This is a genomic window from Arthrobacter sp. JUb119, from assembly GCF_024807995.1.
In the GTDB taxonomy this organism is placed as follows: domain Bacteria; phylum Actinomycetota; class Actinomycetes; order Actinomycetales; family Micrococcaceae; genus Glutamicibacter.
The window spans coordinates 229,351-287,021 of sequence record NZ_JANUFE010000002.1 but is presented as its reverse complement, the minus strand read 5'-3'; the positions used below and the strand labels follow the sequence as shown (position 1 = coordinate 287,021).

Genomic DNA, 57,671 nt, shown 5'->3' with positions numbered 1-57,671 from the left:
GACCGTCGGCCCGGAAATGGGTGTCAAGGCCTCGGGCGGCGTTCGCAGTGTTGAAACCGCGCGGGCCATGATTGCGGCCGGTGCGACCCGGCTAGGTTCTAGCTCAGGAGTTGCTATCCTAGAGGGAGAGCAAAGCGGTTCCAGCTACTAGGAAATCGCACCAATCCGTTTTCCCAAGGAGAAAAAGTGTACTCGAACGGCAAGAACACTGCCCATTCCGGTGAAGGCCGCCTTGTCGGCAATATCGTCAACCTCGTGATCTTCTTCGTGATGTTCTCGGCTGGCGTCTACACCTTGGGCTACTGGACCCTTGAGGTTGCTTGGTGGCCGACCCTGGTCAGCTTCGCTCTGATGTTCTTGGCTTTCGCTATCCCGATGCACCTGATGGGTCGCGCGGAAAAGGCTGAGGATCTGGTTGCGGCAGCTAACGCCCACCAGAATTAATTAGAACTTTTCAAGAGAGGGAAACCCGTGTCCGGGTTTCCCTCTCTTGCGTTTAAGCTGCCCTGCCTCGCTTAGACTGGCCCCATGGAATCATGGGATCAGCGCATCGAAGAGTTCTGGAACTCAGCCAATGGCAAACGCCCTGAACAGTTGCGCACCGAACTGGCACTCCTGGTGCAGGGCAAGGTTCCGCAGGATCCGCGGGTGCTCTTCGAGGTCGCGTCCCTGCACGACTACCTAGGGGAAGAAGAACAAGCGGTCGGCCCCTACCAGGCGGCACTGGAAGCTGGACTGGAAGCGCCAAGGCACGATGAAGCGCTGCTCCAGCTAGCCAGCACGCTGCGCAATCTCGGGCAGTACACCCAGTCCATCGAACTGTTGCAGCAGATCACTGCCGATTCACCGATCTTTACCGACGCCCAGGCCTTCCTGGTTCTGGCCCTGCACGATGCCGGGCAATCCACCGAAGCGGTCCAGCTGGCGGTCAGCGCATTAGCGCGCCATGCCTCGCTCTACGCCCGGGCGATCAAGGGCTACGCCGGAGAACTGGCCTCGCCTGCTGCCTCGGGCCAGCGGTAGCAAACGCCGGCCAGCAGCCTGCCGGAAAAGGCATCCTACTGGCCCGCGAGTTCAACCGAATCAGTCCTTTGCTGCCGGTGCGGGTGTTGGCTCGAAAATAGCGTAGAGCAGCTTCTCCGCCCACTCCAGGATCTCCCCGTCGGCCAAGTCCCGTCCGCCAATGGGCGAGGTCTTGGGCTTCGGGATGAAGATCGAATTCAGCGCCGGCTTGTTCGCAGCCCCCGGGTACAGGCGTTCCAAGCGCACCTGGCGCGAAGCTGGCAGGTCTTCAATTCTGGCCGGAGCCAGCTTGATGTGGTTGCCGACCTGCTGGATATCATGCAGCCCCGCAGCACGCGCGCGAATACGCAGGGCCGCGACGCGCATGAGGTTCTCCACCGGAGTTGGAAGCTTGCCATAGCGATCCACCAGCTCATCGCGGACTTCACCCAGCGCCTCGTCGGTCTCGGCCTGGGCAATGTTGCGATAGGCTTCCAAACGCAGTCGTTCACCAGGTACATAGTCGTGTGGCAGGTGGGCATTGACCGGCAGGTCAATCTTCATCTCGGCGGCTTCTTCCTCGCCTTCGCCCTTGTAATCGGCCACGGCCTCGCCTACCAGGCGCAGGTACAAGTCGAAGCCCACACCGGCGATATGCCCGGACTGCTCGCCACCCAGCAGATTACCGGCTCCACGCAGTTCCAGGTCCTTCATGGCCAGCTGGTAGCCGGAGCCAAGCTCGTTGTGCGCGGCAACGGCTTTCAGGCGCTCCAGGGCGACCTCCCCCAGCGGTTTCTCTACATCCCACAGGAAGTAGGCGTAGGCACGCTCACGGCCGCGGCCTACGCGCCCGCGCAGCTGGTGCAGCTGGGACAGGCCGTAGTTGTTCGCGCGGTCCACAATCAGCGTGTTCGCATTGGAAATATCCAGGCCGGTTTCGATGATGGTGGTGGAGACCAGCACGTCGAATTTCTTCTCCCAGAAGTCCTGGATGATCCGCTCCAGCCGGGATTCGCTCATCTTGCCGTGCGCTACCTCCACGCGCGCTTCGGGGGCCAGCTCGCGCAATTCGGCAGCTACCCGCTCAATGGAGCTGACCCGGTTGTGCACGAAGAACACCTGGCCATCGCGCATCAGCTCACGCTTGATGGCCGCGGAAATCTGCTTGTCGCTGCGTGGACCCACGTAGGTCAGCACCGGATGGCGTTCTTCGGGCGGGGTCGCCAAGGTGGAGGTTTCGCGGATGCCGGTCAGCGACATCTCCAAGGTACGCGGGATCGGGGTGGCGCTCATCGCCAGCACATCCACGTTGGTGCGCATCTTCTTGAGCTCTTCCTTGTGCTCCACTCCGAAGCGCTGTTCCTCGTCAATGATGACCAGGCCCAGGTTCTTGAACTCCACGTTCTTGGAGAGCAGGCGGTGGGTGCCGATGACAATGTCCACGCTGCCGTCCTTGAGGCCGGCCAGGATTTCCTTCGATTCCTTGGCGCTCTGGAAACGCGAGAGGGTCTTCACGCGGACTGGGAAGCCCGAATAGCGTTCGGTGAAGGTCTGGTGGTGCTGGGAAGCCAGCAGGGTGGTAGGAACCAGCACGGCAACCTGCTTGGAGTCCTGGACGGCCTTGAAGGCGGCGCGAACCGCGATTTCGGTTTTGCCAAAGCCCACGTCACCGGAAATCAACCGGTCCATCGGGATTTCCTTCTCCATATCGGATTTCACCTCGTTGATGGCGGTGAGCTGATCCGGAGTCTCGATGAACGCGAAGGCTTCCTCCAGCTCGTTCTGCCACGGGGTGTCTGATGCGAAGGCGTGGCCACGGCTGGCCATGCGTGCCGAGTAGAGCTTAATCAGGTCGCCAGCAATTTCCTTGACGGCCTTGCGCGCCTTGGACTTGGTGCTGGCCCAGTCCGAACCGCCCATTTTGGACAAGGTCGGCGCTTCGCCGCCGACATACCGGGTGACCATATGCAGCTGGTCCATCGGGACGAACAGACGGTCCCCCGGGGCTCCGCGCTTGGAAGAGGCGTACTCCGCCACCAGGTACTCGCGCTTGGCATCCTTGCCCGAGCCATTGACCTTGCGGGCCACCAGCTCGACGAACTTGCCGATGCCGTGCTGTTCGTGGACGATGTAGTCCCCGGCCTGCAGGCTCAGCGGATCAACGGCATTGCGCTTGCGCTTGACCGTCAGCTTGCGGCCCTTGCGGTTCGGGTACGCGCTGGAGCGGCCCAGCAAGTCTGCTTCGGTGAGCAGTCCCAGCTTCAGTTCCTCGAAGACAAACCCGCGGCCGGCGGTGGCCTGGGTGATCTCGATCAGTCCAGCGGTGGGTTCCGCGGACAGGTCATCCACCCTGTGTGCCGGGATCTTGAACTCGGCGAAAAGCTCCGAGAGGCGGGCTGCCGGGCCGGGACCCTCGGTAGCCACGACGAAACGCCATTGGTCCTTGACGCGTCCGGCGATGAATTCCATCATCGCCTCGATGTCGCCCTGGTAGCCGTGCGGTTCACGGGCCGGGACACGGATGGTGGCCGCGCCCAAATCCAGCTCGTCATCGGCACCCAGGGAGGTAATAGCCCACCAGGAAACCTTGGCGGCTTGTGCGTGTTCTACGGTTTCTGCCAGCGAGGCAAAATCACCGGTAGCCAGCTTTCGCTCGGAATCCGCGGTGGTCAGATCCAACGGAGCGCTGGCTCCATCCGAAGCCGAAGCCCACGCGGCAGCCAGGAATTCGGCATTGGTGGCGTTCAGGTCATGCGCGCGGGCGCGCACGCGCTCTGGCTCCATCACCAGCGCAATGGACGATTCCGGCAACAAGGACAGCAGCGGAACCATCTTGTCCACCAGCAGCGGAGCCAAGGATTCCATGCCTTCAACAGCGATGCCGCCGGCAATCTTGGTGAGCATTTCCTGGGCCGCCGGGAAATGGTTCTTCAGATTCGCTGCCCGGCTCATCACCTGCGGGGTGATGAGCATTTCACGGCAGGGCGTGGCAATGATCCGGGTGGGACCGGGATCATCAGTGGACCGCTGATCTGCGATGGCGAAGAATCGCATCGAGTCGATCTGGTCCCCGAAGAAATCAATACGGACCGGATGGTCCAATGTCGGCGGGAAAACATCGATGATGCCACCACGCACCGCAAACTCGCCGCGGTGCGTCACCATGTCCACTCGGGCATAAGCCGCAGCAGCCAAGTCCTTGATGACTTTATCGAAGCCCGGCTCGGCATCCAGTTCCAGGATGACCGGGCGCAATTCGCCAAGGCCGGCGACCAACGGCTGCAGCACGGCACGAATTGGAGCAATGATGATGTTTAGGCTCTCATCCCGGTCGTGCAGGCGGCGCAGCACTTCCAGGCGGCGTCCCACGGTATCGCTTCGCGGCGACAAGCGCTCATGGGGCAAGGTTTCCCAAGAAGGGAACTCGGCGATCTGGCCTGCCGGGAGGTAGGCACCCAGTGAGCTGGAGACTTCTTCGGCTTCACGGCCGGTCGCGGTGACGATGAGCGTCACCCCCGAATGCTTGCTTTCACGCAGCGCCTGGCTGATATGCGCCGAGAGGATCGGTCGCATGCCCTGCGGGGCCGCGATTTCCAGCTCTTCGCTGCGCGTCGGGTAGTCATGAGCTGCGCTTTGCCCAATACGCCTGAAGGAAGGTTCCTCGCGCAGGAAATCATGAAGTCCGCTTAGGCTCATGGGGGTTCGGGTCCTCTCATGCAGACGCTTGGCCGGGTGCATTCATACTGTATTACGTCGAAACGACACCACTAACGCCGACCGTGAATGTTTTTCCACGGCCGGAAACGTCAATATGCTGTTTTGGGTGCAGTCCTAGCCTACCCAATGCGGCTTTGCAGATAGTGTTAATACTGTCCGTTGCCGGGCCTGCGATTTCGTTGCCCGGCCACTTAGATTTCCAGATTGGGATTAGCTTTCATGGCATTGAACGCAAGCACTCAGATCGCCCACCCTGCAGACCAGGTCATCGCTACGCTTAGCGATCGTGGCTTTGCCGAGCACCTGACCAAGGTCGCCAACGGTTCCTTGACCGATTTCTCCGTGAACGGCGATACCGCAGGCGCCTTCACCGTGACCACCGTTCGTTCGGTCCCCACCGATCGCGTTCCGGATATCGCCCGCAAGTTCGTTGGCGCGACCATCGAGATCACCCAGGTAGACCAGTGGACAGCACCAGATGCTGCCGGCAACCGCTCGGCTACGGTAAAGATCTCCGTTGCCGGTGTTCCGGTGACCGTCAGCGGCACCGAACAGCTCAAGGCCCAGGGCGAAACTTCCGAATTCTCCATCGACGCCAAGGTTTCCTCGTCGATTCCATTCATCGGCGGCAAGTTGGCTTCGGCTGCGGAGCCTTACCTGGGCAAGGCACTGAATTTGCAGGCTGCTCAGGTCAATGCCTGGCTTTCGAAATAAGCCACTCCGAATAGTTACGTTTCACATTCAGTCCCCGGACGTGCGATTTCTCGCAAAGCGTCCGGGGATTTGTGCTCTGAAGCACTGTTCGCGCTAGGGTTGGTGACAGGTGTGCCGGGAAGTCTGGTCGGCGAGAAATATTCATTTAACGAAGTAAGCGAGTTAAAAGCATGACCCAAACTCCGTCTTCGGGTTCCAGCAAGAACCTGTTTTCGCGCCCCAGCTATAAAGAATCTATCCGTATCGGCGACATCCTGCGCAAGGAAACCGTCGGCGGCATGGTACTCATCGCCGGCGCTTTGCTGGCATTGATCTGGGCTAACACCCCGCTGCGCGAGTCCTACTTCGCACTGCGTGACTTCCACTTCGGACCTACCCTTTTCGGTGTGGATCTGAATCTGTCCATCGGCCACTGGGCTGCCGATGCTCTGCTGGCGGTGTTCTTCTTCCTGACCGGCTTGGAGCTGAAAAAAGAATTCGTCATTGGCGATCTGCGCAATGCGAAAACGGCAGCCGTACCGGTAGCGGCCGCTTTTGGCGGCGTGCTGGTGCCGGCATTGATCTTTGTCGCTATCGCTTCCATGTCCGGTGGCGGTGAGTTGTTGCGTGGCTGGGCCATTCCAACCGCAACAGACATTGCGTTCGCCGTGGCTGTGCTCGCGGTGATTGGTTCGGCGCTTCCCGCAGCGCTGCGCATCTTCCTGCTGACTCTGGCTGTAGTCGATGACCTGATCGCTATTGTCATTATCGCCGTCGTATTCACCGATGACCTGAAGCTGTCCTACCTGGGCCTGTCGCTGATCCCCATCATTCTCTTCACGGTCCTTGCCCGTTTCCTTGGCAAGTTCTTCGCCAAGCGTGCGTGGGCCGCGTGGGCAATCCTGCTGCCGCTGGGTGTCATTACCTGGATCTTCGTCTTCGGCTCCGGCATCCACGCCACCATCGCCGGTGTGGTCTTGGGCTTCTGTGTCCCGGTCAAGCGCACCGATGGCCGTGACGGCATCGGCCTGGCTGAACGATTCGAGCACCGTTTCCGCCCGCTGTCCTCCGGCATATGCATTCCCATCTTCGCCTTCTTCGCCGCCGGCGTGACCGTGATTTCCCCTGACAATGGCAGCGGCGGCCTGCTCACCGATCCGGTGTTCTGGGGCATCGTGCTGGGTCTGGTGCTCGGCAAGCCGATCGGCATTATGGGCTCGACCTGGGTGCTGACCCGGTTCACCAAGGCCTCGCTGGACAAGGATGCCCGCTGGGGCGACCTGCTGGGTGTCACGTTGCTGGCAGGTATCGGTTTCACCGTGTCCCTGCTGGTCTCCGAATTGTCCTTCGGCTTGGAGTCGGCGCACTATGAGCATGCCAAGGTAGCAATCCTGGCTGGTTCATTCGTTGCCGCGATCCTCGGTGCCCTGTGGCTGATTCCCCGTAACCGCCGATACAAGGTCATCCACGAGCGCGAGACCCGCGATGCCGATAAGGATGGCATCCCTGATGTGTACCAGCAGGACGACGAAGGAAAGTAGCCTTCTGGAATCCTGAAGAAATAGCTCGGGCGCCGGCTTCCACATGTGGAAGCCGGCGCCCGAGCTATTTGGTTTTGCTACTATTTGCGGGCCTCGTGCATGGCGACCTCAGCGGCTACCCAAGCGAGCATTGCGCACTTGACGCGTGCGGGGAACTTCGAGACGCCGACGAAGGCAGCGGCGTCTTCCAGCACCTCTTCATCCGGCTGGAAGTTTCCCTTGGAGCGCATCATCTCGCGGAAATAGTCCCTCTTCCCAAGAAATTCTTCCTTGGTCAGCTCAGGCAGCATCTCGGCCAGCACCGAGGCAGAGGCCATGGAGATGGAGCACCCATCGCCTTCCCAGCTCATCGACGTGAAATGCTCCTGGTCATCAAGCTCTACGCGGACACGGATCTGGTCGCCGCAGATCGGGTTGTGCTGGTGGGACTCGCCGTGCAGCAATCCTTCGGTGGTCTCAACCAGCGGCGAACCGATGCGGCGCTTCGAGTGGTCCAAGATGACCTGTTGGTATAGCTGATCCAATTCGTTCATTTAAACTCCAAAGTATTCGCGCACGGAGCTCAAGGCCTCAAGCAGGGCCTTGATGTCTTCTTCCGTGTTGTACAGATAGGTGCTGGCGCGGGTCGTGGAATTCACGCCCAGGGCGCGGTGCAGCGGCTGCGCACAGTGGTGGCCCACGCGTACCGCAATGCCGCGCGAGTCGAGGTATTGGCCGACATCATGCGGGTGCACCCCGATCACTTCAAACGGGACAGTACCGATACGCTGCGCGTCGGCCGGACCGAAGACGCGCACGCCTTCGATTTTCGAGATGCCCTCATAGAGCATTGCTCCGAGGTGCTCTTCCCAGGCCGCGATACGGCCCATGCCGATTTCATCCAGGTAGCTGACTGCGGTAGCCAAGCCGTGGGTCTGGGCGATGCGCTGGGTTCCGGCCTCGAAACGCTGCGGCGATGGCATGTATTCTGCGTGCTCCATGTCCACCACGGTGATCATCGATCCACCCGTGAGGAACGGTGGCATTGCGTTGAGCAGTTCTTCACGGCCGTAGAGTGCGCCGATTCCGGTTGGGCCGAGCATCTTGTGGCCGGAGAAGGCCATGAAGTCAACGTCCAGGGCTTTCACGTCGACCGGCAGGTGCGGCACGGACTGGCATCCGTCCAGCACGGTCAGGGCCCCGACCTTGCGGGCAGCGTCAACGAACTTCTGGGTATCGGTGATGGTACCCAGCACATTCGAAACGTGGGTGAAGGCAACGAGCTTGGTTTTCTCGGTAACCAGCTCATCAAGCAATTCGTAGCGCAGTGCACCATCTTCGGTGACGGGCACATAGCGCAGCGTAGCACCGGTGCGGAAAGCCAGTTCCTGCCACGGGATCAGGTTCGCGTGGTGTTCAAGTTCGGTGGTGAGGATTTCATCGCCCGGGCCCAAGCGGAATCGGGCCGCGGCCTCTCCCCCGCGCCCCAAGGAGGCATTGGACATCGAGTAGCTGATCAGGTTCAGCGCTTCGGTGGCATTGGCAGTCCACACCAGTTCGTTGGTGCGTGCACCGATGAACTTGGCGACCTTCTCGCGTGCTTCCTCATAGATCTCGGTAGCTTCAACTGCCAAGGAATGCGCACCGCGGTGTACTGCTGCGTTGGCGTTCTCGTAGTAGTGCTGCTCGGCTTCATAGACGCAACGCGGCTTCTGGCTGGTGGCGCCGGAGTCCAGGTACACAACGTCAACGCCGTTGACTTGGTGCTCCAGAATTTCAAAGTCGGCCTTGATGCGCTCAACTTCTCCAGCTGTCAACGCCTCAAGGGCTTCTGGCTGACCGGTCATCGTGTGCACGTGGTCCTCCGAATAATTGTCATGGATGCCGGACAGGCCGTGGCAAAGAATCGTCACAGGCCTATTAGGCAAGGGGTACATTGGGTAATTATTCCACTCCGGGCCTCGAAGCACATCTAAGTTAGGCCTTAGTAAGGAACGCCTCGGTCCATAGCTTTCCTAATTTAATGAAGTCGAGGACCGCTGCGGACCGTTCAAGTCCCCAGCGGTCCCCGCTTGGCTTCACCGCGCCCCATAGGGATCAGCGGTCAGCTGATATGGAATTTTGCCTGGGCAGCTTCCAATCCCGAGTTCATCAGCAATTCCACTGCGTCAGCGCAATTGTCGATCAGAAACGGAAGATCGGCCTTTTCGGTCTTGGAGAAGTCCTGCAAAACCCATTTGGCAGTATCCATGCGGCCCGGAGGGCGCCCAACGCCTGCGCGCACGCGCAGGTAGTCCTTGGAGCCCATGGCCTTTGAGATATCCCGCAGGCCGTTATGCCCGCCTTCACCGCCACCGCGCTTGAGCTTGATGGTATCGAAGGGAATGTCAATCTCGTCGTGCACGACAATCAGCCGGGCGGCATCGATGCCGAAGAACTTCGCCGCGTTAGCTACCGGCCCGCCCGAAAGATTCATGAAAACCATGGGCTTGGCCAGCACGATGCGTGGACCGCCAACCCCCATGCGTCCTTCGACAACCTGGGAACGCGAGGAGTGGGTCTTGAATTTCGAGCCGACTCGATGAGCCAGTTCATCGAGCACCATCTGCCCGATATTGTGTCTATTGCCAGCGTAGCCGGACCCGGGGTTCCCGAGTCCGGCTACGAGCCAAGTTCCATCACTCATGATGCTCAGCTAAAACCTAGTTCGCTGTAATTAGGCAGCGATGATCAGGTCCATGTGATCAACGGTGCGGTTCAGCGCGTGGATCTGGATGTCCTTGATGGTGGTCTTCACGGTCTTGCCTTCGATGTTCAGAACCAGCTCAACACCGCGGTCGCGAACGGCCAGGGTGGTTTCGCGGCCTGGAAGCAGTACGTGCTGTGGCTCGGAGCCTGCACCGTAGACAACTGCTGGGATCTGGCCATCGCGGCGAGCCTGGCGGGCAGCGCCCTTGCCGAAATCGCTACGTACAACGGCGTCAAGGTTGACAGATGCCATGATAATTCTCCTTAGGAAATGAATGCTTCGTTAAGGCCCTTGCGTGGACTCGGGAAGCATCCAACATCTAGGAGATGAAAGAGCTTTTCCGGCCTTGTCGATAACGGTCCCACCATTGCTGGTGTTTCCCTCGCCTGGGCACAGTCAACAATTCTACCAGCTGCCATCGCCAACGGGAAAACCTGTAGCGAACGCCACTATTCCTGGATTCCGCTCAACGGCTTTGGAAAATAAAAGTATCGTCCAGCGTAAAGCCGTGGGCGTCATCGCAGCGATAACCGCGCAGCCACGGCACTCCATCCACCATCCGCAGATAGAATCCGCGCGGGAATTCCTGATCGCCGGGTGCCGCGGAAGCGACGGTCAACGAATCAGCCGGCTTCTTCCCATCACTGAGCACTGAATTGTTGGAAGACGCTTGGTCTAGGAAATCCAGTCGCATATACGGGCCGGTCATGGCGGGGCACAACTTCAATCCGACGCTGACTGCGCGTTCAAGGACCTGAGTCAACGTTGCTCCGACCTCCAGACCAAGCTGTCGCAGATTACGACTTACCACGGTCACCTTTTGGGGCCGACACAACCTCATCGAAAATCCGGTGGGCTAACAGCATTTTGGCGTAGTCGTTAAGCTGAACCCCTGTTTGGACCATGCGTTGTAGTAGCTCAGCGCGTTCCAGCCCTCCCACAGCGACCTGGCGTATGCCAAGTTCCATGCTGCCCCTCTTGGTCCTTGATCCACCATAAATAATAGTTTTCCGTGTCTGTATAAGGCACCTTCACCGGGCATTTTCTCGGGCGGGGTATATGGGAATCCGAAGTGTTTGAAAACTCGGTGTTTCAAAAATTAGCCGAGTCAAGAACACGTATATCCCGTATGACGACCGGCTTACGGAACACTTCCCTGCGATACATCTTTGAACTTCAACTCAATGCAGGATTCTTGAAAATGCCCAACGTACATGACGAAAGGATGAAGCACAAAACACATACTGAATCGTCTTGCCCACGGAATAGCTGTAAATTTTCTATGGACTGCCTGCTGTTCGTTGGCAGTATTCTAGGAGGACAACTTGGCAATGTATTCAGGTCGTGGGCTGTGGCATTTTCTTGATTCACCGGCAATTCTGGCAACGACCTCAAGGATGGGTTTCGGTTGGCACGGGTTGGACATGCAGCATGGCCTGTGGAGTGAACCCCAAATAATTTCCGCTCTTGCTGAGGCACCAGGTGGAAACATCGCCGTGCGGGTTCGCAGCGGAAGCTACGCAGATATTGGGTTTGCCCTCGATGCCGGTGCCACCCACATCATGGTTCCCATGGTCAATACGGCCGAAGAAGCCCAAGAGGTAGCCCACGCGGCAAGGTACGCTCCGCAGGGCGGGAGAAGCTGGGGACCGATGAGTGCGCTGTTCGGGGCACCCGTGCTTAACCCCCAAGAAGCGAACTCTCGAATTCACCTGTCGTTGATGATCGAATCCGCCGAAGGACTGGAAAACCTGGACGCAATCCTTGGCACACCGGGCATCGACTCCATATTCGTGGGCCCGGTCGACTTGGCAATGAGCCTTGGAACGGACGTGGATTCGTTGCTCGCCGCCAAGGACTCTCCGCTTGGATACATAGCAAAAGCGTGCCATGACCACCATATTGAAGTAGGTGCTTTCGCAGGCTCGTCGGTCAGGGCCAGCGCCTTCGAAGGACTCGGCTACGACTGGGTGGCCACCGATACGGATATGGGACTCCTTAAGGCAGGTGCCGCACTAGCCCTCGATGGCTGATTCTGCCGTTGACGGGCAGGATTCCGATTCCCCTGACCCGCTCAGCGTTCCTCTTACGGGCACTGTCAATGATCGCTTAACCGCCTCTGGCCGGCACCCTAAGGTGCCGGCCAGAGGCTTTGCGAAACGAGGGCTGCTAGGCGCGGCCGTCAAACAGGTTCGTGACCGAACCGTCGTGGAATACTTCCGAGATCGCGCGGGCGATCGTCGGGGCGATCGAGAGCACGGTGAGGTTCTCGAAACGCTTCTCTTCAGGGATTGGCAGGGTGTTGGTGACAACAACCTCGCGGGCACCGCAATCAGCCAAACGCTGGGCAGCCGGATCCGAGAAGACCGCGTGGGTAGCCGCGATGATGACGTCCTTGGCGCCGGCTTCCTTCAGCACGCGCACAGCGCCTGCGATGGTTCCGCCGGTGTCGATCATGTCGTCGATCAGGATCGCGATGCGGCCCTCCACCTGGCCAACCACGGTCTTGGACTCGGCCTGGTTAGGCACCGTCAGATCGCGGGACTTGTGGACGAAGGCCAGCGGGGTGCCGCCCAGTCGATCTGCCCACTGCTCGGCAACGCGCACGCGGCCGGTGTCAGGGGAAACCACGGTGACTTCATTTACATCGACCTTGGACTTGATGTAGTCAGCCAGCAACGGGAAGCCGAACAGGTGGTCCACCGGACCGTCGAAGAAGCCCTGGATCTGCGCGGTGTGCAGATCGCAGGAAATCACGCGGTCAGCACCGGCGGTCTTGAACAGGTCGGCAACCAGGCGGGCCGAGATCGGCTCGCGGCCGCGGCCCTTCTTGTCCTGGCGCGCGTAAGGGTAGAACGGCGCCACGACAGTGATGCGGCGGGCCGAAGCACGCTTCATCGAGTCAATCATGATCAGCTGTTCCATCAGCCAGTTGTTCGTTGGTGCTGGGTAGGACTGCAGCAGGAAAACGTCCTTGCCGCGAACCGACTCATCCGAACGCACGTAGATCTCGCCATTGGCGAAGTCGTAGGCGTTCAACGGCAGCAGTTCGGTGTCGAGTTCCTTGGCTACTTCTGCAGCCAGCTCAGGGTGCGCACGACCGGTGGCCAGCACCAGCTTCTTGTCGACGTTATGGCTGATTTCACTCATGGGGTTTGCTTTCTCGCTCGCTTCGCTATCACGTATGAGGTTGTTGTCGAGGAAATGAAGTCTGTAGCTGAATTACTCGGAAGCCGAAGAGTTCAGCGAGGACTTGAACGCTGCGTCAGCCGAGGAGGTGCCTGGGCGCTTTTCCAGCGTCCACCCCTCGGAGTTGCGCTGCGGTGCCACAGACAGTGCCAAGGCACCGGCCGGGACGTTCTTGCGGACGATGGCTCCGGCTCCGGTGTAGGCGCCGTCCCCGATTTCAACCGGGGCAACGAATACGGTGTTGGAGCTGGTGCGCACATGCGAACCGATCTTGGTGCGGTGCTTCTTTTCGCCATCGTAGTTTGCGGTGATGTTGCCGCAGCCGATATTGGTGAATTCACCGATTTCAGCATCTCCGGCGTAGCCGAGGTGCGAGAGCTTGGAGCCACGGCCAATCGTGACGTTCTTGGTTTCGTAGAAGGCGCCGATCTTGCCATCCGCACCGAGGTCGGTGCCGGGACGCAGGTAGGCGAACGGGCCAACCGAGGCGCCATCAGCGATGCGCGAGTCGGTGGCGTCGGTGCGCTTCACGGTAGCGCGCTGGCCAACAACCACGTTGGTCAGGGTGCTGTCCGGGCCAACAGTGGCATTGGCGCCGATGATGGTCTCGCCGTGCAGCTGGGTGCCTGGCTTGAGGGTGGCGTCCTGGCCGATCATGACGTCAGCGTCGATCCACGTGGTCGCCGGATCAACGATGGTCACGCCCTGGCGCATCCAGAATTCGGTCTTGCGCTCGTTGTAGATGCGGGCCAGATTGGAAACCTGGACGCGGTCGTTGGCGCCCTCGATCTGCCAGCGGTCAGCGATCTGCGAGGAGGCGACGCGGCCACCGCGTGCGCGGGCGATGGCGAGCACATCGGTCAGGTACATTTCGCCCTGCGCATTTTCGGTGGTGACCTCGGTCAGCGCCGAACGCAGGATCTGGGCATCGAAAGCGTAGATGCCGGAGTTGATTTCCTTGATCAGCAGTTCTTCTGCCGAAGCGTCCTTCTGCTCGCGGATTCCTGCCACCTCGCCCTGTTCATCGCGCAGGATGCGGCCGTAGCCGTTAGGGTCATCCAATTCGGTGGTCAGCACGGTCACGGAGTTGCGGTTCGACTCGTGCGTAGCAACCAGTTCCTGAAGCACATCGCTGGTGAGCAACGGCACATCGCCATAGGTCACCACAACGGTGCCTTCAAGCGATGGGTCCACGGCTTCCAAGCCCAACTGCACGGCGCGGCCGGTACCCGGGATTTCATCCTGGTCGGCAATGGTGATGGAAGGGAACTGTCCCAGAATGTGCTCTGCGACCAGATCACGCTGGTGGCGGACCACCGCTACCAGGTTCTGCGGCTCCAACGCGGAAGCCGCGTAGAGTGCGTGGCCAATCATCGACCGACCTGCGATTTCATGCATGATCTTCGGCTTCGCCGATTTCATGCGAGTGCCAGCGCCGGCGGCTAGGACGATGACAGCTACTGGTGCGTTGACCTGATCACTCAAGTGCATTCTCCTGCAAATTGGATTCAAGGTTTTGGGCAGAGAAGTAAAACCTCAAAGCAAGTCTATCGCGAGCTCCGGGGTGCGCTGAAACTGGTTAAAAAATAAAAGCGCCACTTGCGTGACGCTTCATCATTGGTTCCGCCCCTAGGATTCGAACCTAGAATGCACAGCTCCAAAGGCTGGCGTGTTGCCATTACACCAGGGCGGAAAATGGCTTGCGCAGGTCATGCCCGACAAGCACGCTAATTATTCTGCCATGATCAGCCCGATGTGCGAAATCGCAAAACACCGTAGCTAAACTCACTTTTATTCTCTGCTTTAAACTGCCCAAGCCCCCTGGCACGGCACACGCTCAGATGGTCCTGCCAGGGCCTCGATTTGCTCCCGGAACGTAAAATGGAAATTGTGGCTCATTTACTCGGGGGCGAAGCCCTACATCTGGAATATCCCACCCATGTCGTTTTCGACTCGGTAACCATCGGCATTTCCGATGGCGACCGCATCGGCCTGGTGGGTCGCAACGGCGAAGGCAAGTCCTCGCTGCTCGGCATGCTCTCTGACAGGATCGAGCCCAACTCCGGGCGTGTTACCAAGCGCAACGGCCTGCGCGTGGGCGTGCTGGACCAGTCGGACACCCTGGATCCCGAAGCGACCGTGCACTTCTGCGTGGTGGGCGAGATGGACGACCACGAGTGGGCCGGCGAAGCGCGCATCCGCGACATCATCTCCGGGCTGGTCGCCGACCTGGACTGGGAAGCGAAGGTCAGCACCCTCTCCGGCGGCCAGCGCCGCCGCGTGGCTTTGGCCGCGCTGCTGGTGCAGGACTGGGACGTCGTCATCCTGGACGAACCGACCAACCACCTGGATGTCGAAGGCATCTCCTGGCTCGCCGAGCACATCAATAACCGCTGGTCCAAGAACGCCGGCGGCCTGATGGTCGTCACCCACGACCGCTGGTTCCTCGACGCGGTCTGCACCACCACCTGGGAAGTGCACGACCGCCTGGTCGAGCCCTTCGAGGGCGGTTACGCCGCCTACGTGCTGCAGCGCGTGGAACGCGACCGCATCGCCGCGGTCACCGAAAACAAGCGCCAGAACATGATGAAGAAGGAACTGGCCTGGCTGCGCCGCGGCGCCCCGGCCCGTACCTCCAAGCCGAAGTTCCGCATTGAGGCAGCCAACCAGCTGATCGCCGATGTCCCGCCGGCACGCAACCCGCTGGAGTTGCAGAAGATGGCCACCAGCCGGCTGGGCAAGGACGTCATCGACCTGCTGGACACGGAGGTCTCCTTCGGCGCCAAGCAAGTACTCAAGCCCTTCACCTGGCGCATCGGCCCGGGCGAACGCACCGGCCTGCTCGGTGCCAACGGTGCCGGCAAATCCACCTTGCTGGGCCTGATCGCCGGGACCGTGGAGCCAACTGGCGGCAAGATCAAGCGCGGCCAGACCGTGAAGCTGGCCGTGCTGGACCAGCAGTTCCGCGAACTGGAGCAGATCGGCCAGGACAAGGTCCGCGAAATCCTCGCCCGCTACCGCACCACGTTCAATGTGGATGGCAAGGACCTGACCCCGGCCCAGCTGCTGGAGCGCCTGGGCTTCTCCTCGGCACACCTGTCGACCAAGGTTGCTGAACTCTCCGGCGGCCAGCGCCGCCGCTTGCAGCTGCTGATGATCCTGATGGATGAGCCCAACGTGATGATCCTCGATGAGCCCACCAATGATGTCGATACCGACATGCTGGCGGCCCTGGAAGACCTGCTGGATTCCTGGCCCGGCACCTTGATCGTGGTCTCCCACGACCGCTACCTGCTCGAACGCGTCACCGACCAGCAGTACGCGATCCTGAACGGCAACTTCCGCCACGTGCCCGGCGGCGTGGACGAGTACCTGTTGCTGCGAGCTGCCGAAGGTTCCACTGGCGGGTCCAATCCTTCGCAGGCTTCTTCCGAAACTGCCGCCAAGCCTGCTGGCCCTTCGGGCGCAGAGCTGCGTGCCGCGCAGAAGGAACTGAATGCCAATGAACGCAAGGTCGGCCAGCTAGAGGAAAAGATCGCCAAGGTCCACGCCAAGATGGCCGATCATGACCAGAGCGACTATGAAGGGCTGGGCAAATTCACCGCTGAGATCAACGAGTACCAATCGCAGATCGACGAGTTGGAAGAGCGCTGGCTGGAACTGTCCGAGCTGCTCGGATAGCGCTTCTGCCTTGACGCAGGCGAAGGGCTCGGAAACTTTCGGTTTCCGAGCCCTTCGCTGATCCACGAGTTTTTGCCCCATCCGCCAAAGATCGTGGCAGACTGGCGAACATGGGAATTGTGATCATGGAGGGCCGGTTGCTGTGCGCGGACGCGGCTGAGGCTGAATTGGTGGAGAAATTGCTGCCGGAGCATATACGCCTCACCAAGGCGGAAAACGGCTGCATTTCTTTCTCTGTCACGCAAACCGGCGATCCCTGGGTCTGGCTGGTGCACGAGGAATTCGAAGACAGCGCCGCTTTCGAGGCCCACCAGCAGCGGGCCGCGAAGAGCGAATGGGGCCAGGCTACCTCCGGATTGCAACGAATCTACAAGATCAAGGGCTTATAGCCAGGTGCATTTTGAAGCCCACATGCGACGCGGTAAATCCTAGCCCCTCGTAAAAGCGGTGCGCGTCCTGGCGTTGCGCGTCGCTTGTCAGCTGGACCAGCGGAATTCTCTTGCTTTCGGCTTCGGAAATGGCCCAGCGGATCATTTCCGTTCCCAGGCCCCCGCCGCGCAACGCGCTTGCCACGCGCACTGCCTCGATCTGCATCCGCTTAGCTCCCCTGCGCGCAAGACCCGGCAACATGGTCAGCTGCATCGTGCCGGCAATGGCTCCGTCATTGCCCTCCACCACGATCAGCGTATGCGCTGGGTCTGCGTGAATCTCGTTGAAAGCCTCCAAATACTGTTCCCCGGCGTCCCCAGCGTCCGCATGCTCTGCACGACGGATCTCATCATCTGCCATCAAGGCAATGATCTGTTCAAGATCCGTTGCCCGTGCTTCGCGCAGGAGGTAGTTCTGGCCGCGTGCCGACAAGCTGCAGGCGCCCATGGGCTCCTCGCGCACCTCAGGCACGGGCCCTGGGCGTACGCGCCGCACCCACCGAGATGGCCATGACGATGATTCCGGCACCTTGCAGTGCCCAGCCAAGGATTCCGGCCTGCATCAGCGTGATCATCAAGACGCCAGAAATAATGAGCACTAGTGCTAGTGCGCAAACATAGATTCCACGTTTATCAAGTCCCATGGCCACAGCCTATGTCCCGCAGTGCCAGCGCTCAAGGCTTTCCGGTGATTCTATCGGCCAGCACGGCCAGCGGCGAGGAGCTCCCCCGTCCCTTCAGTTCGCTTCGATCTGCGGCACCATAGGCTGCATAGAGCCCCTTGGTTGCCAGCCAGCGCAGTGGTTCCGGCTCCCATTTGCGCACCTGGTGATTGACCCACGGCAGATTGGCCAATTCAGTGCTTTCCCCGAGGATCAAGTCGCGCAAGGTTCGTCCGGCCAGGTTCGCTGCGCCGACCCCGGTGCCGACATAGCCGCCGGCCCAGCCCAGTCCGGTCGCCGGGTCCAGCCCAACGGTAGCGGCCCAGTCCCGCGGCACTCCCAGTACCCCGGACCAGGCATGATCGATTCTCGAATTCCGGGTCTGCGGGAACATGCGGTGCAGGATTTCCTGCAGTCCCTCCACGGTGCTTTGCGGCGTCTGGCCATCGGCATCCGTGCGCGAACCATATTTATACGGCATTCCCCGGCCTCCGATGGCAATGCGGTTATCCGCGGTGCGCTGGGCATACATGTAGACGTGGGCGTAGTCCCCCAGCACCTCGCCGTTGTTCCATGCCAGTTCGTCCCAGATGGATGGAGCTAGCGGTTCGGTGGCAATCAAGGACGAATTCATCGGGAGCCACAAGCGCTTGTGTCCTGCTAGCCCGGCAGTAAACCCTTCGGTGGCACGGATGATGTACTCGGCGTCCAATGACCCACCGTCGAATTCGATGCGGCGTGCGCGCAGTGTGGTGGCGCGGGTGTTTTCATAGATCCGTACGCCGAGCCGCTCCACGGCTTCGGCGAGTCCGCGTACCAGTTTTGCAGGATGGATCCTGGCCGCGTGCGGATGCCACAGCCCGGCCCGGGCATTGGCGACGTTGATCTTGCCTTGCGCTGCCTCGGCTTCCAGCAATTCGGTGTGCGTGTGTTCCCATTGCGCGTCGGCCATGGCATCGGCGCGCAAGCGCTTTTCCTGGGCAGGGGTGTAGGCAACTTCGAGTTCGCCGCCCTGCAGGATATCTGCATCGATCCCCTCGGCAGCGCACACCTCGATGACCTCGGCGACGGTCCGGTTCATGGCCAGCTGGAAGTCATTGACTGCTTGCCTGCCATGGGATTTCAGGTAGCGTTCGCGGCCAGCGGTGATGGTGTTGGTCAGCCATCCCCCATTGCGCCCCGAGGCGCCGTAGCCCACGTGCCGGGCTTCGAGGATCGTAATGCGAAGATCCGTGTTGGCCTTGGCCAGGTAATAGGCGGTCCACAGTCCGGTGAACCCGGCACCGACAATGGCGACATCTGCGGTGCTCTGACCGCGTAATTGCTGGCGTGGCTCTGGCAGGCCGATGTCTTCCCACCAGTGCGAGACGCGTCCATTGAGCATGTTGTATTCCGCCCCAGATCCAAAATGAATGGCTCTCAATAATTGCTTTGGGACTCAGCCTAGGGCCGGGCCCAGGGCGCAACAAGAGGGGTGGCGGAAAATGATGCAGGAAATCCCTGCCCGGCTCAAGGCCAGACAGGGACTTCCGGAAAAATTATTCGGAAACGGTAATGTGCGCTCCGGGCGCTGGAGCGGTCACCGGGATGGTAGCGACACCCACCTCATCGCCCAACTGGGCCATGACCTCTTCAGCATGCTCGGCATCTTCGACCAGCAGAGCCAAGGTCGGCCCCGAACCGGAAACCATGGCTCGCAGGGCACCGGCGCCTTCTGCCATATCGCGCATGGTGCCTAGTTCCGGGGCAAGGGCCAAGGAAGCCTGGGTCAGGTCGTTGGCCAGCACCTGGGCCAACGCTGGCGCGTCCGAAGCCATCAGCGCTTCGATGACCGCTGGATCGATTTCCTGCGGGACTTCGATCTCCGTGCCGGAACGCAAGCGATCGAGCATGCCATAGACTCGCGGGGTCGACAGGCCAAAGCTGGCCGGGATCAGCACCCAATGGGTCTTGGCACGAGTCAGCAACGGGGCAAGCTTGTCGCCGATGCCCAGGCCGATGGCGGCCCCGCCCATCAAGGCGAAAGGCACGTCAGCACCGAGGCGTGCGCCCAAGCGGCCGAGTTCTTCCCGGTCCAGCCCGGTTCCCCACAATTCGTTGCAGGCTACCAGGGTGGCCGCCGCGTCTGCAGAGCCTCCACCCATTCCGCCGGCGATCGGGACGCGCTTGGTGATGTGCAGGTTCGCTCCGAGGCTGCAGCCCGTGTGCTCGCGAAGCAGCTGGGCTGCCTGGTGCACCAGATTGCCTGCACCCAGCGGAAAGCTTTCCGGTTCGGAGACCACAGGGGAATTCGGTTCCAGGCTCAGCTGCAATTCCCCGTCGGTGCGCAGCGTCGCTTCAATCTGCTCGGCCAGGGAAACCGCAACGTAGAGGCTCGCCACTTCGTGGTATCCGTCTTCGCGAGGAGGACCGACCTTGAAGTAGCAGTTGATTTTGCCCGGTGCGGTCGCGATGACACGCTGCTTAGACATGCTTATGCCTCGCTAGCTGGAGCTTCAGCCGGAATATCCTGTGCGGCACGGGCAATGTCGATGTACTGGTCAATATCCAGCTTCTCGCCGCGTTCCTTCGGATCAATGCCTGCTGCTACCAGGATCTGTTCGGCACGAGCACCGGAGCCTGCCCAGCCGGAGAGGGCAGCACGCAGCGTCTTGCGGCGCTGGGCGAAGGCTGCATCGATGATGGCGAAGACTTCCTTGCGATCCGGGGCGTCGCTGCGGTCCTTGTCGCGGGTGAACCCCACCAGGCCGGAGTGGATCTTCGGAGCTGGCCAGAAGACGTTCATGCCGATCACGCCAGCCTTGCGCATGGTTCCGTACCAGGCGCCCTTCACCGATGGGACGCCATAGATCTTATTGCCCGGGGTGGCGGCCATCCGGTCGGCAACTTCGTCCTGCACCATGACCAAGCCATTGCGGATGGACGGGAAGTGCTCCAGCAGGTGCAGCACCACCGGGACGGCAACGTTATAGGGAAGGTTGGCGACCAGCGAGGTTGGCTCGCCGGGAAGTTCGGTGACCTTCATGGCATCGGAAAGGATCACGGTCAGATCGTCTTCTCGGCCAGGGCGGAACTCGGCCATGGTCTGCGGCAGTCGCTTTGCCAGGGGTGGATCGATCTCCACGGCCACGACCTTGGCGGCGGCATCCATGATGCCCAGGGTCAGGGAACCTAGGCCCGGGCCTACTTCCAGCACTGTTTCGGATGGGTCGACTTTGGCGGCGGCGACAATGCGGCGGATGGTGTTCCCATCGATCACAAAGTTCTGCCCCAGCGTCTTGGTAGGGCGGATTCCCAGCTCTTCGGCCAGACGACGGATTTCGGTGGCCCCAAGCAGCGGCAAAGATTCCTTAGACATCACAAATCCAATTCTAGTTCAGCTAGATTGATCCAAACATAACAACGCGACGCATCCACCGTGATGGTGGACGCGTCGCGTTGTTATTCGGCTTTTGCTTTTAGCGCAGGCCCAGCTTGGACGAGCACGATGGCCAGTGGCCCCAGCCACCTGATCGGCGCAGCACTTCAGCTGCAGCGATCTGCTCCTGCGGAGTTGCCTGGTGCGGCAGCGGTGCGTACTTGGTGCCACCCACATTGCGCCACGACGATGCAGAGAACTGCAGTCCGCCGTAGTAGCCGTTGCCGGTGTTGATCGACCAGTTGCCGCCGGATTCGCACTTGGCCAGTGCAGCCCAGGTCGAGGAGATGCTGCTCGGGGTTGGAGTGTTCTTGGAAGTTGAAGTTTCCTTCTTCTCTTCCTTGGTGCCAACACGGATTTCCTCGGCAACGGGCTTCTTGGTGACCTTGGACTTGAGGACTTCTTCCTCGCCCTTCTTGCCGTTGCGGGTTTCCTGGCGCAGGGTCAGCTCACGCTCGCCCTTCTTGCCTTCGGTCTTGACCTCGGTGTCGCCCTTATCCAACGAGCTGTCCTTGACCTTCTTGGTCTCGAAGTCGATGTCTCGCGTTTCGTCCCACGTCTTGACCGTTACGTCGATCACCTCGACAGTGGTGCCCGCGGCCAGCTTGACGCTGTCCTTGACGTCCTTGTCGGTTTCGTCCTTGATCTTGACGTTGATTTCGTCGTTGCCGTCGACCTTGATCTTCTCGTCGGCAAGCAATTGCTTGACGGTCAAAGCAGTCGTTGCGATTTTCTTCTTCTTGTCCTTGACGACCAGGGTCATTTCCTTGGGCGTGATGACTTCCAATTCATCGCTCAAGGCTGCGAGCTGCATGTCCTCATCGAGGGAAACCTCGGAATCCTTATCCAGGTCGAGCTGTTCAACCACGTCGGCAACGGTCATGCCGGTAGTGTGCACAACGCGCTCGGTGCCATCCACGGTTACTTCGATCGACTTGTTGCGCTTGATATCAACAAGCTGCTGGTCGGCAAGCTCGGAATCCAGTGCTGCGGAGATCTCGTCGCGCTCAGCCAAGGCAACGTCCTGCTGTTCCAGCAGTGCGCCAACGGTGGCAGCACGGGTGGTGATTTCCTGGCGCTGGCCGTCCACCGACATGACGACCGATTTCTGGCCAGAAATATAGAAAACAGCACCGGCAATAACCACAGCTACGGCGAGCGCCTGAGCCAGGTATTTCACCCAGGTCTTCTTGAGCAAGTGAGTCACGGTAATGAGGTCCCCATCGTTTGTAGACCCAACTGCGGGAATCCTGTCAGGATCTCCGGTTGGGCCCGGCAGTGTTCGCTGCCTGTCCTTCAGTCAAAGTTGCGCCGTGTTTCCACTTGCAGCAAGGCGTGAGGATCAGGCTGTCCTGAACACACCGTGCCGAAAATAGGCGGGGGCGGTACCGGACATCTCATCCACCGTAACCGAATTGTTATATTTGTGGCAAGTGTCCTGTAACGAGACACACAACCTCCGGGTCTAGAATTCTCCGTACACTTCTCGCGTATTCGCATCGATCCGGGTGCAGAATTCGGCCAGATCGATCCCCTTGGTTTCCGCCAAGAACCTAGTCGTGTACGGAATCATGTAGCTGGCGTTCGGGCGGCCCCGGAAGGGGTGCGGCGTCAAGAACGGTGCGTCGGTTTCTACCAGAAGCAGTTCTGGATCCGCCAGCGCCAAGGCCTCGCGAAGATCATGCGAATTCTTGAATGTCACAGTTCCAGAGAACGACATGTACCAGCCGTTGTCGTTGCAGATCCGGGCTAATGCCGCGTCCCCAGAGAAGCAGTGGAAGACCACTTTCCCCGGCAATGGCGCGTCCTTGAGCACACGAACCACGTCCTCATGGGCATCCCGGTCATGGATCTGCAGGGCCTTGCCCTGCTCCACCGCAATGCGCAGATGCTCCCGGAAGGAATGCTCCTGGGCGCCCCGTCCGTCTTCACCGGTACGGAAGTAGTCCAACCCGGTTTCGCCAATTGCACGCACCCGCGGATCCGCGGCAAGTTCTTCGATCCGCGCGATCGCTCCTTCCAGCTCCCCGCGTTCAGCCAGACGCGCGGCATCGTTGGGGTGAATGGCTACCGCGGCCAGGATATTCGAGTACTCGTTAGCTACCTGGACCGCGTATTCCGATGACTCCACGTCGCAGCCGACCTGGATCAGCCCTTTCACGCCAACAGCTGCCGCCGCCGCCAGGGCATCGGCAGCCGTGACCTTCACAGTTCCGTCAAGGAAATCCAGATGCGTATGGTTATCGACCACTGGCACTGGAAGCGCTTCTGGCGCTTCCGGGTACTGCAAATTGCGCTGGCTTCCGCCCTTTTCATTGCCAGAAGCACGCGACCGCTCCCCCTGCTCTGCTGCAGCGGCTTGCTCCGTCGGGCGGTAGGCCTCGGGAACCAGGGTGGGATCAGTGTGCTTCTTCTTGGACACGGTTATCCTTTGCGCGTGAATACTGGGATCGAATCTGTGGTTAATTGTGGCACCACTAGGGGTAGCAACGACAATCAGGTGCTCAGCTCCCGGTAGTTAGGCTCTGTTGCTGGACAAAAGATCCCCATATGATGTGATGCAAGACCCAATTGAATGAATGCTGCGGCGATCGATCTTGCCAACGATTCGTTCTTCAGGAGGAACCGCGCATGAGTGCAAACCGAACAGTGCCGTCGCTTGATTCGGCATTCCAGTCCAATTGCCAGCGCATTTTCGATGCTGTCCAGAGCGTCATCACCGGCAAGCCGGAGGCGGTGACTAGCGCATTGACGGTTCTGCTGGCACAGGGCCACCTGCTGGTGGAAGACGTTCCCGGGGTCGGTAAGACCATGCTGGCCAAGTCATTGGCGCGCAGCGTCAATGGTTCGGTGCACCGCATCCAGTTCACCCCGGACCTTTTGCCCAGTGACGTCACCGGTGTCTCGGTTTACTCCCCGCAGACTCACGAATTCACTTTCCATCCCGGACCGGTCTTCGCCAATATCGTCATCGCCGATGAAATCAATCGTGCGAATGCCAAGACCCAGTCGGCATTGCTGGAATGCATGGAAGAAAAGCAAGTCACCGTCGATTCGATCACCCATCGGCTGGAGCAGCCTTTCATGGTTGTGGCCACGCAGAACCCGGTGGAATCCGAGGGCACATTCGCCCTGCCCGAGGCACAGCGTGACCGATTCATGGCACGGCTTTCGCTGGGTTACCCACAACGCGATGCCGAAATCACCATGCTCACCGGCCGGCACCAGTTCGACCCATTGGAAGCACTGCAAGCCGTGGTGCAGCTGGCTGATCTGGGATACATGATTGAGCAGGTTAAAGCGGTGACGGTCACCGAACGGCTAGGCGCCTACGTGGTGGATCTGGGCCGAGCCACACGCGAGCACCCGCAGGTGGCGCTGGGGGCCTCGCCTCGCGCACTGATTCAGTGGGTTCGCGCGGCCAAAGCCCATGCCGCGATTCATGGACGCGACCACGTCTTGCCAGAAGACGTTCGCAGCGTGGCCCAGATGGTGCTGAACCACCGGTTGATCCTGACCCGGCGAGCGGTTGCGGACGGCTTGGATGCCAGCGCCGTGATCCAAGAGCTTGTTGCCAGCACCCCAGTGAGCTAACGGGCAGCCATGGAGAAGATTCCCCGCTACGATTCGCGCGATGCCCTCTCCTGGACGCGCACCGAAAATTCGGCGACAGCCCTGCGGCGTTGGCACCTTGACCTGTTCACCGTGCGCGGTTGGTGCACTGCCGGAGCTGGCGGCCTGCTGGTGTTCGTGGCATATCTCCTGGGCCGGCACGAAATGATGGCTTTGGGCCTGGCCCTGGTGGCGTTGGCTTTGGCGAACTGGGGTTTGGCCTTGCGCCTGCGCGGACGCACGATTATCCACCGGGAGCTGCTCTCGGCGGTTCCCAGCGTTGGCGAGGTCAGCAAGTTCCGCTTGTCGTGTGCTGAGCGTTCCATCATCCAGGAACAATTGCCGGAGGATTTCGGACCCGGCCCACGATTCCAGGCCCCGGGTTCAATCGAATACGAATTGGTGTTCCGCACACGCGGGATCCACCTTGTGGGACCAGCCCAGCAAATAGTCGTGGACCCTCTGGGGCTGATACAGGGAATGGTGCGCACCGGAGCGAGCCTGCAGATCCCCGTGCGTTCCCAATTGCACCGCTTGGATCGTTTCGCCCCGCTCGGCGAACGAACGCTCACTGGCGATGCGAAATTCTCCAGGAGCACCACCACCGACTACTACGATGTCGCGACGCGCGACTACCAGCAAGGCGACTCCGTCCGCCAGGTGCACTGGAAAGCCAGCGCCCGGCACGGAAAGCTCATGGTCCGCCAGGAAAACCACGTGGCAACCGCGCAGGCGCTCCTGGTCCTGGACACTTCCTTCGAGCATTGGAATCACAGCGGATCGGATCTGAGGATCTCGTTGCCGCAGGCTCACGCGGAGGCACTCACCAGCAGCCGCCGCTTTGAAAATGCGTTGTCGTTGGCCAGCAGCATCGGCCTGAGATATGCCACTAGCGGCTACCAGCTCGCCTTCCGGGACCTCACCGGGGCCTCGTTGGCGCAACGAGACCCGCAAAGCGTCTCCGAGCTCGGCGCGCTGAACAGTTTTGAAGACTTCCATGCCGCAACTTCGGACCTGGCCTTGGCCACCGGAACAGTTGAAGCCAACGGTTCCGAGATTCTGGGCAATACCCTGCGCAAGGAGCTCTTGGTGTTCCGCGAAGAACCGGTCATCATGATCCTCGGAGAGCTCACTGCGCCGCAGGCAGCTTGGCTGGCTACGCTCTCGCGCACCGTGCGCAATGTCGAGGTTTTCCTGCTGGTCAGCCACCCTGAACGCTATCGGCAGATACAACTTGAATTGGCTCGCACCAGCTGGAAAGTGCATATTCTTCCCGGCAATATGGCGATAGACGAGATGTGGGGATGATGAGCGCTGGCCGTACTGGGGCAAGCATTCTGGCCCCGACTCCCGACAACCCGGATCCGAGCGTTGGCTCGGCTCCCGCGATGCGGCTTCTGCTCGTGCGGGTTGCTGCTGCCTGCTGCCTTGCAGTCGCTGTATTAGCGGGTGCCGCCTCGCTGTCCGGGGTCATTGAAGGCTCCAGCTGGTTCCCGGCCTTGGTCCTCCCGGTCTTCGCCGTGCACCTGTGCGCCGGTCTGCTGCGCGCAGTCCGCCGCTTGCGCTGGAGTGCTCTTCCTGCTGCTGCAATCGTCGCTGTGGCATCCATTGCGCTCAGCGATGCCCGGGAAAGCAACATCTACGGTTTGCCTCTCGCCCAATGGGTCTGGAATGTGCTTGGTGAAGCGGGAATCCAGCTAGCTACCCAAGTGCCGCCGGTAGCCAATTCCCGCTCTGTGGCTTTCAGCGTATTGTGCTTCACTTTGGCAATCAGCCTGATCGTGGAAATGCTGGCCAGCTCGCGGCGCATGGCCATGCTGATCATCATTCCCTTGTCTCTGGCACCGATCATCGCGTCGCTGTTCAAGCAGGAAGGCGCCGGAATTGGCTACCTCGCGCTGCTGTTGTCGGCAGTGCTCGGCTATATTGCGCTGATTCCGTATCTCTTTGCCCCTGCATCTTCCAAGCATTCCCAAGTGATGCTTCCCACGCCCAGGACGCTGGGAATCCTGGGTGTCAGCGTGATGGCCTGTGTCGGTGCCCTCTTGGCGGCCAGCATCTGGATGCCTGGTTTCCGCAGCGGCATGTTCTCCGAGGGGCAACGTCCTTCGGGTGATCTGCTGGCCAGCAATGTCGATCCGCTGATCAACCTCGGAAGAGACCTCCGCTCGAACAGCGGTGTTCCCATCCTGGACTACTACACAACTGCAGAAGAAGCGCCTTACCTGCGCACTCAGGTGATCAAGGATCTGTCCGCAGACCGCTGGGAACCAAGCGAAAGCTCCATGCAGCACACGCTTGATGGCACCTCCGCGGTGTCAACGAATTTCAGCACGTTCAACAGCACCGACGAAGTCTTGCGAATGACTTGGCCTGATGGCATCAGCAGTCCGGTCCTCCCGTTGCCCAACCAATCCTATTTCGTGCAGGGCATCGTCGGGGATTGGAACTGGACCTACGAGACCTCGGTGGCTAGGCTCACTGGCGACGCCATGGCATCGACCAACGACATTTCAGTGGCCTACGCGGATTTGGCCATCAGCACGCAAATGGTCCGCAATGTCGGGCACATGGGAGTCGACGCCAGCGACCAGCTGCCCGAGGAATACCTGCGTCTTCCGCAGGATCCTGACAACGGATTGGAACCGTTGCTGCAGCAAACCCTCGATGAGGTTTTCGGCAAGAAGGGGAAGCCTGCCAACGACATTGATACCGCCGTGGCTTTGCAGCATTTCTTCCGTTCCGGGAATTTCGTGTACTCCGAACGCACCCCGCTGCGCGAAGGCTACGACGGGGCCAATCGTCGAGTTGTTGAAGCATTCCTGGCCCGGCGCCAGGGGTATTGCGTGCACTTCGCCTCGGCGATGGCCCTGCTGGCTCGTGAAGCCGGAATCCCTTCGCGCATTGCCGTGGGGTATGCACCCGGTGAAGCCAGCGGAGACACTCTCGAAATCACCGGGGACACCGCCCAGAGCATGCTGGAACGGCGCCTGGAAGAAGGTACCGAGCTCACCGGATATACCGTCAGCGGGAAACAGTCCCACGCGTGGCCAGAATTGTATTTGAACGGGCTGGGTTGGATTCCGTTTGAGCCCACCCCGGGTCGGGGCTACTCGCCAAGTTACGCGCCGGAACCAACTCCTACGTCGAACCCGCAAGAAAGCACTGCACCCCAAGTGCCCACCGAGCGCGGCAACCCGAGCCTCCCGGCCAGCGCCGCGCCTTCTGCACCGGCACCGTCCGCAGATTCTGGGACCCAGGGCGCAAAGGCAGTGTGGCTGTTGCCAGCGGTCTTGTTGCTGGCCTTCCTCGCACTGGGAGTTGCTCCGTGGCGTCGCCATCGCCTGCGTGAGGAGCGGCTAGGACGCGTGCGCCGTGGCGGCGCTGATGCCGCTCCAGCTCTGCTGGCCGAGCTGCAGGCTATTGGGGCCGATTACCGGGGGCCGGCCGGCAGCCACGAGTCGGCCGGTGACTACACTACCCGGCTGGGCGAAGACCATCCCCAAGTCGCCAAGGATTTGCAGTCCCTGAAAACTGTCATCCAAGAGAGCTTCTACGCCAACAGGCATCCCAGCGCTGATGATGCCGCTCCGTTGCTTGACGCCTTGCACGCGATCCAGGGCAATTTGCGCGGCGAGCTGTCCTTTATCCAACGAATCAGGGCATTCTTGTTCCCTGCTTCGGTGCACCCGCGTCATTCGCGCTCGGAAGAATCCACGCGAATCGACATGTAGCCATCGGTTTAACCGGCCAAGGCCCGACCGGAAGAATCCGGTCGGGCCTTGGCGCGAGCTGGAGAATCTACTTCTTGGCTGCGTAAGGATCGGCAATGCCGATGTACTGCACGGTGGTGTATTCCTCCAGGCCTTCGGCGCCGCCTTCGCGGCCCAGGCCCGACTGCTTCACGCCACCGAATGGTGCCGCGGCGTTGGAGATCACGCCAGCGTTGAATCCAACCAGGCCGAATTCGATCTGCTCCGAAACACGGAACATGCGGTTGAAGTCCTGCGAGTAGATGTAGGAAGCCAAACCGTATTCGGTGGAGTTGGCCAGCTTGATAGCCTGGGCCTCATCCTTGAACGTGGTCACTGGTGCCACTGGGCCGAAGATTTCCTGGCTCAGGATCTTGGCGTCGTTGGCGACATTGGCCAGCACGGTTGGCTGGTAGAAGTAGCCCGGGCCGTCAACTGGCGCGCCGCCGGTGATGGCAGTCGCGCCGGCGGCGACGGCGGCTTCAACCAGCGAGTGGACTTCGTCGCGGGCCTTTTCCTCGACCAGCGGGCCTACCGTGGTGTCGGCTTCGGTGCCGCGTCCTGGCTTCAGGGCCTTCATCGCTGCAGCGAACTTGGCGGTGAATTCCTCGGCAACATCCTCATGGACCAGGAAGCGGTTAGCAGCGGTGCAGGCTTCGCCCATGTTGCGCATCTTGGCTGCCATGGCGCCCTCGACAGCGGCATCCAGATCGGCATCCTCGAAGACGATGAATGGTGCGTTGCCACCCAACTCCATCGAGGTGCGCAGGACCTTGTCTGCGGCGTCCTTCATCAGCTGCTTGCCCACCGGGGTCGAGCCGGTGAAGGAAACCTTGCGCAGGCGGTCATCTTGCATCAGCGGGCCGGAGATCTTCGAGGCCGAAGCGCCGGAGACCACGTTCAGCACGCCAGCTGGAAGGCCTGCTTCCATCATCGTGGCTGCGAAAAGCTGGGAAGTCAGCGGGGTCAGCTTGGCTGGCTTGAGCACCATGGTGCAGCCTGCCGCTACTGCCGGGCCGACCTTGCGGGTAGCCATGGCCAGCGGGAAGTTCCACGGGGTGATCAGCAGGCATGGGCCAACCGGCTTGTGCTGGACCAGGACCTTGTTCTTGCCCTCGGGGGTGGTGAGGTAGCGGCCGTAGTGGCGTACGGCTTCTTCGGAGAACCAGCGCAGGAATTCGGCGCCATAGGTTACTTCGCCATAGGCCTCGGCCAGTGGTTTGCCCATTTCCAGGCTCATCAGCAGCGCAAAGTCATCCTTGCGCTCGGTGACAAGGTCGAAAGCACGGCGCAGGATCTCCGCGCGTTCGCGTGGTGCGGTCAGTGCCCATTCGGCCTGGACTGCGTCAGCTGCATCCAGTGCAGCCATTGCGTCTTCGCTCGTAGCACTGGCCAGTGTCAGCAGCTTCTCGCCGGTAGCCGGGTCGAGCACGTCGAAGGTGCCACCGTCGGAGGCATCCCTCCATTCGCCATTAATCAATAGGCCGGTTGGCACCTTGGCAAGCAGTTCCGCTTCGCGCTGGGCAGTAATCGACATACGAGCATCTCCTGATAGAAAATAATGAAAACTAATCGTCTTTGATGTCTACGCTATTCCTGGCAGGTGGTGGCTGTAAATTGCCGTCTGCACGATAAACGCGAGCATTCATTGTGCATTTAGCCTATGCGACTTCGGCTATTTTCCCGCTTCGTGACGTGCTGCCAGAACAGCTTCGTAAAGCTCGCGTTTCTTCACGCCGAATTTTTCGGCCACTTCGGCCACGGCCTGCTTCATGCGCATGCCTTCCTCCACGAGGGCTGCAACCTTGGGAAGCAAATCCTCGATGGATGCGGCCTCGGCTTCCGGGGCTCCGTGGACCACCACAACAATTTCTCCGCGTACGCCATCTTCTGCCCATGCGCGCAGATTTGCCAGTGAATCTCGACGGACCTCTTCAAACTTCTTGGTCAGCTCGCGGGCTACGGCGGCCTGGCGGTCTTGGCCAAATGCTTCGATAGCGGCATCCAGGAAGTCGCTCAGCCGGTGAGGAGCCTCGAAGAACACCATGGTGCGATCTTCGGCGAGCAAGGAATCCAGGCGCTTGCGGCGTTCCCCCGCCTTGCGCGGCAGGAAGCCTTCAAAGGTGAAACGGCCAGTGGGCAATCCGGACAGGGCCAGCGCGGTGAGCACCGCAGAAGGGCCCGGTACCGCGGTGACACGGATGCCAGCACTCAAGGCAGCGGCCACCAATGGGTAGCCGGGGTCCGATACCGCCGGCATTCCTGCATCGGAAACCACCAGCACAGTCGCGCCCTCGGCGGCCAGGTCAATCACCTCGGAGAGCTTGTGAGCCTCGTTGTGCTCATGCAGACTCATCACCCTCGCAGTGATTTTAATGCCCAGGGCATGGGCCAGGTGGTGGAAGTTTCTGGTGTCCTCCGCGGCGATGATATCGGCACTGGCCATAATCTCCCGCAGACGCGGGGAGGCGTCGGACAAATTGCCAATCGGGGTGGCTCCCAGGACGATTACGCCCTCATTATCTGAGTTCTGCACATTCTTAAGCCTACGCGACGCAGGAAAAGCCCACTTTCTGGACTTTCCACCGGTAGCATGAATTGGTGATGGGCACCTCGGTTTTAGACACTCCGGACTCCGGCCACGTACGCTCGGCGCGACAGGCCTTCACTTTCGAGAGCCTGAAACAACGGCTCCTGCCTGTGGTGGCTCCCAGCGGCCCGCTGATGTGGATCATTCCGCTGGTCGTGACACTGATTGCCGGCCTCTTGCGCTTCGTCAATCTGGCGCACCCGCACTTGCTGATCTTTGATGAAACCTATTACGTCAAGGACGCATTCGCGATGCTGCAAAGCGGATACGAGCGCGAATGGGCTGACGACAGCGATGGGAAGTTCATCGCAGGCGACCCGCAGCTGGAAGCTGAATCTTCCTTTGTCGTCCATCCGCCGCTGGGCAAGTGGATGATCGGCGTGGGCATGCTCCTCTTCGGTGATTTCAATGGCTTCGGCTGGCGTTTTTCCACAGCGCTGGTCGGCACCCTCTCGGTCCTGCTAGTCACTCTGTGCGCCCGCTTGCTCTTCGGTTCCCACGTCCTTGCCGGCATCGCCGGTTTGCTCATGGCCATCGACGGCCATTCCATAGTCATGTCGCGCACCGCGTTGCTGGACATCTTCTTGATGTTCTTTGTGCTTGCCGCGTTTTATGCCCTGCTCAAAGACCGGATACACGGCAGAACCGTGCTTGCCCGGAAGCTTTCAGTACCCGAGGGTAACCGGCCAGATGACTTCCTGCTCGTTCATGGCCCCATGCTCTGGTGGCGCCCATGGCGGCTGATCGCAGCGATCATGCTCGGTGGCGCAGTTGGCATTAAATGGTCGGCGCTGTCCTTCGTAGCTGTATTCTGCCTCATGGCGGTGCTTTGGGACTTTGGTGCGCGGCGCACCGCAGGAGTTCACAAGTGGCAGTCGGCGGCATTCATCCGCGACGGAATCTATTCCTTCTTCACCATGCTGCCGCTGGTGCTGCTGACCTATTTGTCCACGTGGACCGGGTGGCTGATCACCCAGGGCGGCCGATACCGCCATTGGGCCGAGGAGAATCCCGGCGAAGGCATTAGCTGGCTGCCCTCGCCGTTGCGTTCCTTGTGGCATTATCACCAGGCTGGCTACGAATTCCATACCGGGCTCGACTCCGAGCATGGCTGGCAATCCTCGCCGTGGACGTGGCCCTTCGCCGGACGTCCAGTGCTGTTCTACTTCGAAGGCTACGACAAGGGCGCCAACGGCTGCGGGCTGGAGCGTTGCACCGAGGTTATTACCGACCTGCCTAACCCGTTGATGTGGTGGGCCTGCACCATCAGCATGTTCTTGCTGATTCTGTGGTGGATTGGCGCCCGTGATTGGCGCGCCGGAGCGGTCCTCTCATCGGTGGCGGCCGGGTTTCTGCCGTGGCTGATGTACCCAGAACGCACGATGTTCTTCTTCTACACCCTGCCACTGGTTCCGTTCATGGTGCTCGCGTTGACGTATATGATTGGCAGGTTCATTCCACGCGACCCTAATTCCAGTGCCGCGCACCGATCACGCATCATCGTACTCACCATATTCATGGCGTTATTCCTAGTCACGTCGGCCTTTTTCTGGCCGATATGGAGTGGGGAAATGATCGCGGATGACTACTGGCGCTTGCATGTGTGGCTCCCTAGCTGGGGCTAGGCTGCCCGTGGCTTGGCCACCTGTTTCCATGAAATAGGCCACTAAGACGACCAACGATTTTCAAAGGACAATCCTTCAATGCAAGAAGTAACCGTCGAGCTACTCACTGATCTAGCACCAGAGGTAAACACGACGAGCCTACTCCTTGACCGCGTAGCGCGTGGTGCGCAACGCCCACTGTTCAGCGTGCAGCGCGACGGCACCTGGCATGATCTCAGTGCCGGTGATTTCCTCATTGATGTCAAGCGCCTGGCAATGGCGCTGATCAATGATGGGCTGCAGCCCGGTGACAAGGTCGCCATTATTTCCCGTACCCGCTATGAATGGGCTTTGGCAGAGGAAGCGGTGTGGTTCGCCGGAGGCGTGACGGTTCCCATCTACGAAACCTCCAGCGCCTTCCAGATCGAATGGATCCTGCGCGACTCCGGTGCGCGCGTGGTTTTCGCGGAAAACCACGAGCTGCGCGCTAACGTCCGCCAGGCGGCGGCTCAGCTGGGCGAACCGGTTCGCACACACATCTTTGAAGGCTCCGACACGGCGGACAAGACGCTCATTCCCTCCGCTGGCCTGCATCAGTTGATGGTTCCTGCCAACCAAGTCGATGAGCAGCTGGTCGAATCCCGCCGTGCTTCCATGGCCCTTGAGGATGTGGCCACGATGGTTTACACCTCGGGTACCACCGGGCGTCCCAAGGGCTGCAATATGACCCACTCGAACTTCGCCATGGTGGCGCATAATCTGGCCGGGCATATGCTCGAAGTGCTCGGGGAAGAGCGCCGAACGCTGATGTTCCTGCCGCTGGCCCACGTATTGGCTCGTGCCGTCCAGCAGACCTGCATCCACGGCGGGTCGGTGATTGCGCATTCCAGTTCCATGGCCAATCTGGTCGAGGATATGTCCGCGGTCAAGCCTGGCTTCCTGCTGGCCGTGCCGCGAGTCTTCGAGAAAATTCGCACCACCGCTTTGGCCACGGCCGAACGTGGCGGCAAGGCTGAGCTGTTCCTCAAGGCAGAACAGGCAGCCATCGAGGTTTCCAAGATCCGTGATGCGCGTGCGCGTGGCCTCAAGACTCGCATGCCCTTGGGCCTGCGTGCCCGCCATGCCTTGTTCAGCAAGGTCCTCTACCCGAAGTTGCAGGCCGTCTTTGGCGGCCACTGCGGTTACGCGATTTCCGGAGCCAGTGCATTGAACCCGGACTTGGCTCATTTCTTCCGCGGCGCTGGCATTGAACTGCTCGAAGGCTACGGCCTGACCGAAACCACCGCCCCAGCCACCGTGAATCAAGCATCACGAATCCGCGTGGGCACCGTGGGTCGTCCGCTTCCCGGCACCTCCATCAGGATCGCCGATGACGGTGAAATCCTGGTCAAGGGCATTGGGGTTTTCGCGAGCTATCACAACAATCCTGCCGCCACGGCTGCAGTCTTCGATGAAGACGGCTATTTCAAGACTGGTGATACCGGTGTCCTGGATGATGGAGGATTCCTCCAGGTCACTGGCCGCAAGAAGGAACTGATCGTCACCGCCGGCGGCAAGAACGTCTCCCCTGGCCCGTTGGAAGAGATGGTCCGCGCCGGACGCATCGTCTCCCAGTGCGTACTGGCTGGCGAACAGCGCCCATTCATTACGGCCATGATGACCCTCGATCCCGAAGAACTGGTGCTGTGGGCCAAGGCCAAGGGGCTTGAAGCAATGACCCTGGCTGAGGCGGCCATCAACCCAGCAGTGATCGCCGAGGTCCAGAGCTACGTGGATACCGCTAACTTGACCGTTTCCAAGGCTGAGTCCATTCGCAAGTTCGTGGTCCTGGAAGAGGAATTCACCGAAGCTTCCGGGCACCTGACCAACTCGTTGAAGCTCAAGCGCCAGAGCGTTCTCGAAGAATTCGAAGGCCGCGTGGAAGCCCTCTACCGCCAGTAATTCCCACTGGGTAAAGCAATGGGGAGCAGTTCGCCATGAACTGCTCCCCCAGTGCTTTAAGCCTTGTGCCAGCTAGTTGCCAATGCCGAACGCACGGGCCTCCTGGCGCAGCCGGGCCGCCTCACGGCGGCGGCCGGTTGGCCAGCAACTGATCAATACAGTGACGATCGTGGCCAGCACCAGCACGGCGATGCCAATGGCGCTATCGAGCCAGTACTGCTCTGGGTACAGGCGGATCAGCGTATCGCTGACGTTGAAGGTCCAGGTGCCGTCGGAGAAGAAGAGGGCATGGAACTGGGTGAAGAAATTGTCCCATCCCACAATCGCGGAGACGGCCAGCGCAGCAATGCCCGCCAAGGCCAAGATCGCTCCCGAGAACAATGCACGCCGTACGCCGCCTGCATAGCGCTTGGCGAGGTACCAAACACCGATGATCAAGATGACCGCTAGAACAGCTCCGAGGATATAGGCGAACCCGATGAGGTTCTTCACGTCCACCATGTGCTGGACTTCCCCTTCGGTGAACATGCTTGAACCGGTGGAAAGCTTCAAGCCGGCCAAGTATTCGGGGCCGGCAAAGTTGTTCAGGTAATCCACACCGTAGCTGCCGTAGGTCAGGCGTTCAGAATCGGTGAAACCAAAGGAATCGCTCGGGAATCCAGGGCGGCCGTAGGACAGAGCCAGGAAAGCCGGCGTCGCGACCAAACGGATGGCAGCGATCAAGGTCAGCAGCGGGAAGACCAGAGCCACGATCACCTGGGCAGTACGGCCCAGGGCCGGCTTCGAGTTCAGCGCCCGTTCGCGCGCAACCCGGCGCTTCACGGCCGCTTCGGAAGGTTCCGGTTCTGGCGCGTAGCTGCCAAAGACGCGGTTGCGCGCCTGGGCAACGGCAGCCTTTGTTGTTGGCAGGGATCCGGTCTTCGGAGCAGCAGACACCGGTGGCACGCTTTGCGCGGTGGTTGCCTTCTCGCTGGCCTGCGGCTCAGCGGACTTCCCGGCACCGGCGGCGGCTTCGCTTTGCACCTGCTTCTCCGCTTCGATTTCGTGCGGTAGCTTGATGGCGCGAATGACATCTTCTACTGGCTCTTTAGCGGCCGGCTTCGCAGCGGGCGCCTTGGCGGCAGGCTTCGCGGCCGCAGGTTTGGCCGCAACTGGCTTGGCGGCTGCCTGCTTGGACGCCGCGGGCTTGACGGGCGCTGGCTTGACCGGCTGCTTGGTTGCCGGGGCTTTGGCCGCAGCAGGCTTGGCCTCAGCTGGCTTGGCCGCAGGGGTCGCGGCAGGCTTGTCTGCCGCTGGCTTCACGGGGGCAGGCTGCGCCTTGGCTGCAGGAGCTGCAGTTGGGTTCTTGGTCTCGGCGTCGGTTTTGCCGGACATCGCGCGGCGGATGGCCTCTTTGCGGGCTTCTTCCTTTTGGGCAGCGGCGTTTGCCTGGGCCTGGTTCTTGTGCTTTTCCAGGCGCGCAGTAAGCTCTTCAGCTTTTTGGCTCAGGCTGGTCTGTGGGCCTGGCATGTTGCCAGTGGCAGCCGGTGCCGGCTGGCCCGTAGTTCCTTGCCCTCCAGTGGGGTTTTTCGCCGCCTCAGCCATGAGGAGTCCTCCTGCAATTCGCGCGATGGTGTGCTGTTTTGGGGTTGCTTTACGGGCCGAGTACGGCGCACGCGCCTTTAGCATATCCAGCGAGGCGAGTCATCTGACGGATTACCACACCAAAATTGGATTTCAGCTAGGACACAAAGAGGTGCTGCAGATGCCGCCGAAGTGCCGATGCAGGTTCAAGAATTCTTCGAGAAGAAGGTCTAGGCTTCTTCGTCGCCAGCTGGGAGCACAGCCAAGCGGACGCGAGTGTCAAAGCGCTGTGCACGGATATCGCGGGGACGGACCGAATCAATGGGCGAATCCGATGCATGGCGAGGTTCGCGAACCTTTGGTTCGCGATCGCGGACGGCATTCACCAACGCGTTCAGCTCATCTTCTGGTTCAAGCACATCTGGGATGGCGCCACGGATCAGACTCCACCCGCTGGGAACTGTCAGACGGTTCGCATGGCGGGCGCACAGGTCATAGCAGTGCGGTTCCGGGTACGTCGCCAAAGGCCCAAGAACAGCAGTTGAATCTGCGTATACGTAGGTAAGAGTAGCGCGGGCCGTTTCACGGCAGGCTGGGCGAGAACAAAGACGAAGACCTTCCACGTTTGCCATTCTACTCGGCTGGTCAGCACATCCTTGGGATCTTCGCCCATTTGCGGGCTGATGGGCACCGGCACAGTGTCGCAAGCGCTAGGCTGAGTTAATGAACTCCAAGTTGCCTGATCCGCCAAGCGGTTCCCGTCGCCACCGCCACGGACGCGGGCGGCGTGGCCCGCTGATGCCCATGCATCTTCCTGCTTACCGTTCACGGCCGGAACGATTTGATGATGCCGTGATGGCCAGTGCGCAAAGGCTCTCGGAACGCTGGCCCGGAGAAATTGAAAAGATCGATTTCCTGATTGATCCGGTGCCCAGTGACAAGCTGCTGGAACAGGCTGCTGCACTGGGCGAGCGGGTGCCGCTTGCATCATCAAAATCAGCTTCGGCTAGCCGCCCAGCGCGCATCATCATTTATCGCTTGCCCATTGAGCAGATTGCGGAAAACACCGGCGAACTCTTGGATCTGGTCCATCAGTGCGTGGTGCACGAGGTCGCGCAGCTTTGGATGAAACCCATCTCGGAAGTGGACCCCGCATATTTCCCTGAGGATCCGGACTACTAGGGCCATCTTCTCTAGCTGGCCTGGATCCGGCTTTCACGTCCCGGCGCATGGGAGGCCAGGCCAACGCGCACGGCACCGATCCATACCAGCGCAGCACCAACCAGGTGGGCGACCACAAGCAGCTCTGGGAGGCTGGTCATGGCCTGGATCGCTCCGAGCAGCCCCTGTCCGGCCAATACCCAGAGGTAGAGCTTGGCTTTGTGCGCCACGTCCGGTACTTGTTCTTTTCTTGCTTGACGCCACATCACCAAAGCAACAACCAGTGCGCCCACGGCTGCTGCGGCATGCACGAGAGTGATCTGCAGCCAGTCGAAGCCCATCCGCGGGACCTCGGCCGAGTCTCCGGCATGCGGACCTGAGCCGGTCACCCCGGTGCCAATGATGACGAGCAGGGCGCTGAGAACAACTAACCAGGTTCCCAGCGACTTCAGCGAATCCGTACTGGCTTTTGAGCCGGCGTTTCCCAGATTCTGCACCTTGTCCCAAGTGGCCGCAGCGGCAGTGAGCAGCAAGGTCGCAGCCAGGAAATGGGCGGCAACTACGTAGGGGTTCAGTTTCATCCAGACGGTGATCCCGCCAATGACCGCATTGAGCACAACAAGCCAGAATTGGAACCACGCCCATCGGGTGATGCCCGGAACTGGTTCGCGTTGCAGTCGGGCGGCAATGATGACCCAACCAACCGCTGCGCACAGGACAAAGGTGAGTAGCCGATTGACGAACTCGATGGTCGCGTGAATCCCCATTTCAGCGGTTGGCGCGATGGAGCCGCCGGTGCAGGTTGGCCAGTCGGGGCAGCCTAGTCCTGACCCGGTGACTCGAACGACACCGCCGCCGACAATAATCAGAATCGCTGCGATCATTGCCGATAGCGAAGCTGCCTTGAGCGAACTACGTTCCAACGTGATTCGCTCAGCCAGCCATGCGAAAGGGGTCTTCAATTATCCAGTTCCTTAATGGCGGATTCCTAGCCGCCGATGTTCACCACAATGCCGTCGCGTCCGGCATTCGCCTGTGGCATGGCAGCCCAAGCGATGGAACGTTCGGAACCGAGCACCAGCTGGGCCAGGTAAGCGTTGGCATCTGTCGAGAAGATGACTGCTTGGGCATCTTCGGAGACAGATTTCGGATCAAAGACAACATTCTGCCCGGCCTTGATCTGGAGTTTCTTCGGTTCCTCCAGCTTGCCGTCCTTATTAACCACCACTGCTTCCACCGCTGAGTCTGCAGCTACGGCGGCGATGGCGAATTTCCCAGTGCCATTAGCCGACAGCGGCATGGCCTGCGTACCGGCTAGCGCGTTGGAGCTCACCGCCCAGGCAGTGTCCGAGGAGTCCTTCGGGTCCGCACCGCGAACCATCTTCACCGCTGCGGTGACCGGAGCATCGGACTCGACAACTACCGTGTAATAGCCACCAGCCAGCTGGGTCAGATCCACAATCTTCGTCGCGTCGGAGTCGACGGCGAGGTTATCGTCGAAGCTGGCGGCGACTTCGCCGTCTTCGCCCAGGACCTTCACCTTGAATCCAGCGCCCGAGGAGCCGGTTGCCGCAACGTGCAGCTGTGGAACCAACGACTTGTTGTCCTTGCTGAGCTTGGAAATATTCTCCTTGCTCTCGATCCACACTCCCGGAATCACCTGGCTATTGGAAGCCGTCGCGTTGGCGCTGACCAGTTCAACACCCGACGGGGTCAAACCGCGCAGGGCGGCCTGTTGGACCGATGCAGTGATTTTTCCGCCAACACTGGTGATTTCAGCCGAAACAGAATTCAGGTTCTGCGCGTAGCCGCCGAGCACGATGGCCCGGCTCTCCCCCGCTGCCAGAACAATGTTCTGCAGCGTCGAGGTGTCGATCAAGCCGTCTGGACCTCGAAGCCGCAGGGATACCTGGGCAGTGGTATGCGTTGGGTTGGCCAAATGCATCACGCTGGTGGATCCGGTACTTGTCTGCAGGCCAGTGAATCGCCAGTTGGACGCCGGGGCCTGGCACGTTGCGGCAGCAAGCCCTGCCAGGTCGCCATCCTTGGCTTGGTAGCTGCGCACGGCGCTGCCCTTCGAAGCGATTTCGCCCAGTGGCTGCAAGGTGTAGACCTGGGCGTCATCGATATCGTTGGCAGTTGAAACCTTGCTGGCGCGGCCGGTCAGGCCCGCATCATCAGCGCCACGGGCCTCGGCAGCTTCATCCTCAGCGATGCGTCCAGTCAGCTCATGCGCGCCGCTGCCATCGAGCTTGGTGAAGGAGGAGCCCGGAATGCGCTTGGCCAGATCCGAAACGGCAATGCTGCGCAGGTTGCTGGAAATGTCCTTGGCACCTGGGGCAAACTGCGCATCGGTGCCTTCCACGCCCTTGAGCAGCTGCGGGGTTGCCGAGCAAACGCTGCTGGAGTCACCTGCGGGCAGGTTCGTCACGGCAGCTGGCAACGACTTTTCGGCCGGTGCCGGGGCAAAAATTGATCCGGCACCCACTGCAGCGCCGGCAGCCGCAACGGCTACCAGGCTGAGCAGAATCGCGCCGGTCTTCTTGCGCGTCGGCGCGGCTGCCGCATCCTTGGAGGCCGCGGCGCGGGCCTTGTCCAGCTTCTGGCGACGCTTCGATACGTTGCCGTCCACCGATTCCGCCTGCGGCCCGGCTGCAGGCGCAGCCAGCGCACTGGCAGCGGCAAGTTCTTCCTTCGCGGCGTTCCGCGCGCGAACCTTCTCCAGCCGATGGCGGCGCTTGGCAGCCTTCGGATCTTCCGGTTCTGATGCCTTCGCAGCTTCTTCTCCAGGCTTCGGGCCGGCCGGCTGGTTCTTCTCAGCCTCGGTGGAACCAGCGCCAGCTGCGGCACCAGTGGCTGCCACGCCGGCAACTTGCGCAGCTGCGCCTTGCTGCCCCGAGGAGTCCCCGGCATCGTTCTGCTTCCCGGAAGCCCTAGCCGCTTCTGCGGCCGGCGGCTTGACTGGTTCGGAAACAACTACCGGGTCCTGGGCTGCAGGCTTCTTCGGTCCAGCGTCCTGGGCGGCACCAGGCCCCGTCTTGCTTCCAGCCGCGGCTGGGCCGGCGTTCTTGGCAGGCTCGGCGCCCTGGGAGTGTTCCGGCTGCGCAGCTGCATCAGTGGTGCCCGCGGCGGCTGCATCAGTTGCAGGCAGTTTGGCGTGCGCAGCCTCGGGCTGCTCCGATCCGGCTTGAACGGAGTCCGGCTTGGGAGCCGGCTTCTGTTCCGCCGGTTCGCCTTGAGCCTTCGCCTGGGCAGCCTGCGCGGTGGGCACGGTTGCCGTGGCGTCCTTATTCCCTGACTTCGCCTCGGGTTGCGGCTTTGCTTTTGGTTCTTCCCGCTGAGCGGCCTTGGCTTCAGCCTTCGCCGCTTTCTCGGCGTTCTTCGCTTCGGCCTTGGACCGGGCATGGGCTTCCTTGGCGCGGGCCTTGTCCAATTTGGCATCGACCTTGGCCCGGGCCTTGGCAGCCTTTGTCTCAGCACGCGATAGTGTCGCCGACACTGGGGTGGTGTCCTTGGCTTCTGGTTGCGCGGAGGCCGGCTTCGGGGCCGGAGTCTGTTCAGTTGGCTTGTCAGCAGAATCCGCTGAGTTCACGTTCTTCTCGTCGCTCACTACTTCTTCTCCTGCTCGGCATCGGCGTCCGAAATCCGGTCGCTGAGCTTCGGGGTCAAGTTCTCACGAATCTCGCTGGCGCGTTCGCGTGCCTCGCGGCGGCTCAGTGGCATGGTGCCGGTAGCCGGGCTCTGGACTTCGGCGGCCGCCAAAACGGCCGAGCCGTCGGCGAGTTCTTCATTTTCGTCGCGTGGTTCACGGAAGCGGTATTCGTTGTTGCGGTAGTTGGCGAATCGCCGCGAGCTTGGCACTGGAATGGCCAAGAGGACGGTAATCAGCAGAACTATCGCGCTGAGCACCAGAACCGGTATGGCCGTGGAGTCCTTGTGCGACAACGTCAGCTTGCCGCCCTCGGCAGGAAGCTCGTAAGCCTGGGCCCATCGAGTTTCCGAATCCTCGGGATAGGACACCGAACGCAGGGATTCGCCATCAACGCTGGCCCGCAGCTTCGGATCCGACGCTGTTGCAAGGACCAGGGTCCGCTTGGCATCAGAAGCCGGAATTTCCAGATTGGCGATCTTGCCACGCTGGGTCGGCAATACGCTCACGTCACCGTTTTCAGCGACAACGCGGGCAAATCCAGCGCCCTGATTCTCTTCATCGGCTTCAAAATCCACTCGCCACAACCAGCCGCTGTCGGTCTGGCCGACCGATGCCAGCCCAGTTGCCGCATCCAGGATGCGCACGGTCGCTGGGACAGATTCACCAGTCTCGTTGAGCACGACAAAGCCCACGCCCAAGTCGCGCAGCGATTCGCGCGAATCCAATGCAGACTCGGAGAGCAGCATCGCTACGGCTTTGCTCTGAACCTGCGCGGTGGCAGAAGCTTCATTGCGTTCAGGATCCAGCAGCGGTCCGGTTAGCTGCTTGACCTGCGAGTAGCGGCTGATGCTGTCCAGGGTTTCACCGGAGCCCGAAACCAACTGGCTGTCGATTTCACCGGAGGAACGCGGGCTGAGCACCAAGGTGCGCTTCTGGAATTCGGAGCGTCCCGCATCGGCTGCCGTGGCAGGCAGGGTGCGAGGCTGGGAGCTGTGCACCTGCTGAGCCGAATTCAGGGAAGTCAGCGTTTCGGACTCCGCGGCCGGATTCAGCTGGGCACCAAGCAGCACGGCGCCGGAAGCGAGAACCGCGAGCACGCTGAATGCGGCCATCAGGCTCATCGCCGGACGAGAACCCTGCGTCCGCATCGAGCGCGGCTGATCTTCATGGCGCAGGGCAGCTAGCGCGTTGGCGGCAGCTGCAAGCAATGCAAACATGGCAAAGGAGACGAACGGACCGGTGTAGGCGCTCACCGCGGTGTGCGAGTCCAAGGTGAACGGGACAAAACCGACGGCCCATCCCGCTGCCAGCGACAGGACTGCGCCCCACAGCAGGCGGCGGGAGTTCCGGCGCATGCTGGAACTGTGGCTGAGCGAAGAACTCAAGGTCCCGAAAACAGCCAGCACGATGATTGGAGCCCCGACCAGCAGTGCGGCGACCAAAGCCCACGGACCGGCGGGCAGGAAGTCCCAACCCACCAGCGAGGCGTTGGCGTTGAAGGATTCCGGGAAGCCCAGCAGCATCTGCCATGGGGCAGCTGGCGAGAACGCGCGCGCCGCACCGGGCTCGGTGAACAGCAGCCGCAGATCGCCCAGGCCGGCAAACAGCAGCGGAAGATTCCACACGATTGCAGGCAGCGGGATCCACCACAGGCTGCGTGCGCGGCGCACCGAGAAGATGGCCAAAACGTAAATCAGGATGCTGGCGGTCAGGAAGAATGAAACGGAACCGGCGGAGATCACCCAGAGCAGCAAGGCGGCGCTAGCCGAAGCGGTCCATGCGGATACGGATTGCTGCTTCGGGTTCTTGGGCTTCGCGCCTTCGATGGCCACATGGGCATTCATGGCACGGATAATTGCCAGGAAGAACAGCGGCAGCAAGATGTGGATCAATACCGAGCCGACTCGTCCCGAGGCCAGCGAAGAGACCAGCGAAGGCAATAGGGCCCAGATCAATGCGGCGAAGAACCGGACAGCACGCGAACGGCTCACCGCGCCAATGCCCCACCACGCGGTCAGGGCGGCCAACGGCATCGCGGCGAAGAAAAGATAGATCGAAGCTTCGTTGGCATGGTTGAAAGTCACCAGCGAGAAAAGCCAGAACAGCACATCGGAGTTATCCGGCGGAGCGCTCAATCCGGTGGTGATGTTCTGCCACCACGATAGGGCGTTGGCGCCGATTTCCTGGTTGCTGTTGGACAGCGGGCGCAGCGCGCCGCCGGACAAAGCAGTGGATCCAAGCAGGCTGCGCCAAGCAACCAGCGAAGCGGCCCCGGAGAGCAAGAGTGCCAGAATCAGCGAGAGTACTGCGGTGGTGCGCGGCGGACGGGCGATTCGCACGAAGTCGGAGAAGTTGTCACCGCTAGGTTCAACCATCGCGTCGGCGCCACTGCCATCCCCGTAGACCTCGCCATCGGCACGCCCGGTGTTCACATTGCGGCGGTATTCGCGCACCTGTGCGCCGGAGACCATCAGCTTGCGGACCTGGCGGCGTGGAATTTCGCGGATCTGGGCGACGTTGCGACGTGAAGCGGCCAGCTTGCCCGGGGAGAACAGTCCGCGCAGGACCGAAGCCAGGTGGCTGAAGCCATGGCCCGGGTCCTTGGCCAGCAATGCTACGAGGAAGTGGCCGATGCCGCCGAGCAGCAATCCAATCCACAAGAACGGCAGTTCCAAAGGCGAAGCGAACTTCAAGCGCTGGAAGACCTCCGAGCGCTTGGCTTCGCGCGGGCCTGCCAGCGAGTCGACGACCTCGACCTGGTGGTACATCTTGGCACTTGGCACCACGACCACGCGGTGACCGGCCAGGCGGTTGCGCCAGCATAGGTCCACGTCGTCGCCACGGCCCGGAATAGCCGGGTCGAATCCGCCCAGCTGCTCAAAGACCTCGCGCCGGATAAACATGCCGGCCGAGGACACGGCAAAGTAATCGCTTCGTCCGTCGTACTGGCCCTGGTCGACTTCGTCGATATCGATCATGGTCAGGCGCTGGGCCTTGCGGTCCACGCTCAACCCCACCTCGACCAGGTGGCGCGGGTTATCGATGTCCAGCAGCTTGCAACCGGCAATGGATACCGATTCGGAGGCCTCAACGGTCCGAGTCAGCTGTTCCAGCGCGTCGGGAGCAGGCATGGAGTCATCGTGGATAATCCATAACCATTCATCACGGTCCGAACGCGCTTCGGGAAGTTGCGACACCGCTACTTCCAGCGACAGCCCCAGGGATCCTTCATCGGCCACCAGCAAGGCGGAGTTGGAAGGCAAGTTCGCCCGCAGGACCTCTAGCGATGCGTCAGAGGACGAAGCGTCAACTCCGACGAAGCGTTCGATAGGCCGGGACTGGTTTCGCAGTGCGGCCAAAGTGCGTGGTAAAAAGTCAGCGCCATCGTGCGAAGCAACGATGGCGGTGACATGAATTGGCGGACGAATTAGATTGCTCGTTTCCGTAGACGGCGACGTTCGCGCTCTGAGAGCCCTCCCCAGATTCCGAAGCGCTCGTCATTGCTCAAGGCATATTCTAGACATTCCGAACGGACAACACATGCGCCGCAGACGCGTTTCGCGTCGCGAGTCGATCCGCCCTTTTCAGGGAAGAACGCTTCGGGGTCAGTCTGTGCGCACAGAGCACGGGCCTGCCAGCCCAGCTCGCCCTCGTCAACTTCGCCGCCAACACCAAGCCAAACTGCCTTGATGGTTTCGCGCACTTCGTCATCCTCGTCGAGCTCAGGAGCCCACGAGCCAACCGAGGAGATTTCTTCGGTGTCGGATAACGTGTCGCGCTCTTTCAGGTAGCTGTCGGCCGCGGTCTCCAGATCGGCTGCAACTGCAACCCGTGCGGACTCACCGGCTTGAGGATCGACAAACCAGTCGGATGGTGCGTCCTCCAGCCCGTATTGAGCCGACGCAACAGCCGAGGTCGAAAATTCGGAGTACCCCTGCTCCAGATTCGCCATGGTGATGTTGACCTTTCGATTGGTTTGAGGAGATCGGGCCGTCATTGCTCCCGATCCATCCGGCAGCATTTATTCCATCGAACTAGCGAAAAGTGATGAACCTGCCCGGACTCACCATCTAATTACAGCCGTGTAACTCCGCTAGAGTCAAGCGGGGAGGTCATTCTAAGAAGAGTTCTCAGGAAACTCCCGGCACAACACGCCGTCAAAAGACGCACATGAGGTGGGCGAGTCCCGTCTTGGCTGAATTCTCGGTGAATTCTCAGTAATTAAATTTAAGGACATCCAGTGAGCAATAGCCTACAATCACGAACATTTGTCGAGAATCTTCTCGCGCCGCGACGCAGTTCAGCCTCCCCATGGCTCACCTGGTACTCCGTCAGCGGGGAACGCATCGAGCTGTCCGGACGGGTATTTGACAATTGGGTCGCGAAAAGCGCCAATCTCTTGGGCGAGGTTTTCGACCTCGATGAAGACTCGATCGTGGTGCTCGATTTGCCGGCGCATTGGAAGTCCCTGGTCGTAGCCCTGGCCGCGCTGCACCATGGCGCCACGCTGGTCGATGCTGGGCATGATGATGCACAGCAGGCATCGGTGTGGGTGACAGCCCAACCGGATGATGAGCGCATCCCCAGCAGCTCTGAAATCCTTGCCGTGAACCCGGCAGCTCTCGCGCTGTCCTTCGGCTCGGATCTCGGCCCTGTCGCAGAAGACTTCAATGCCTCCGTGCGTACCTACGGGGATCAGTTCTATCCCTCGCCAGTAACTGGTGATGCCTCAGCCATCGCAACCAATGGTGACACCCCGGTCAGCCTTGCCGCGTTATTCGATACCGAAGCTAAGGCGCAAGGAACAATTCTAGTGCGTGCTCAGCAACCCGTGCTCTCCTTGCTGCCCTTCGCCATTGGCCAGTGGGCAGCGGGTGACGGAATTGTGCTAGTAGAAGACGGGATGGAAGTGACCCAGCGCCTGCGCGACGGCGAACGCATTAACTTCGACTACCAACCAGCGGATTAGCGAGCCACCGTCGGTACCGTGCCGGTATCGGCCTGGCCAGCGGAGTGCGCTGCGTCAGCGCCGGTATCGGCCTTGTGATTGCCCAGAACTTCGTGGTCGTGGGCGAATTCTTCCTCCGCATCCATCGCGCTGCCGAAGACCCAGAAACGGTAGGCGAAGAAACGGAAGATGGTGCCGAGCACCAAGCCGACTACCGAACCGGCAATGAACACCGAGGTGGGATCGGTCAAGCCCAGCCAGTATTTGGTGACCCATACGCAGGCCGCGGCAATGCCCAAGCCGATGGCATTCATGATGATGAACATCACGAGCTCGCGCACCACATTGGCCTGGCGGCGGTGGCGGAAAGTCCAGTAGCGGTTGGCCACCCAAGAGAACATCGTCGCGACGACGCCAGCAATGATTTTCGCTTTAACCTGGGAATCGCTCATGGAACCGTGCAGGAGCCAGACGTAGATCCCCGAGTCGATGATGAACGCAACGCCACCGACGACGCCGAACTTCGCCACCTCGCGCCACAGCAACGAGATGAGTCCGGCTATTTTGAGTTTGATGCGCTCGAGCAATTGTCCTCCAGGGAATATTGTTCCCGTCTGGCTAGCAGTAACAAGGCGCGCTAAGCACTACGAGAAGCGCGCGATCTTGCTATTTTATCGGCACTTTCTGGAAATTGACCGAATTGTGAGAGTAATCAGACAACGCGCATGCGATTCTCAACGTCGCTTTCGATACCCTTGTAATCGTGAGCTTTCCAAAAATTGGTGTGATTGGTGGCGGGCAGCTAGCCCGAATGATGGCCCCCGAGGCCCTGAACCTAGGTTTCGAACTGCATGTTCTTGCCGAAGGTCCTGATGTTTCAGCTGCGCGAAGCGTTCCCGACGCTCCTGTAGGCGACTACAAAGACCTCGAAACCCTGCGTGAATTCGCCAAGGGCAAGGACGTTGTCACCTTTGACCACGAGCACGTGCCCAACGAATTCTTGACCACCCTGATCAATGAGGGCGTCAACATCCAGCCCCGTCCGGCTGCGCTGATCCATGCCCAGGACAAGCTGGTCATGCGCGAGGCCATCGAACGCCTCGGACTTCCGAACCCTGCGTGGGCCAAGGTTGACGATGTCGATGTCCTGATCGCTTTCGGTGAGCAGACCGGCTGGCCCATTGTGCTCAAGACCCCGCGCGGCGGCTACGACGGCAAGGGCGTGCGCATGCTGGACAATGCCCAAGACGCCAAGGATTCCGCCGACTGGTTCGCCCATGGCCCGCTGCTGGCCGAGGACAAGGTCGAGTTCTCCCGCGAACTTTCCGCGTTGGTAGCCCGCACCCCTTCAGGCGAGGCCAAGGCTTGGCCCGTGGTCCACACCATCCAGGTTGATGGAGTCTGCGATGAAGTGATCGCGCCTGCCCGGGATATTGACGAAGCCACCGCGGCCACCGCAGCCGATGCGGCCTTGCGCATCGCCGAAGAATTCGGCGTCACCGGAGTCATGGCCGCAGAGCTCTTTGAAACCCCAGGTTCAGGAGCCGGTTTCGTGATCAACGAATTGGCCATGCGCCCGCACAACACCGGCCACTGGACCATGAACGGTTCGGTCACCAGTCAATTCGAGCAGCACCTGCGTGCGGTTCTGGATCTGCCGCTGGGCGAAACCCGCGAGCTGGGCGTGACTGTGATGAAGAACTATCTCGGCGGCGCCAACCAGGACCTCTACTCGGCTTTCCAAGCCGCCTTGGCCGCCGCGCCAGAAGTCAAAGTCCATGCCTACGGCAAGTCCGTGCGCCCGGGCCGCAAGATCGGCCACGTCAACGTTGTGGCTAACGCCGGGCAAAGCGTAGATGAACTTCGTTCGCAGGCCAATAAGGTTGCCGCGCTCATCCGCGACGGCATCGAAGCCGCCGTCTAGACTTTATTTTGATCAAGAGCCGCTGCCGCGTACCGGGCAGCGGCTCTTACTAGAACACCGCAAGGAAATATCTCATGTCTGAAGCACCACTGGTCGGCCTCGTAATGGGTTCTGATTCCGATTGGCCGGTCATGCGCCTGGCCGCACAGGCACTGGCCGAATTCGGAATTCCTTTTGAAGCGGACGTCGTTTCGGCGCACCGCATGCCAGAAGAAATGATCGATTACGGCAAGAAAGCCCACGAACGCGGACTGCGCGCAATCATCGCCGGCGCAGGCGGTGCAGCGCATCTTCCGGGCATGCTTGCAGCTGTTACACCGCTGCCGGTGATCGGAGTTCCAGTTCCACTGGCTAAACTAGATGGAATGGACTCCCTGCTCTCCATCGTCCAGATGCCTGCAGGAGTCCCCGTAGCAACTGTTTCCATTGGCGGAGCACGCAATGCCGGCCTGCTGGCTGTGCGCATGCTCGCAGCGGGAACCGATGAGCTAGCCGAATCGTTACAGGTAAAGTTGCTTCAGTTTGCAGATTCACTGCGCGAGCAAGCCCATGCCAAGGGTTCGGCTTTGCGCGCTGAAGTTGCCAACGAGAATTTCGCTTCCTAGGGAAAGTCCAAAAGTACATGGGTTCTGCCAGTCACCGCGCACCAAGTCCGTTGCGCCAGCCGGAGACCATCAGCTCTCCGCAGCGCAGCAAGCGGGCTCTGATCCTGGTCCTGCTGACCATCTTCTTCCCCGGCGGCGCTCAGCTGGTCGCGGGAAATCGCAAGCTTGGACGGATCGCAGTGTCCATCACCATGGCCTGCTGGCTGGCCATTCTTGCGCTGGTTGCCCTGTACTTCATTGATCGTTCGATCATTCTCGGCTGGGTTGCCCACCCGAACTTCCAGCTGTTCCTGATCATCGTGCTCGGCACGCTGGCCCTGGGCTGGCTGATCATGTTCATCAACACCTTGGTGATTATCCGGCCTAAGCTGCTGGCCCCTGGCATGCGTGCCATCGTTACCATTTTCACCCTGGCAGCCGTGGTGGCCACCAGCGGTGTCTTCATCTACGGCGCCTCGCTGCTGAATACCGGACGCGAAACCATTGTGGCCGTATTCGATGAAGGACCCGCCTTCGAGCCAGTCGACGGGCGCTACAACATCGCAGTGTTCGGTGCCGACTCCGGTGCCAACCGCGAAGGCGTCCGCACCGACGTTGCGGCTCTGCTTTCTGTTGATGCCAAAACCGGCAAGAGCCTGCTGATCTCGGTGCCGCGCAACTTCCAGAGCGCACGCTTCGCCCCGGGCTCGCCCATGGAGAAGATCTGGCCCGAAGGCTACAACTGCGGCGACGAATGCATCTTCAACGCCATCTACCGCAATGCCGAAACCGAGCACGCGGATGCTTTCCCCGAGACCGTGAAGAACGTCGGCGCGCAAGCTGCCATGGACGCGCTGGAAGGCACCACGGGGCTCCCTGTCCAGGGCTACGTCATGATCAACATGGCCGGGTTCGAGCAGTTTGTCGACGCATTGGGCGGGGTCACCATCGACTCCGGCGGATGGGTTCCCTACAACGGGAAATACCACGAAAACAGCACCGTGCGCACGCACTGGTTCGCACCGGGCACCCACGAATTCACCGGCAAGCAGGCATTGTGGTTTGCTCGCTCACGCGACTTCACCGATGACTACCACCGCATCAAGCGCCAGCAGTGCTTGCAGCAGGGAATCATCAAGCAGTTCAAGCCGCAAACGATCCTGAGCAATTTCACTTCGATCATGTCCGCCGGTGAACAGCTGGTTGAAACCGACATTCCAGCAGGTCAGCTCGGTTCCTTCGTATCCCTGGCCGAGAAGGTCTCCAAGGAGCCAATGGCCCGCTTGACCCTCGGTGCGCCGGACTTCGAACGCAGCTTCTCCACCTACCCCGACTTCGACAAGCTGCAAGAGCGTATCCAGACGTTGATCGCAAAGCAGAACGAGCCGGAGAAGAAGAAGGAAAAGAAGAAGGACAATCCTGAAAAGAGCGAGGACTCCTCCAAGTCCTCGGCTCCGGAAGAAACAACCCAGGCTTCCGAAGAAGCGCCGGAAACCACTGACGTGAACAATGCTCCGAAGCTGTCGAAAGAGGACAGCCCGGAATTCACCCAGCCAGATGGCAGCCCGATCACCGAAGAGTACTTGGTGCAATTGGAAATGGCCGGCTACCGCACGTTGATTTCAGAGATCGCGGCCAATAACGACGAATGCTCGGTTCCGTAAACGGTTAAGACCCCCCGACCGCCATGCGACCCAACTACCGCTCCTGAAAGGCTATGGTCAAAAGACGTGTTCGAGTTGAAAAACGCGATTAGGGACTACCACTGGGGATCTGCTTCGCAGATTTCCGATCTGCTCGATCTGCCCGCGGAAACCACCCCGCAGGCCGAGATGTGGCTCGGTGCCCATCCCGGGTGCCCGAGCCGGATCTCCGATAGCGGGACAGCGCTCAATGATTTCATCGCCCAGGATCCAGAGCACATACTGGGTTCAGCAGTCGCCCAGCGCTACGGACGTCTGCCCTACCTTTTCAAGGTGCTCTCGGCGACCCAGCCGCTGTCGATACAGACTCACCCCACGCTGAAGCAGGCCCAAGAGCGTTTCGCCCAGGAAAACGCGGACGGCAAGCCTTTGGATGCGGCTGACCGCAACTACCGCGATGACAACCACAAGCCGGAGATGCTCTTTGCCCTGACCGACTTCGTGGCGCTATCGGGCTTCCGCCAACCAGCGCAGATTGTTGAAGACCTGCAGATCCTGGCCGCGCAGCTGCCGGACTCGGCGCATGCACCGATAGGCCAGCTGCTCGACCTGCTGCAGGGCACCGATCCGCTGGCCCGGACTTTCAAGCATGTGCTGACCGCGGGGGAGGAAATTTCCCAGCTGGTAGCGCAGATCAGCGAAGCAGTGGCCGGCAGCCCCGAATTGCACGGCAATGCCCATTTCGCCGAGCTAGCCTCGATCAACAAGATCTATCCTGGCGATCCGGGGGTCTTGGTCGCACTGCTGCTGAATTTGATCTTCCTGGAGCCTGGCCAGGCCATCAGCCTAGGTGCCGGCAACGTCCACGCCTACCTGCGCGGTTTGGGAATCGAGGTCATGGCCAATTCGGATAATGTGCTGCGTGGAGGCCTGACCAGCAAGCATATCGATGTTCCCGAACTGCTGGACGTCACCATTGCCGCCCCCTCCCCTGCCCCGATCCTGGAGCCGGTGGCCCTTGATACCCACGACCGCTTGTACAAGCCCGACTTCGAAGAGTTCCAGCTGCAGGTACTCGATCCCATAGAGCCGGGCCTTGCCGCTGATCTGCAGCTGCACGGTGCCGCTGTGCTGCTGTGCACCGCCGGTGAGTTCCTGGTCGCCACCCGCGAAGGCGAACGCAGCATCAGCCGCGGGCAGTCGTTGTTCCTCACCGCGGCCGAACTGCCAGCCACCGCCATTTTGCAGGGCACCGTTCCGGGCCAGCTCTTCGCAGCCAGCGCCCAGATCGACTAGCTGCACTGCACTGAGGCCCTTCGTGGCACTATAGGGGCCAAACGCAAAACTGCGAGCCATGGACTTGAATCAAGTCCATGGCTCGCAGTTTTGCAATCAGATGCGGATTAGCGGGTGTAGGCTTCCCACTTATCCTGGTGGTGCTCACCCTCGACGAAGCGGATGGTGCCGGACTTGGCACGCATGACGATCGACTGGGTGTGGATGCGGTTGTCCTTGTAGCGGACACCGCGCAGCAGGTCGCCATCGGTGATGCCGGTCGCTGCGAAGTAGCAGTTATCCGAGGTCACCAAGTCGTTCGTGGTCAGCACGCGGCCCAATTCGTGGCCGGCGTCGATGGCCTTCTGCTTCTCGTCGTCATCAGTTGGCCACAGGCGGCCCTGGATCACGCCGCCCAGCGCCTTGATAGCGCAGGCGGTCACGATGCCTTCAGGGGTGCCGCCGACACCCATCAGCGCGTCAACGCCGGTGCCTTCGCGGGTTGCGGCGATGGCGCCGGCAACGTCACCGTCCATAATCAGCTTGGTGCGGGCACCAGCCGCGCGGATCTCCTCGATCAGGCCAGCGTGGCGTGGGCGGTCCAGGATGGTCACAGTCACCTGGCTGACCTTCTTGCCCTTGGCCTTGGCGATCAGATGCAGGTTCTGCTTCACTGGCAGGCGGAGGTCAACGAGCTCTGCTGCTTCTGGCCCGGTGACCAGCTTCTCCATGTAGAACACGGCGGAGGGGTCGAACATCGAACCGCGGTCGGCAACGGCCAACACGGACAGGGCGTTGTTCAGGCCCAGCGCGGTCAGACGGGTTCCGTCAATCGGGTCGACTGCGACGTCGCATTCGGCGCCGGTGCCGCTGCCAACCTGTTCTCCGTTGAACAGCATTGGAGCTTCGTCTTTTTCACCTTCGCCAATCACGACAACGCCGTTGAAGTTCACGGTGGACAGCAAGCCGCGCATGGCGTCGACTGCGGCACCGTCTGCGGCATTCTTGTCACCGAATCCGACCCACGGCGAGGAAGCGATGGCTGCCGCTTCGGTTGCACGCACCAGCTCCAGTGCTAGGTTGCGGTCCGGCTCCGCGTCGGAAACCGACAGTCGCGGAGAAAGGTGGGCATAATTGTTCTTTTCGGTCACGAAAGATCCCATCACTGAGTCGTAGTCATTGCGCCTATGCAAACAAGGACATTCTATCCTCTAGAGTTTTCGCTTTACAGTTCGTGTCGGGAGTGCCTGCTCATAGTTCGACGTGCGTTTGGGCACTCTGGTTCGAATTCCACAGAATCTTCGGGGAGAATGGAAGGCGTGCAACCTGAGAAGAACACCGAGAACAGCGTCCCGGCTACCGGCAACACGGTCAACGGTACCCAGACGCCTGCTGCGTCCCCTCGAAGCCTCGACGATCCGAATGCCACCTTCGAGGATCTGCCGTACAAGCCGCAGCTCACCGAGAAGCAGGCCAAGCGCGCGAACCAGACCTTCAAGGGCATGGTGCTGTCCATCGGCTTCACGGTTGCCATACTCATTCCGGTGCTCATGCTCAACCCGCCGCCCAAGGACGACGCGTTTGAAAGCGACGTCAACCTGCAGGCCACCGCGGAACAGACGGAACAGATTTCTGGCTTTGAGATCTTCGCCCCGGAACTGGGCGACAAGGAATACGCGAACTTCGCTCGCTGGCAGGCTAACACTGCACAGGGTGTCCCCTATTGGGAATGCGGCCTCGTCTTCGAAGACAAGAACTTCGTGTGGGTTCGCCAAGCTGCTGACGCCAACCCGACATGGATTGCCCTGATCACCGATGCGGCGACGCCCACCGAAACTCGCACCATCGGCGGAGCGCAGTGGGAAGTGCGCACCAAGGACCAGAGCACGTACCTGATCTCCGAGTTCAAGGACTCCACCGTCGTACTTTCCAGTGACACCTCGGCCGAACAGCTGAACAGTGTTGCCGAACAGGTCGCTAGCGAGCTGGATTAAGTCACGTTCACGGGAAAAGCCAGTCATATATTCGATATTCGAACAGCATCCCGTAGAATCTGAGTCATGCTCTCTGAATCAACACAACCGACCCTGACGCCTAAAGAGGCTTGGGAAAAGCTCAGCGCCGGCAATTTCCGTTTCGTCAACGAAGATACCCAGCACCCCAACCAGGACAGTGCTCGACGGCAGAAGTTGATCTCCGGCCAGGAACCTTTCGCTGTCATCTTCGGCTGCTCTGATTCCCGCCTTGCGGCAGAGATCATTTTCGATGTGGGTTTGGGCGACATGTTCGTGGTGCGTACCGCAGGCCACGTCCTGGATCCGGCAAGCCTCGGTTCATTGGAATTCGCCGTTGACGCCCTGAACGTGCCGCTGATCGTCATCCTCGGGCATAACTCCTGCGGTGCGATTACCAGCGCCATCCAGGCCAAGGAAACTGGCAACATGCCCAAGGGCTTCGTTCGCGACCTGGTCGAGCACATCACCCCTTCAGTCCATGCCGCCGAACGCAAGGGCATCACCGACGTGAACGGCACCGTTGTCGAGCACGTCAAGCAGACCACCGACCGCCTCGTCGACCTGTCCAGCATCATCGCGCTGGCCATCGAAGAGGGCCGCACCGCGGTCGCCGGCGTTGCCTACCACCTGCACGATGGCCGTGCCCAGCTGGTCTCCAGCCTGGGCCTCGACTAGAAGCTCCAAGCTTCAGGAAAAGCCTTGTAAAACGGCTTTTATTCCCAAATCGGTGAAGCGTCACTGTTGGTTGTGATGTTTACGTCAGAGACCTGTCATTCGATGACGGTTCGGGCGTACTCTGGGCTCATGACTAACAGTGACGATTTCCGTATCGAACATGACACCATGGGCGAAGTCCGAGTTCCGGCTCAGGCCCTGTACCGCGCGCAAACCCAGCGTGCCGTCGATAATTTCCCGATCTCGGGCAAGACCTTGGAATCCTCGCATATCAAGGCCCTGGCCCAGGTCAAGAAGGCCGCCGCACGAGCCAACCTGGCGCTAGGCGTTCTCGACGAAGAACGCGCTGAGGCCATTGTGGCCGCAGCCGATCAGGTCGCTACCGGGCAGTACGACGAGCACTTCCCCATCGACGTATTCCAAACCGGTTCCGGAACCAGCTCGAATATGAACACCAACGAAGTTCTCGCCGAATTGGCCACCCGTGCCTTGAAGGCCCGGGACAGCGGCACCGAGGTCCACCCGAACGACCACGTGAACGCCTCGCAATCTTCCAACGACGTCTTCCCGACGTCCGTGCATGTTGCCGCCACCGGAGCTCTGCTCAATGACCTGGTCCCGGCCCTCGGAACCTTGGCTTCCTCACTGGAGGCGAAGTCCGCCGAGTTCAAGGATGTGGTCAAGTCCGGCCGCACCCACCTGATGGATGCCACCCCAGTCACCCTTGGCCAGGAATTTGGCGGCTACGCGGCACAGGTACGCTACGGCATTGAACGCATCGAAGCGGCCCTGCCACGCGTTGCCGAAGTTCCCCTGGGCGGCACCGCGGTAGGCACCGGCATCAACACCCCGGACGGCTTCCCGCAGCAGGTCATCGAGTTCCTGCGCGAAGACACCGGCCTGCCCATCACCGAGGCGCGCAACCATTTCGAAGCACAGGCCAACCGCGACGGACTGGTCGAGGCCTCCGCAGCTTTGCGCACCATCGCTATCTCGCTGATCAAGATCGCCAATGACCTGCGGTGGATGGGCTCCGGCCCCAACACCGGCTTGGGAGAAATTGCGATCCCTGATCTGCAGCCAGGATCCTCCATCATGCCCGGCAAGGTCAACCCGGTCATTTCGGAGGCAACCATCCAGGTAGCAGCCCAGGTCATCGGCAACGACACCGCCATCGCTTGGGCCGGAACCAACGGCGCCTTCGAGCTGAACGTGGGCATCCCGGTCATGGCCTCCAACCTGCTCGAATCCATTCGCCTGCTGTCCAGCACCTCAACGGTGATGGCCGAAAAGATGATCGACGGCATCAAGGCCAATGTGGAACGCGCGCGCTTCCTGGCCGAGGCTTCCCCATCGATTGTCACCCCGCTGAATAAGCTGATCGGCTATGAAAACGCAGCCAAGATCGCCAAGAAGGCTGTTGCCGAGGGGCTGACCGTACGCGAAGCAACCATCGCTTTGGGCTTCGTTGAACGCGGTGAAGTCACCGAGGAACAGCTCGATCAGCTTCTGGATGTTTCCACCATGGTGGGCAAGCACTAATTCCCTGCTGCTCCACCCCTGCTGCTACCGCGGTTCGATGCTCGCCATCGGGTCGCGGTAGCGCACTTTAACCCGGAAAAACAGACGCCTACTTACCGGTAACATCTGCTAGCCTCCACCTATGACCCGCACCACATCTCGCTCTTTTAAACGTCTTGGCCTCTGGATTTCCGGCACGCTGGTAGTCCTCTTGGCCGCATTCTTCGCTTTTGCTCCCGGCATCGTGGAAAACACCCGCAATAAGATCGAGGCCGCGGGTCTGCCAGCGGTCGGCGACGACGCCGCGGAACTGCATTCGCGCTTGCAGATTGCCGACATGCATGCCGACACCTTGATGTGGGACCGTTCGCTGCTCAAGCGCTCGGACCGCGGCCATGTCGACCTGCCGCGCATGGAAGAAGGCAATGTCGCCCTGCAGGTCTTCTCATCGGTTTCCAAGTCGCCCGTCGGCCAGAATTACGACTCCAATAGCGCCGAATCGGATAACATCACGCTGCTGGGCATTGTCCAGCTGCAACCGCCTCAGACCTGGTTCTCGCTCCTGGAGCGTTCGCGCTACCAGGCCAAGAAACTGCGCGACGACGCCGCCGCTTCGCAAGGCACCCTGCGCACCATCACCACCACCGCCGAGCTCGACCAACTGTTCAAGGACCGCAAGAGCGGCCAGCAGGTCACCGGGGGCCTCTTCTCGGTAGAGGGCCTGCATAATCTTGAGGGCGACGTCAGGAACGTGGATGTCCTGTTCAACGATGGCATGCGCATGGCCGGGTTCACGCACTTCTTCGACAACTCGGTGGCCGGCTCCAAACACGGGGTCGAGAAATCAGGGCTCACCGACCTTGGCCGTGCTGCACTCAAGCGCATGGAAGAGCTGGGGGTCATCGTCGACCTGGCGCATTCCAGCGACGCGGCTTTCAATGAAGTCCTCTCCCTGGCTATTGAACCGGTGGTTTTCAGCCACGGCGGTGTCCAAGCCACCTGCGATGTGAACCGGAACCTCACTGACGATCAGATCCAGGCCATAGCCGAGACCGGCGGCGTTATCGGAATTGGCTACTGGGACGCTGCGGTCTGCACCCTGGATGTGGATTCGGTGGTGGACGCGATGGAGCATGTCATCAAGGTCGCAGGAATCGAACACGTCGGTTTGGGCAGCGACTTCGACGGTGCAACTACCGTCGCATGGGATGCCAGCCAGATTGCTGTCATCACCCAGGAACTGATGAATCGCGGCTATTCGGATACGGAAATCGCGGCCATCATGGGCGGAAATACGTTGCGCGTATTCCGCGAGGTGCTTCCAGCGAACTAGCTCAGTTCAATCCAATAGCGTCGCAGGTCCTCAGTGGAGCCGAAGCGGGGCCCGATTTCGGCAACCGGAGTGACGCGTTCGAGGACTCCGCCGCAAGCTTCGATGGTTCGCGCCGAAGCAGTATTGGAGTCGTTGCAGGTAAGCAGGACCCGCGGCAGGCCAAGGCTGCGGGCTTGTTCCAGGGATCCGGCGAGCGCGGTTCTGGCCAGGCGATTGCCACGGGCGCTCGGGCGTATGCCGTAGCCGATGTGCCCGCCGACTTCGCGAAGGAAATCATTGCCCAGCTCGTGACGCAAGCTGACCGCGCCCAAGTACTCATCGTCGTGCGCTAGCCACAGGGTGCTTTGCGCAACGAAGCCTTCCGGTGGCGTGAAGTGCGGCTTTTCCAGATCCTTGAGCAGCTGGACCCACTGCGCGAAGTCTTCTGCGTTGCGCAGATCCCAACCGTATTTGGCAGCGTAGAAGACCGAGGCCCCGTCCTGCTCCGCCCCCGCCCATTCGGTTGTGCTCCGCATGAAGGAAGCATGCAGTGCGGCAGAAGGTTCAATCAGTCCAATCCCGGTCATGGAGCAAGTCTAAGCTCATGCCGGTGGCATTCACGCATGCCACAGCGGAGTTGAAGGCAGGAAGCGTCAACTGGCGAAATAGCCACCGGGCCGAGGGTCCAGTGCCCATTGCAGCGCCCGTTCGTGCAGCGGCGGGAGTTCTGGCCGGTCAGCCAGTTCGAAGTACCCCACTTCCAAATTCTCGTCATCGTTGACCGTCGCCGTGCCGGAAAGGTGCCGAGCCTTGAAAACTACATCCAGGTACTGCGCGTGA

At 60.6% G+C, this 57,671-nt stretch carries 49 protein-coding genes, 1 tRNA gene and 1 pseudogene (2 of these 51 only partly in view); 23 read left to right on the top strand and 28 right to left on the bottom strand.

What is annotated here, in order from left to right; genetic code table 11:
- The 3 genes from deoC to M2368_RS07340 all read left to right on the top strand — a co-directional run.
- Positions 1-151, top strand: the end of a protein-coding gene (gene deoC / locus M2368_RS07350; protein ID WP_388024126.1) for a deoxyribose-phosphate aldolase. Its footprint begins 536 nt before the window's first position; 151 of the gene's 687 nt are visible here — the last part of the coding sequence; its start codon lies beyond the left edge, outside the window; it ends in the stop codon at positions 149-151.
- 35 nt (positions 152-186) lie between these two features.
- On the top strand, positions 187-444 hold the full coding sequence (locus M2368_RS07345; RefSeq protein ID WP_105657110.1) for a hypothetical protein: 258 nt from the start codon (positions 187-189) through the stop codon (positions 442-444).
- Between the two features lie 84 nt (positions 445-528).
- Complete coding sequence (locus M2368_RS07340; protein ID WP_498724294.1) at positions 529-1,023, top strand: tetratricopeptide repeat protein; 495 nt, start codon at positions 529-531, stop codon at positions 1,021-1,023.
- A 60-nt stretch (positions 1,024-1,083) separates the two neighbouring features.
- Here the strand turns inward: M2368_RS07340 and mfd are convergent, their stop codons facing one another.
- Positions 1,084-4,698, bottom strand: coding sequence for a transcription-repair coupling factor (gene mfd, locus M2368_RS07335; protein WP_332498367.1), 3,615 nt, complete (start codon positions 4,696-4,698; stop codon positions 1,084-1,086).
- 240 nt (positions 4,699-4,938) lie between these two features.
- Here mfd and M2368_RS07330 point away from each other — a divergent pair, with 240 nt between their 5' ends.
- Entirely contained in the window at positions 4,939-5,433 is a 495-nt protein-coding gene (locus tag M2368_RS07330; protein ID WP_105657107.1) for a DUF2505 domain-containing protein, read from the top strand.
- 170 nt (positions 5,434-5,603) lie between these two features.
- On the top strand, positions 5,604-6,953 hold the full coding sequence (gene nhaA / locus M2368_RS07325; protein WP_388024129.1) for a Na+/H+ antiporter NhaA: 1,350 nt from the start codon (positions 5,604-5,606) through the stop codon (positions 6,951-6,953).
- An 80-nt stretch (positions 6,954-7,033) separates the two neighbouring features.
- Here the strand turns inward: nhaA and sufU are convergent, their stop codons facing one another.
- From sufU to M2368_RS07300, 5 genes and pseudogenes are all read right to left on the bottom strand, one after another.
- Positions 7,034-7,486 carry a Fe-S cluster assembly sulfur transfer protein SufU gene (gene sufU, locus M2368_RS07320; protein WP_105657105.1) on the bottom strand — a complete coding sequence of 151 codons (453 nt, stop codon included), beginning with the start codon at positions 7,484-7,486 and terminating at the stop codon, positions 7,034-7,036.
- Entirely contained in the window at positions 7,487-8,779 is a 1,293-nt protein-coding gene (locus M2368_RS07315; RefSeq protein WP_105657292.1) for a SufS family cysteine desulfurase, read from the bottom strand.
- Between the two features lie 257 nt (positions 8,780-9,036).
- Complete coding sequence (pth, locus tag M2368_RS07310; RefSeq protein WP_105657104.1) at positions 9,037-9,618, bottom strand: aminoacyl-tRNA hydrolase; 582 nt, start codon at positions 9,616-9,618, stop codon at positions 9,037-9,039.
- A gap of 42 nt (positions 9,619-9,660) precedes the next feature.
- Positions 9,661-9,933 (bottom strand): annotated as a pseudogene (locus M2368_RS07305) (50S ribosomal protein L25); the annotation flags it as partial.
- A gap of 214 nt (positions 9,934-10,147) precedes the next feature.
- Positions 10,148-10,444, bottom strand: a complete 297-nt coding sequence (locus tag M2368_RS07300; protein ID WP_146112922.1) for a hypothetical protein — start codon at positions 10,442-10,444, stop codon at positions 10,148-10,150.
- A gap of 568 nt (positions 10,445-11,012) precedes the next feature.
- Here M2368_RS07300 and M2368_RS07295 point away from each other — a divergent pair.
- Entirely contained in the window at positions 11,013-11,714 is a 702-nt protein-coding gene (locus M2368_RS07295) for an HpcH/HpaI aldolase family protein (RefSeq protein ID WP_498724367.1), read from the top strand.
- A gap of 136 nt (positions 11,715-11,850) precedes the next feature.
- Here M2368_RS07295 and M2368_RS07290 read toward each other — a convergent pair whose 3' ends face one another.
- From M2368_RS07290 to M2368_RS07280, 3 genes are all read right to left on the bottom strand, one after another.
- Positions 11,851-12,831, bottom strand: a complete 981-nt coding sequence (locus M2368_RS07290) for a ribose-phosphate diphosphokinase (RefSeq protein ID WP_105657098.1) — start codon at positions 12,829-12,831, stop codon at positions 11,851-11,853.
- Between the two features lie 72 nt (positions 12,832-12,903).
- Positions 12,904-14,355 carry a bifunctional UDP-N-acetylglucosamine diphosphorylase/glucosamine-1-phosphate N-acetyltransferase GlmU gene (glmU, locus tag M2368_RS07285; RefSeq protein WP_498724293.1) on the bottom strand — a complete coding sequence of 484 codons (1,452 nt, stop codon included), beginning with the start codon at positions 14,353-14,355 and terminating at the stop codon, positions 12,904-12,906.
- Between the two features lie 133 nt (positions 14,356-14,488).
- Positions 14,489-14,563, bottom strand: a tRNA-Gln gene (locus tag M2368_RS07280).
- 197 nt (positions 14,564-14,760) lie between these two features.
- Here M2368_RS07280 and M2368_RS07275 point away from each other — a divergent pair.
- On the top strand, positions 14,761-16,551 hold the full coding sequence (locus M2368_RS07275) for an ABC-F family ATP-binding cassette domain-containing protein (RefSeq protein WP_105661906.1): 1,791 nt from the start codon (positions 14,761-14,763) through the stop codon (positions 16,549-16,551).
- A 110-nt stretch (positions 16,552-16,661) separates the two neighbouring features.
- Positions 16,662-16,940: a putative quinol monooxygenase gene (locus M2368_RS07270; protein ID WP_105661730.1), complete on the top strand. Its 279-nt coding sequence runs from the start codon at positions 16,662-16,664 to the stop codon at positions 16,938-16,940.
- On the opposite strand, the gene M2368_RS07265 is transcribed toward M2368_RS07270, so the two are convergent.
- From M2368_RS07265 to M2368_RS07235, 7 genes are all read right to left on the bottom strand, one after another.
- Entirely contained in the window at positions 16,927-17,427 is a 501-nt protein-coding gene (locus M2368_RS07265) for a GNAT family N-acetyltransferase (RefSeq protein WP_105661729.1), read from the bottom strand. The two genes, M2368_RS07270 and M2368_RS07265, sit on opposite strands and share 14 nt — an antisense overlap.
- Before the next feature lie 16 nt (positions 17,428-17,443).
- A complete protein-coding gene (locus M2368_RS07260; protein WP_133833061.1) occupies positions 17,444-17,623 on the bottom strand; it encodes a hypothetical protein in 180 nt (59 codons plus the stop codon).
- A gap of 31 nt (positions 17,624-17,654) precedes the next feature.
- A complete protein-coding gene (locus tag M2368_RS07255) occupies positions 17,655-19,025 on the bottom strand; it encodes an NAD(P)/FAD-dependent oxidoreductase (RefSeq protein WP_498724291.1) in 1,371 nt (456 codons plus the stop codon).
- Positions 19,026-19,179: 154 nt separating this feature from the next.
- Positions 19,180-20,112, bottom strand: coding sequence for a 4-(cytidine 5'-diphospho)-2-C-methyl-D-erythritol kinase (locus tag M2368_RS07250; RefSeq protein WP_105657483.1), 933 nt, complete (start codon positions 20,110-20,112; stop codon positions 19,180-19,182).
- Between the two features lie 2 nt (positions 20,113-20,114).
- Entirely contained in the window at positions 20,115-20,999 is an 885-nt protein-coding gene (gene rsmA / locus M2368_RS07245) for a 16S rRNA (adenine(1518)-N(6)/adenine(1519)-N(6))-dimethyltransferase RsmA (protein ID WP_105657482.1), read from the bottom strand.
- A 100-nt stretch (positions 21,000-21,099) separates the two neighbouring features.
- The gene (locus tag M2368_RS07240; RefSeq protein WP_105657481.1) at positions 21,100-22,266 is read right to left on the bottom strand and encodes a resuscitation-promoting factor; all 1,167 of its coding nucleotides are present in this window, start codon (positions 22,264-22,266) and stop codon (positions 21,100-21,102) included.
- 258 nt (positions 22,267-22,524) lie between these two features.
- Entirely contained in the window at positions 22,525-23,481 is a 957-nt protein-coding gene (locus M2368_RS07235) for a TatD family hydrolase (protein WP_105657480.1), read from the bottom strand.
- Positions 23,482-23,690: 209 nt separating this feature from the next.
- Between M2368_RS07235 and M2368_RS07230 the strand changes: the two genes are divergently transcribed.
- Genes M2368_RS07230 through M2368_RS07220 form a run of 3 tightly spaced genes read left to right on the top strand, consistent with a single transcriptional unit; the run spans position 23,691 to position 28,405 of the window.
- Positions 23,691-24,653, top strand: coding sequence for an AAA family ATPase (locus M2368_RS07230; protein WP_105657479.1), 963 nt, complete (start codon positions 23,691-23,693; stop codon positions 24,651-24,653).
- Positions 24,654-24,662: 9 nt separating this feature from the next.
- On the top strand, positions 24,663-25,979 hold the full coding sequence (locus tag M2368_RS07225; RefSeq protein WP_498724290.1) for a DUF58 domain-containing protein: 1,317 nt from the start codon (positions 24,663-24,665) through the stop codon (positions 25,977-25,979).
- A complete protein-coding gene (locus tag M2368_RS07220) occupies positions 25,976-28,405 on the top strand; it encodes a transglutaminase TgpA family protein (RefSeq protein WP_105661725.1) in 2,430 nt (809 codons plus the stop codon). The genes M2368_RS07225 and M2368_RS07220 overlap by 4 nt, the downstream gene beginning before the upstream one ends.
- A 67-nt stretch (positions 28,406-28,472) precedes the next feature.
- Here the strand turns inward: M2368_RS07220 and M2368_RS07215 are convergent, their stop codons facing one another.
- Entirely contained in the window at positions 28,473-29,960 is a 1,488-nt protein-coding gene (locus M2368_RS07215) for an NAD-dependent succinate-semialdehyde dehydrogenase (protein ID WP_105657476.1), read from the bottom strand.
- A 138-nt stretch (positions 29,961-30,098) separates the two neighbouring features.
- A complete protein-coding gene (gene rsmI, locus M2368_RS07210; protein WP_483561477.1) occupies positions 30,099-30,959 on the bottom strand; it encodes a 16S rRNA (cytidine(1402)-2'-O)-methyltransferase in 861 nt (286 codons plus the stop codon).
- Between the two features lie 68 nt (positions 30,960-31,027).
- Here rsmI and M2368_RS07205 point away from each other — a divergent pair, with 68 nt between their 5' ends.
- Positions 31,028-32,638 (top strand): dolichyl-phosphate-mannose--protein mannosyltransferase, encoded by a 1,611-nt coding sequence (locus tag M2368_RS07205; RefSeq protein ID WP_332488484.1) that lies wholly within the window; start codon positions 31,028-31,030, stop codon positions 32,636-32,638.
- A 78-nt stretch (positions 32,639-32,716) separates the two neighbouring features.
- Complete coding sequence (locus M2368_RS07200) at positions 32,717-34,558, top strand: AMP-dependent synthetase/ligase (RefSeq protein WP_498724289.1); 1,842 nt, start codon at positions 32,717-32,719, stop codon at positions 34,556-34,558.
- Between the two features lie 72 nt (positions 34,559-34,630).
- Here M2368_RS07200 and M2368_RS07195 read toward each other — a convergent pair whose 3' ends face one another.
- The gene (locus M2368_RS07195; protein WP_498724288.1) at positions 34,631-36,067 is read right to left on the bottom strand and encodes a TIGR01906 family membrane protein; all 1,437 of its coding nucleotides are present in this window, start codon (positions 36,065-36,067) and stop codon (positions 34,631-34,633) included.
- A 284-nt stretch (positions 36,068-36,351) separates the two neighbouring features.
- Positions 36,352-36,753 carry a DUF3499 domain-containing protein gene (locus tag M2368_RS07190; RefSeq protein WP_208294212.1) on the bottom strand — a complete coding sequence of 134 codons (402 nt, stop codon included), beginning with the start codon at positions 36,751-36,753 and terminating at the stop codon, positions 36,352-36,354.
- 91 nt (positions 36,754-36,844) lie between these two features.
- Between M2368_RS07190 and M2368_RS07185 the strand changes: the two genes are divergently transcribed.
- A complete protein-coding gene (locus tag M2368_RS07185) occupies positions 36,845-37,303 on the top strand; it encodes a metallopeptidase family protein (RefSeq protein WP_105657471.1) in 459 nt (152 codons plus the stop codon).
- Positions 37,304-37,314: 11 nt separating this feature from the next.
- Here the strand turns inward: M2368_RS07185 and M2368_RS07180 are convergent, their stop codons facing one another.
- From M2368_RS07180 to M2368_RS07165, 4 genes are read right to left on the bottom strand one after another with little or no spacing between them, the layout of a single operon-like run.
- The gene (locus tag M2368_RS07180) at positions 37,315-38,244 is read right to left on the bottom strand and encodes a COX15/CtaA family protein (protein WP_498724287.1); all 930 of its coding nucleotides are present in this window, start codon (positions 38,242-38,244) and stop codon (positions 37,315-37,317) included.
- Between the two features lie 26 nt (positions 38,245-38,270).
- Entirely contained in the window at positions 38,271-40,892 is a 2,622-nt protein-coding gene (locus M2368_RS07175; protein ID WP_498724286.1) for a DUF5719 family protein, read from the bottom strand.
- Positions 40,892-44,350 (bottom strand): glycosyltransferase family 2 protein, encoded by a 3,459-nt coding sequence (locus M2368_RS07170; RefSeq protein WP_498724366.1) that lies wholly within the window; start codon positions 44,348-44,350, stop codon positions 40,892-40,894. The genes M2368_RS07175 and M2368_RS07170 overlap by 1 nt, the downstream gene beginning before the upstream one ends.
- A gap of 11 nt (positions 44,351-44,361) precedes the next feature.
- Positions 44,362-44,886: a WhiB family transcriptional regulator gene (locus M2368_RS07165; protein ID WP_402696659.1), complete on the bottom strand. Its 525-nt coding sequence runs from the start codon at positions 44,884-44,886 to the stop codon at positions 44,362-44,364.
- A 288-nt stretch (positions 44,887-45,174) separates the two neighbouring features.
- Here M2368_RS07165 and M2368_RS07160 point away from each other — a divergent pair, with 288 nt between their 5' ends.
- A complete protein-coding gene (locus M2368_RS07160; RefSeq protein WP_146112920.1) occupies positions 45,175-45,903 on the top strand; it encodes a TIGR03089 family protein in 729 nt (242 codons plus the stop codon).
- Here M2368_RS07160 and M2368_RS07155 read toward each other — a convergent pair.
- Complete coding sequence (locus M2368_RS07155) at positions 45,900-46,469, bottom strand: GtrA family protein (RefSeq protein ID WP_105657466.1); 570 nt, start codon at positions 46,467-46,469, stop codon at positions 45,900-45,902. The two genes, M2368_RS07160 and M2368_RS07155, sit on opposite strands and share 4 nt — an antisense overlap.
- 176 nt (positions 46,470-46,645) lie before the next feature.
- Between M2368_RS07155 and M2368_RS07150 the strand changes: the two genes are divergently transcribed.
- The 4 genes from M2368_RS07150 to manA all read left to right on the top strand — a co-directional run bounded on the left by M2368_RS07150 (position 46,646) and on the right by manA (position 51,329).
- Positions 46,646-47,806 (top strand): 5-(carboxyamino)imidazole ribonucleotide synthase, encoded by a 1,161-nt coding sequence (locus tag M2368_RS07150; protein WP_498724285.1) that lies wholly within the window; start codon positions 46,646-46,648, stop codon positions 47,804-47,806.
- 74 nt (positions 47,807-47,880) lie between these two features.
- A complete protein-coding gene (gene purE / locus M2368_RS07145) occupies positions 47,881-48,411 on the top strand; it encodes a 5-(carboxyamino)imidazole ribonucleotide mutase (protein WP_105657464.1) in 531 nt (176 codons plus the stop codon).
- 17 nt (positions 48,412-48,428) lie between these two features.
- On the top strand, positions 48,429-50,054 hold the full coding sequence (locus M2368_RS07140; RefSeq protein ID WP_402696483.1) for an LCP family glycopolymer transferase: 1,626 nt from the start codon (positions 48,429-48,431) through the stop codon (positions 50,052-50,054).
- Between the two features lie 66 nt (positions 50,055-50,120).
- Entirely contained in the window at positions 50,121-51,329 is a 1,209-nt protein-coding gene (gene manA, locus M2368_RS07135; RefSeq protein WP_332727329.1) for a mannose-6-phosphate isomerase, class I, read from the top strand.
- 107 nt (positions 51,330-51,436) lie between these two features.
- Here manA and glpX read toward each other — a convergent pair whose 3' ends face one another.
- Entirely contained in the window at positions 51,437-52,471 is a 1,035-nt protein-coding gene (gene glpX, locus M2368_RS07130) for a class II fructose-bisphosphatase (protein WP_105657461.1), read from the bottom strand.
- A gap of 156 nt (positions 52,472-52,627) precedes the next feature.
- Between glpX and M2368_RS07125 the strand changes: the two genes are divergently transcribed.
- The 4 genes from M2368_RS07125 (at position 52,628) to M2368_RS07110 (ending at position 56,852) form a co-directional block, all read left to right on the top strand.
- A complete protein-coding gene (locus tag M2368_RS07125; protein WP_332498477.1) occupies positions 52,628-53,302 on the top strand; it encodes a DUF4245 domain-containing protein in 675 nt (224 codons plus the stop codon).
- 66 nt (positions 53,303-53,368) lie between these two features.
- Positions 53,369-53,998, top strand: a complete 630-nt coding sequence (locus M2368_RS07120) for a carbonic anhydrase (protein ID WP_105657459.1) — start codon at positions 53,369-53,371, stop codon at positions 53,996-53,998.
- A 129-nt stretch (positions 53,999-54,127) separates the two neighbouring features.
- Positions 54,128-55,540, top strand: coding sequence for a class II fumarate hydratase (locus tag M2368_RS07115; RefSeq protein WP_105657458.1), 1,413 nt, complete (start codon positions 54,128-54,130; stop codon positions 55,538-55,540).
- Between the two features lie 121 nt (positions 55,541-55,661).
- On the top strand, positions 55,662-56,852 hold the full coding sequence (locus tag M2368_RS07110) for a dipeptidase (protein ID WP_498724284.1): 1,191 nt from the start codon (positions 55,662-55,664) through the stop codon (positions 56,850-56,852).
- On the opposite strand, the gene M2368_RS07105 is transcribed toward M2368_RS07110, so the two are convergent.
- Together M2368_RS07105 and M2368_RS07100 are read right to left on the bottom strand one after the other, a co-directional pair.
- The gene (locus M2368_RS07105) at positions 56,849-57,418 is read right to left on the bottom strand and encodes a GNAT family N-acetyltransferase (protein WP_332504516.1); all 570 of its coding nucleotides are present in this window, start codon (positions 57,416-57,418) and stop codon (positions 56,849-56,851) included. The two genes, M2368_RS07110 and M2368_RS07105, sit on opposite strands and share 4 nt — an antisense overlap.
- Before the next feature lie 66 nt (positions 57,419-57,484).
- On the bottom strand, positions 57,485-57,671 hold the 3' end of the coding sequence (locus M2368_RS07100) for an NUDIX hydrolase (protein WP_498724283.1). Its footprint extends 281 nt past the window's final position; 187 of the gene's 468 nt are visible here — the last part of the coding sequence; its start codon lies off the right edge, out of view; its stop codon occupies positions 57,485-57,487.

Coding starts and splice junctions, on each gene's coding strand:
- mfd (WP_332498367.1), bottom strand. CDS start 4,698: ATGAGCCTAAGCGGACTTCATGATTTCCTGCGCGAGGAACCTTCCTTC.
- M2368_RS07270 (WP_105661730.1), top strand. CDS start 16,662: ATGGGAATTGTGATCATGGAGGGCCGGTTGCTGTGCGCGGACGCGGCT.
- nhaA (WP_388024129.1), top strand. CDS start 5,604: ATGACCCAAACTCCGTCTTCGGGTTCCAGCAAGAACCTGTTTTCGCGC.
- M2368_RS07110 (WP_498724284.1), top strand. CDS start 55,662: ATGACCCGCACCACATCTCGCTCTTTTAAACGTCTTGGCCTCTGGATT.
- M2368_RS07250 (WP_105657483.1), bottom strand. CDS start 20,112: ATGTCTAAGCAGCGTGTCATCGCGACCGCACCGGGCAAAATCAACTGC.
- rsmA (WP_105657482.1), bottom strand. CDS start 20,999: ATGTCTAAGGAATCTTTGCCGCTGCTTGGGGCCACCGAAATCCGTCGT.
- M2368_RS07165 (WP_402696659.1), bottom strand. CDS start 44,886: ATGGCGAATCTGGAGCAGGGGTACTCCGAATTTTCGACCTCGGCTGTT.
- sufU (WP_105657105.1), bottom strand. CDS start 7,486: ATGAACGAATTGGATCAGCTATACCAACAGGTCATCTTGGACCACTCG.
- M2368_RS07220 (WP_105661725.1), top strand. CDS start 25,976: ATGATGAGCGCTGGCCGTACTGGGGCAAGCATTCTGGCCCCGACTCCC.
- M2368_RS07190 (WP_208294212.1), bottom strand. CDS start 36,753: ATGGCAAACGTGGAAGGTCTTCGTCTTTGTTCTCGCCCAGCCTGCCGT.
- glpX (WP_105657461.1), bottom strand. CDS start 52,471: ATGGGATCTTTCGTGACCGAAAAGAACAATTATGCCCACCTTTCTCCG.
- M2368_RS07290 (WP_105657098.1), bottom strand. CDS start 12,831: ATGAGTGAAATCAGCCATAACGTCGACAAGAAGCTGGTGCTGGCCACC.
- M2368_RS07230 (WP_105657479.1), top strand. CDS start 23,691: ATGAGTGCAAACCGAACAGTGCCGTCGCTTGATTCGGCATTCCAGTCC.
- M2368_RS07265 (WP_105661729.1), bottom strand. CDS start 17,427: ATGGGCGCCTGCAGCTTGTCGGCACGCGGCCAGAACTACCTCCTGCGC.
- pth (WP_105657104.1), bottom strand. CDS start 9,618: ATGAGTGATGGAACTTGGCTCGTAGCCGGACTCGGGAACCCCGGGTCC.
- M2368_RS07105 (WP_332504516.1), bottom strand. CDS start 57,418: ATGACCGGGATTGGACTGATTGAACCTTCTGCCGCACTGCATGCTTCC.
- M2368_RS07115 (WP_105657458.1), top strand. CDS start 54,128: ATGACTAACAGTGACGATTTCCGTATCGAACATGACACCATGGGCGAA.
- M2368_RS07185 (WP_105657471.1), top strand. CDS start 36,845: ATGAACTCCAAGTTGCCTGATCCGCCAAGCGGTTCCCGTCGCCACCGC.
- M2368_RS07255 (WP_498724291.1), bottom strand. CDS start 19,025: ATGCTCAATGGACGCGTCTCGCACTGGTGGGAAGACATCGGCCTGCCA.
- M2368_RS07200 (WP_498724289.1), top strand. CDS start 32,717: ATGCAAGAAGTAACCGTCGAGCTACTCACTGATCTAGCACCAGAGGTA.
- M2368_RS07120 (WP_105657459.1), top strand. CDS start 53,369: ATGCTCTCTGAATCAACACAACCGACCCTGACGCCTAAAGAGGCTTGG.
- M2368_RS07205 (WP_332488484.1), top strand. CDS start 31,028: ATGGGCACCTCGGTTTTAGACACTCCGGACTCCGGCCACGTACGCTCG.
- M2368_RS07260 (WP_133833061.1), bottom strand. CDS start 17,623: ATGGGACTTGATAAACGTGGAATCTATGTTTGCGCACTAGCACTAGTG.
- M2368_RS07195 (WP_498724288.1), bottom strand. CDS start 36,067: ATGCCAGGCCCACAGACCAGCCTGAGCCAAAAAGCTGAAGAGCTTACT.
- M2368_RS07295 (WP_498724367.1), top strand. CDS start 11,013: ATGTATTCAGGTCGTGGGCTGTGGCATTTTCTTGATTCACCGGCAATT.
- M2368_RS07340 (WP_498724294.1), top strand. CDS start 529: ATGGAATCATGGGATCAGCGCATCGAAGAGTTCTGGAACTCAGCCAAT.
- M2368_RS07225 (WP_498724290.1), top strand. CDS start 24,663: ATGGAGAAGATTCCCCGCTACGATTCGCGCGATGCCCTCTCCTGGACG.
- M2368_RS07315 (WP_105657292.1), bottom strand. CDS start 8,779: ATGACCGGTCAGCCAGAAGCCCTTGAGGCGTTGACAGCTGGAGAAGTT.
- M2368_RS07215 (WP_105657476.1), bottom strand. CDS start 29,960: ATGTCGATTACTGCCCAGCGCGAAGCGGAACTGCTTGCCAAGGTGCCA.
- M2368_RS07140 (WP_402696483.1), top strand. CDS start 48,429: ATGGGTTCTGCCAGTCACCGCGCACCAAGTCCGTTGCGCCAGCCGGAG.
- purE (WP_105657464.1), top strand. CDS start 47,881: ATGTCTGAAGCACCACTGGTCGGCCTCGTAATGGGTTCTGATTCCGAT.
- M2368_RS07330 (WP_105657107.1), top strand. CDS start 4,939: ATGGCATTGAACGCAAGCACTCAGATCGCCCACCCTGCAGACCAGGTC.